Annotated in this window: 45 protein-coding genes and 2 pseudogenes; 25 read left to right on the plus strand and 22 right to left on the minus strand. The window is 30.4% G+C overall.

Annotation, left to right across the window (positions count from 1 at the left end):
• The first annotated feature begins 275 nt into the window (after positions 1-275).
• Both EAH69_RS12030 and EAH69_RS12035 read left to right on the plus strand, forming a co-directional pair.
• Positions 276-881: a hypothetical protein gene (locus EAH69_RS12030; protein WP_121935454.1), complete on the plus strand. Its 606-nt coding sequence runs from the start codon at positions 276-278 to the stop codon at positions 879-881.
• Positions 882-902: 21 nt separating this feature from the next.
• On the plus strand, positions 903-1,424 hold the full coding sequence (locus tag EAH69_RS12035) for a shikimate kinase (protein ID WP_121935455.1): 522 nt from the start codon (positions 903-905) through the stop codon (positions 1,422-1,424).
• Position 1,425: 1 nt separating this feature from the next.
• On the opposite strand, the gene EAH69_RS12040 is transcribed toward EAH69_RS12035, so the two are convergent.
• A complete protein-coding gene (locus EAH69_RS12040) occupies positions 1,426-1,818 on the minus strand; it encodes an RNA-binding S4 domain-containing protein (RefSeq protein WP_121935456.1) in 393 nt (130 codons plus the stop codon).
• 67 nt (positions 1,819-1,885) lie between these two features.
• Here EAH69_RS12040 and EAH69_RS12045 point away from each other — a divergent pair, with 67 nt between their 5' ends.
• Positions 1,886-2,620 (plus strand): hypothetical protein, encoded by a 735-nt coding sequence (locus EAH69_RS12045; protein ID WP_121935457.1) that lies wholly within the window; start codon positions 1,886-1,888, stop codon positions 2,618-2,620.
• A gap of 85 nt (positions 2,621-2,705) precedes the next feature.
• On the plus strand, positions 2,706-3,908 hold the full coding sequence (gene pncB / locus EAH69_RS12050; RefSeq protein WP_121935458.1) for a nicotinate phosphoribosyltransferase: 1,203 nt from the start codon (positions 2,706-2,708) through the stop codon (positions 3,906-3,908).
• 44 nt (positions 3,909-3,952) lie between these two features.
• Here the strand turns inward: pncB and lon are convergent, their stop codons facing one another.
• Complete coding sequence (gene lon / locus EAH69_RS12055) at positions 3,953-6,370, minus strand: endopeptidase La (RefSeq protein WP_121935459.1); 2,418 nt, start codon at positions 6,368-6,370, stop codon at positions 3,953-3,955.
• Between the two features lie 368 nt (positions 6,371-6,738).
• Between lon and EAH69_RS12060 the strand changes: the two genes are divergently transcribed.
• The gene (locus EAH69_RS12060) at positions 6,739-7,779 is read left to right on the plus strand and encodes a linear amide C-N hydrolase (protein WP_121935460.1); all 1,041 of its coding nucleotides are present in this window, start codon (positions 6,739-6,741) and stop codon (positions 7,777-7,779) included.
• A 37-nt stretch (positions 7,780-7,816) separates the two neighbouring features.
• On the opposite strand, the gene bshA is transcribed toward EAH69_RS12060, so the two are convergent.
• The 3 genes and pseudogenes from bshA to EAH69_RS12075 form a co-directional block, all read right to left on the minus strand.
• The gene (bshA, locus tag EAH69_RS12065) at positions 7,817-8,941 is read right to left on the minus strand and encodes an N-acetyl-alpha-D-glucosaminyl L-malate synthase BshA (protein WP_121935498.1); all 1,125 of its coding nucleotides are present in this window, start codon (positions 8,939-8,941) and stop codon (positions 7,817-7,819) included.
• A 21-nt stretch (positions 8,942-8,962) separates the two neighbouring features.
• Positions 8,963-10,081 (minus strand): annotated as a pseudogene (locus EAH69_RS12070) (serine hydrolase domain-containing protein); the annotation flags it as partial.
• Between the two features lie 17 nt (positions 10,082-10,098).
• Positions 10,099-11,865 carry a glycoside hydrolase family 3 protein gene (locus EAH69_RS12075; protein WP_121935499.1) on the minus strand — a complete coding sequence of 589 codons (1,767 nt, stop codon included), beginning with the start codon at positions 11,863-11,865 and terminating at the stop codon, positions 10,099-10,101.
• Positions 11,866-11,953: 88 nt separating this feature from the next.
• Here EAH69_RS12075 and EAH69_RS12080 point away from each other — a divergent pair, with 88 nt between their 5' ends.
• The gene (locus EAH69_RS12080; protein ID WP_121935500.1) at positions 11,954-13,027 is read left to right on the plus strand and encodes a TerC family protein; all 1,074 of its coding nucleotides are present in this window, start codon (positions 11,954-11,956) and stop codon (positions 13,025-13,027) included.
• Between the two features lie 63 nt (positions 13,028-13,090).
• Here the strand turns inward: EAH69_RS12080 and EAH69_RS14140 are convergent.
• Positions 13,091-13,639, minus strand: a pseudogene (locus EAH69_RS14140) (DUF4136 domain-containing protein).
• Between the two features lie 277 nt (positions 13,640-13,916).
• Here EAH69_RS14140 and EAH69_RS12095 point away from each other — a divergent pair.
• Positions 13,917-14,513, plus strand: a complete 597-nt coding sequence (locus EAH69_RS12095) for a porin family protein (RefSeq protein WP_121935463.1) — start codon at positions 13,917-13,919, stop codon at positions 14,511-14,513.
• Between the two features lie 45 nt (positions 14,514-14,558).
• Here EAH69_RS12095 and EAH69_RS12100 read toward each other — a convergent pair whose 3' ends face one another.
• The 3 genes from EAH69_RS12100 to mtaB are packed head-to-tail and all read right to left on the minus strand — an operon-like array spanning position 14,559 to position 17,073.
• Entirely contained in the window at positions 14,559-15,077 is a 519-nt protein-coding gene (locus EAH69_RS12100; protein WP_121935464.1) for a DUF4136 domain-containing protein, read from the minus strand.
• 16 nt (positions 15,078-15,093) lie between these two features.
• Complete coding sequence (locus EAH69_RS12105) at positions 15,094-15,717, minus strand: porin family protein (RefSeq protein WP_121935465.1); 624 nt, start codon at positions 15,715-15,717, stop codon at positions 15,094-15,096.
• Positions 15,718-15,738: 21 nt separating this feature from the next.
• Positions 15,739-17,073, minus strand: a complete 1,335-nt coding sequence (gene mtaB, locus EAH69_RS12110; RefSeq protein ID WP_121935502.1) for a tRNA (N(6)-L-threonylcarbamoyladenosine(37)-C(2))-methylthiotransferase MtaB — start codon at positions 17,071-17,073, stop codon at positions 15,739-15,741.
• Between the two features lie 68 nt (positions 17,074-17,141).
• Here mtaB and EAH69_RS12115 point away from each other — a divergent pair, with 68 nt between their 5' ends.
• The 3 genes from EAH69_RS12115 (at position 17,142) to EAH69_RS12125 (ending at position 20,987) form a co-directional block, all read left to right on the plus strand.
• Positions 17,142-18,728, plus strand: coding sequence for an ABC transporter substrate-binding protein (locus EAH69_RS12115; protein WP_121935466.1), 1,587 nt, complete (start codon positions 17,142-17,144; stop codon positions 18,726-18,728).
• Positions 18,729-18,961: 233 nt separating this feature from the next.
• Positions 18,962-20,542 carry an FMN-binding glutamate synthase family protein gene (locus tag EAH69_RS12120; protein WP_121935467.1) on the plus strand — a complete coding sequence of 527 codons (1,581 nt, stop codon included), beginning with the start codon at positions 18,962-18,964 and terminating at the stop codon, positions 20,540-20,542.
• A gap of 79 nt (positions 20,543-20,621) precedes the next feature.
• Positions 20,622-20,987 carry a hypothetical protein gene (locus tag EAH69_RS12125; protein ID WP_121935468.1) on the plus strand — a complete coding sequence of 122 codons (366 nt, stop codon included), beginning with the start codon at positions 20,622-20,624 and terminating at the stop codon, positions 20,985-20,987.
• 441 nt (positions 20,988-21,428) lie between these two features.
• Here the strand turns inward: EAH69_RS12125 and EAH69_RS12135 are convergent, their stop codons facing one another.
• Entirely contained in the window at positions 21,429-22,166 is a 738-nt protein-coding gene (locus EAH69_RS12135) for a hypothetical protein (RefSeq protein WP_121935470.1), read from the minus strand.
• A 34-nt stretch (positions 22,167-22,200) separates the two neighbouring features.
• Positions 22,201-23,676 carry a helix-turn-helix domain-containing protein gene (locus EAH69_RS12140; protein WP_230466814.1) on the minus strand — a complete coding sequence of 492 codons (1,476 nt, stop codon included), beginning with the start codon at positions 23,674-23,676 and terminating at the stop codon, positions 22,201-22,203.
• A 222-nt stretch (positions 23,677-23,898) separates the two neighbouring features.
• On the opposite strand from EAH69_RS12140, the gene EAH69_RS12145 reads away from it, so the two are divergent.
• Positions 23,899-26,211 (plus strand): outer membrane beta-barrel family protein, encoded by a 2,313-nt coding sequence (locus EAH69_RS12145; protein WP_121935472.1) that lies wholly within the window; start codon positions 23,899-23,901, stop codon positions 26,209-26,211.
• Positions 26,212-26,286: 75 nt separating this feature from the next.
• On the opposite strand, the gene odhB is transcribed toward EAH69_RS12145, so the two are convergent.
• Both odhB and EAH69_RS12155 read right to left on the minus strand, forming a co-directional pair.
• Positions 26,287-27,519, minus strand: a complete 1,233-nt coding sequence (gene odhB / locus EAH69_RS12150) for a 2-oxoglutarate dehydrogenase complex dihydrolipoyllysine-residue succinyltransferase (protein ID WP_121935473.1) — start codon at positions 27,517-27,519, stop codon at positions 26,287-26,289.
• A 13-nt stretch (positions 27,520-27,532) separates the two neighbouring features.
• Positions 27,533-30,313: a 2-oxoglutarate dehydrogenase E1 component gene (locus tag EAH69_RS12155; protein ID WP_121935474.1), complete on the minus strand. Its 2,781-nt coding sequence runs from the start codon at positions 30,311-30,313 to the stop codon at positions 27,533-27,535.
• 157 nt (positions 30,314-30,470) lie between these two features.
• Here EAH69_RS12155 and EAH69_RS12160 point away from each other — a divergent pair, with 157 nt between their 5' ends.
• Positions 30,471-31,622 carry a sensor histidine kinase gene (locus EAH69_RS12160; protein ID WP_121935475.1) on the plus strand — a complete coding sequence of 384 codons (1,152 nt, stop codon included), beginning with the start codon at positions 30,471-30,473 and terminating at the stop codon, positions 31,620-31,622.
• A 52-nt stretch (positions 31,623-31,674) separates the two neighbouring features.
• Here EAH69_RS12160 and mgtE read toward each other — a convergent pair whose 3' ends face one another.
• Together mgtE and rsmA are read right to left on the minus strand one after the other, a co-directional pair.
• Positions 31,675-33,030, minus strand: coding sequence for a magnesium transporter (mgtE, locus tag EAH69_RS12165; protein ID WP_121935476.1), 1,356 nt, complete (start codon positions 33,028-33,030; stop codon positions 31,675-31,677).
• A gap of 4 nt (positions 33,031-33,034) precedes the next feature.
• Positions 33,035-33,802, minus strand: a complete 768-nt coding sequence (gene rsmA, locus EAH69_RS12170) for a 16S rRNA (adenine(1518)-N(6)/adenine(1519)-N(6))-dimethyltransferase RsmA (RefSeq protein WP_121935477.1) — start codon at positions 33,800-33,802, stop codon at positions 33,035-33,037.
• A gap of 96 nt (positions 33,803-33,898) precedes the next feature.
• On the opposite strand from rsmA, the gene EAH69_RS12175 reads away from it, so the two are divergent.
• From EAH69_RS12175 to truB, 4 genes are read left to right on the plus strand one after another with little or no spacing between them, the layout of a single operon-like run.
• A complete protein-coding gene (locus EAH69_RS12175; RefSeq protein ID WP_121935478.1) occupies positions 33,899-34,792 on the plus strand; it encodes a cell division protein FtsX in 894 nt (297 codons plus the stop codon).
• Positions 34,793-34,799: 7 nt separating this feature from the next.
• Entirely contained in the window at positions 34,800-35,102 is a 303-nt protein-coding gene (locus EAH69_RS12180) for a DUF3098 domain-containing protein (protein WP_121935479.1), read from the plus strand.
• Positions 35,102-35,980, plus strand: a complete 879-nt coding sequence (locus tag EAH69_RS12185) for an undecaprenyl-diphosphate phosphatase (RefSeq protein ID WP_121935480.1) — start codon at positions 35,102-35,104, stop codon at positions 35,978-35,980. Before EAH69_RS12180 ends, EAH69_RS12185 begins: the two co-directional genes overlap by 1 nt.
• Positions 35,981-35,982: 2 nt before the next feature.
• Positions 35,983-36,678, plus strand: a complete 696-nt coding sequence (truB, locus tag EAH69_RS12190) for a tRNA pseudouridine(55) synthase TruB (protein WP_121935481.1) — start codon at positions 35,983-35,985, stop codon at positions 36,676-36,678.
• 56 nt (positions 36,679-36,734) lie between these two features.
• Here truB and EAH69_RS12195 read toward each other — a convergent pair whose 3' ends face one another.
• Positions 36,735-37,394, minus strand: a complete 660-nt coding sequence (locus EAH69_RS12195; protein WP_121935482.1) for an alpha/beta hydrolase — start codon at positions 37,392-37,394, stop codon at positions 36,735-36,737.
• 4 nt (positions 37,395-37,398) lie between these two features.
• Positions 37,399-38,220: an AraC family transcriptional regulator gene (locus EAH69_RS12200; protein WP_121935483.1), complete on the minus strand. Its 822-nt coding sequence runs from the start codon at positions 38,218-38,220 to the stop codon at positions 37,399-37,401.
• A 192-nt stretch (positions 38,221-38,412) separates the two neighbouring features.
• Here EAH69_RS12200 and EAH69_RS12205 point away from each other — a divergent pair, with 192 nt between their 5' ends.
• From EAH69_RS12205 to EAH69_RS12235, 7 genes are all read left to right on the plus strand, one after another.
• Positions 38,413-39,924: a succinate CoA transferase gene (locus EAH69_RS12205; RefSeq protein ID WP_121935484.1), complete on the plus strand. Its 1,512-nt coding sequence runs from the start codon at positions 38,413-38,415 to the stop codon at positions 39,922-39,924.
• A gap of 96 nt (positions 39,925-40,020) precedes the next feature.
• Positions 40,021-40,293: a hypothetical protein gene (locus tag EAH69_RS12210; protein ID WP_121935485.1), complete on the plus strand. Its 273-nt coding sequence runs from the start codon at positions 40,021-40,023 to the stop codon at positions 40,291-40,293.
• A gap of 8 nt (positions 40,294-40,301) precedes the next feature.
• Positions 40,302-40,691, plus strand: a complete 390-nt coding sequence (locus tag EAH69_RS12215) for a hypothetical protein (RefSeq protein ID WP_121935486.1) — start codon at positions 40,302-40,304, stop codon at positions 40,689-40,691.
• A gap of 8 nt (positions 40,692-40,699) precedes the next feature.
• The gene (locus tag EAH69_RS12220; protein WP_121935487.1) at positions 40,700-41,842 is read left to right on the plus strand and encodes a glutathionylspermidine synthase family protein; all 1,143 of its coding nucleotides are present in this window, start codon (positions 40,700-40,702) and stop codon (positions 41,840-41,842) included.
• Positions 41,843-41,851: 9 nt separating this feature from the next.
• Positions 41,852-42,523 carry a DUF4240 domain-containing protein gene (locus tag EAH69_RS12225; protein WP_121935488.1) on the plus strand — a complete coding sequence of 224 codons (672 nt, stop codon included), beginning with the start codon at positions 41,852-41,854 and terminating at the stop codon, positions 42,521-42,523.
• Positions 42,524-42,594: 71 nt separating this feature from the next.
• Positions 42,595-43,575, plus strand: a complete 981-nt coding sequence (locus EAH69_RS12230; protein ID WP_121935489.1) for a hypothetical protein — start codon at positions 42,595-42,597, stop codon at positions 43,573-43,575.
• An 85-nt stretch (positions 43,576-43,660) separates the two neighbouring features.
• Positions 43,661-44,107 carry a KTSC domain-containing protein gene (locus tag EAH69_RS12235; protein ID WP_121935490.1) on the plus strand — a complete coding sequence of 149 codons (447 nt, stop codon included), beginning with the start codon at positions 43,661-43,663 and terminating at the stop codon, positions 44,105-44,107.
• Between the two features lie 70 nt (positions 44,108-44,177).
• On the opposite strand, the gene sucD is transcribed toward EAH69_RS12235, so the two are convergent.
• The 3 genes from sucD to EAH69_RS12250 all read right to left on the minus strand — a co-directional run bounded on the left by sucD (position 44,178) and on the right by EAH69_RS12250 (position 47,006).
• Positions 44,178-45,047 carry a succinate--CoA ligase subunit alpha gene (gene sucD / locus EAH69_RS12240; RefSeq protein WP_121935491.1) on the minus strand — a complete coding sequence of 290 codons (870 nt, stop codon included), beginning with the start codon at positions 45,045-45,047 and terminating at the stop codon, positions 44,178-44,180.
• A gap of 154 nt (positions 45,048-45,201) precedes the next feature.
• Positions 45,202-46,128, minus strand: coding sequence for a UDP-3-O-(3-hydroxymyristoyl)glucosamine N-acyltransferase (locus EAH69_RS12245; RefSeq protein ID WP_121935492.1), 927 nt, complete (start codon positions 46,126-46,128; stop codon positions 45,202-45,204).
• Positions 46,129-46,217: 89 nt separating this feature from the next.
• A complete protein-coding gene (locus EAH69_RS12250; RefSeq protein WP_121935493.1) occupies positions 46,218-47,006 on the minus strand; it encodes an META domain-containing protein in 789 nt (262 codons plus the stop codon).
• Positions 47,007-47,196: 190 nt separating this feature from the next.
• On the opposite strand from EAH69_RS12250, the gene dnaG reads away from it, so the two are divergent.
• Positions 47,197-49,143 carry a DNA primase gene (gene dnaG / locus EAH69_RS12255; RefSeq protein WP_317124744.1) on the plus strand — a complete coding sequence of 649 codons (1,947 nt, stop codon included), beginning with the start codon at positions 47,197-47,199 and terminating at the stop codon, positions 49,141-49,143.
• Positions 49,144-49,365: 222 nt separating this feature from the next.
• A complete protein-coding gene (locus tag EAH69_RS12260) occupies positions 49,366-49,851 on the plus strand; it encodes a septal ring lytic transglycosylase RlpA family protein (RefSeq protein ID WP_121935495.1) in 486 nt (161 codons plus the stop codon).
• 59 nt (positions 49,852-49,910) lie between these two features.
• Here EAH69_RS12260 and EAH69_RS12265 read toward each other — a convergent pair whose 3' ends face one another.
• Both EAH69_RS12265 and EAH69_RS12270 read right to left on the minus strand, forming a co-directional pair.
• Positions 49,911-50,246, minus strand: coding sequence for a hypothetical protein (locus tag EAH69_RS12265; RefSeq protein ID WP_121935496.1), 336 nt, complete (start codon positions 50,244-50,246; stop codon positions 49,911-49,913).
• 108 nt (positions 50,247-50,354) lie between these two features.
• Positions 50,355-51,072, minus strand: a 718-nt coding sequence (locus EAH69_RS12270; RefSeq protein ID WP_147439145.1) for a CoA transferase, incomplete at its 5' end; no start/stop codon positions are given.

Raw genomic sequence — 51,072 nt, forward strand, 5'->3', positions numbered from 1 at the left:
TTTTCTTAATTCGACTGCAAATATAGGGCGATTAAAACCAAATATACAAACCTTTTCAAATCTTTTTTCCTAAATAATTTTTAAACATTTCGATTTAAGAAACTTATCAGAAAATAAAAATTGATATTTTTTGATTCATTATTTAAACATATTGATTTTTTCGCAAATTTTAAAGAATAATTACCATTTACAACTTTAAAAATAATTTATATTTGTCGTCTTAAAATTTTACATTTAATCGTACCTAAACTCAAATTAATTTTTAAAATCTTAGAATGCACCAGAAAATATATATTGTATTGTTAATAGGTACAATTTTTTTTCAGTCATGTAATGAAAAGACTGAACAAGAAACTTTAAATTATGAAAAAGTAGATGAAAGATGTACAGATGAAGTAAAAGATACTTTACAGTCTAATATCTCTTTAGATGATTTAAAAGGATTAATAAAAGCAGATCCTAATGAAATTAATAATTTCATGGAAGAAAAATGCTTTACAAAAGCTGGATATGGAAAGAATCTATATATAAGTGATATTGAAAAAGCAGATTCTTTAAATATTAAAAAGGTGAAACAAGGTGTGTTTTTCTTAAATAAAATATCAGCAATTGATGTTTCTCAAGAAATTGTTTACAAACTTCAATATAGTTTCCCTATAAAATACTTGAATCAGTATAAAAACGAAATTAACAAATTAGCAAGCAAAGCGAAATTCTATCGTTCAAATTCAGTTGTAACAAACGAAGATTTTAAAATCACTTATGAGATTGACCGTTGGGACAATCGTAATTTAAAGAATTCTTATTCATACCAAATCGACACATTTGATGGTTTTGCAAAATTAACAATCTTCTACTCAGAAGATTTACCAGTAGATTAATAAAAAAGAACAAACAATAAAATGATTATTTCATTAATAGGCTATATGGGTAGTGGTAAATCGACTACCGGAAGAGATTTAGCAAAAACTTTAGGATACGAATTTATCGACTTGGATCAGTACATAGAAAACAAGTACGAGTTATCTGTTAGTGAAATTTTTGAGAAATTTGGTGAACTTGGTTTTAGAAAACGAGAAAAAGAAACACTTGCCGAAATTTTACATAAAACAAACGTCGTTCTTTCTCTTGGTGGCGGAACACCAGTTTATTACGATAATATTGATGTAATTAACACCAATTCTGTTTCTATTTTTTTACGCGTACAATTACCACAATTAGTTAAACGATTAGAAAACAAAAAACATACACGACCTTTAATCGCTCATTTAAAAGATGAAGAAATGATGGAATTTATCGCAAAACATTTGTTTGAAAGAAATCATTTCTATCAAAAAGCTAAACACACGATTAGTATTACAAACCAAAGTTCGTCTGAAGTTTTAAATCAAATCATGGATATCTTAAAAAAAGAAAAGATTTAGATTACTCTAAATCTTCTAATAAAAATTGGTCGCCCGATACATAATCATCTATATCGCGGCGATCTTTTTTCGTAGGTCTTCCCTCACCTTTTACTCTATAATAATCCTGAGATAACTTTCTTAATTCTAATACTTCGTATTCTTCTTTAGGAGTTGTATCTACAATATGTAAAGTTAATAACTTAGCTCCAATTCTACTTTTAGGTACTTGAATGACCTTAAAAGATAAATTAATTTGATCTTTTCTCACCTCTATGTGATCACCAGGAATCACATCTCTGGAAGCTTTAACAATTTGATCATTAATTTTAACACGATTCTTTTTTATTGCATCTGTTGCTAATGCTCTCGTTTTATAATACCTTACGCTCCAAAGAAATTTATCAATTCGCATACTTTCTGACTATTTTTGACTATTGGATAAATATTTTTTCTAAATTCGCAATTTAAACCGAATAATCATGATAAAGAAATTCTTTGTTACTTTATTAGCTGTAACTACTCTATTTAGCTGTAGCAGTGACGATGATAACAATAATGAATTAAGTGTTGAGCAAAGGAAAGCTTTGGACGACGAAGCTATTGAAGAGTATTTAAACGATCACTACTTTAGCCCAATTAACGGAAAAGTGTTAAAATTTGATACTATTACTGGAAATGAAGATGACGCTTACACAAAATTAAGCCAATTTGCTGTAAAAGATCCTGCAGGATATTATTATGCAATAAGACCTGATGTAGAAGCTACTGGAACTAGTATTGAAGAGGTTGATTCTTCTAAAATCTTAATTTCATACCAAGCAAAAATTTTTGAATCTACTAATGATTTAGACACTTACTCTACAAAATACGGTTATATTAGTACTTACACAAGTAGTATTGACACTGGAGATGGATCAGCACAAACAGACCCATCTTTTTACAAAGCGTTTTTAAATACTGATATGATTAATAACGGTGTAAAAAGAGAACACATCGAGTTAAAAAACTTTGCTGAAGGTTTAAAGAAATTTAAAGCGACAGGAACTAACGGACGCGATTTATATAACTTCCAAGGAATCATTATTTTACCTTCTCAGTTAGCTTACGGACGTAATAAAATGTACACAGGAACTTCTATTACAGAAAACCACGGATATAGAAATACATCTTTTATCTTCAACTTTGAATTACACAAAGTAACTCCAAGACAATAAGTTAAAATTTATATAATAAACTAAAAACCATCATTAATTTGATGGTTTTTTATTTAATTTATAGTTTGATTAAAACGACCTAAAAATGAATAACATCTTTAATTCCATATTAGATAACGATTTTTACAAATTTACGATGCAATATGCCGTAACGAAATTATATCCAGATGTAATTGCTCGTTACAAATTTATTAATCGTGGAAAACACGAATTTCCTGAAGGTTTTGCTGAAGAATTACAAAACCAAGTTAATGCAATGTCTAATTTAGCATTAACTAAAGATGAAAAAAAATTCTTAATCGAAAACTGTCCCTATTTAAGCCCTGCTTATTTAGATTTTTTACAAGGTTACCGTTACGATCCTTCTGAAGTTAAGATTTCGCAAGACGGAATTAACGTTTCTGTTGAAGTTGAAGGAAATTGGTACAGAACTATCCTGTGGGAAGTTCCTTTATTAGCATTAATCAGTGAAGTTTTTTACACTTTATCTGATGCACAGCGAATGACAAATGAAGAGGTAACAAAAAACACAAGTGATAAAGTGGATTTATACAACAAATTAGGTGTTAATGTTGCCGAATTTGGAACTCGCCGCCGCCACTCTTACGAGGTACACGATATTGTTATGCAAGAATTAACAAACCATTCAGGGCAAAGTTTTGTTGGAACATCTAACGTACATTTTGCACATAAATATGGTGTAAAACCAATTGGAACACATGCACACGAATGGTTTATGTTCCATGCTGCTCGTTTTGGTTATAAAGTAGCCAATTCTATGAGTTTAGATCGTTGGGTAAAAGTATATTATGGTGATTTAGGAATTGCTTTAACAGACACATACACTTCAGATATTTTCTTCCGCCAATTTGACAAGAAATTATCTAAATTATTCGATGGAGTTAGACATGATTCTGGTGATCCAATTGAGTTTGGTGAGAAAGTAATCGCACATTACCAAAAAATGGGAATCAATCCAGAGCATAAAACAATTATCTTTTCAGATGGTTTAAATTCTGAAAAAGTAGAAATTATTGCAAATGCTTTTAAAGGCAGAATCGGATTATCATTTGGTATTGGAACAAATTTAACGAATGATGTTGGCTTACGTGCCATGAATATTGTAATGAAATTGACTGAAATTTCTTCAATTGATATTCCTTGGACTGGAGTTGTAAAACTTTCGGACGAAAGAAATAAACACACAGGATCTGAAAAGGATATTCATTTAGCAAAAGAGATTCTTCAATTAGGAGAAATTAAAGCTAACGACGAAGTTTTAAAATAATAAAAAATCCACTTCAAATTTGAAGTGGATTTTTTATTTATAATTTATTTATTCTTTTCAGTTTCAAAACTTTTTGCTCCTTTTACCTTTTGGTTTGTTAAAGCGATATCTAAAACTTCTTGCATTTCCTTCACGTAGTGGAAAGTTAAACCTTTTAAATATTCTGGTTTAATATCTTCTACATCCTTACGGTTATCGTCACACAGAATAATTTCTTTAATATCTGCACGTTTGGCTGCTAAGATTTTCTCTTTAATTCCACCAACTGGCAACACTTTACCACGTAAAGTAATCTCACCTGTCATTGCTAATTTAGCTTTTACTTTGCGTTGAGTAAATGATGACATTAACGAAGTTAACATTGTTATACCTGCAGATGGTCCATCTTTCGGCGTTGCACCTTCTGGCACGTGGATATGAACTTTGTAATTCTCGAAAACCTCAGCATCAATACCATATTCATCAGCATGCGCCTTAATGTATTCTAAAGCAATTGTAGCAGATTCTTTCATTACAGTTCCTAAATTCCCTGTAATTGATAAACCTCCTTTTCCTTTAGATAATAACGATTCGATAAATAAAATATCTCCACCAACTGATGTCCAAGCTAAACCAACTACAACACCAGGAACTTCGTTATTTTCATAACGCTCTGGAGTGATTGAAGGTCCTAAAATCTTCTCGATATCAGCAATAGTATATTTTTTATTGTATTCAACCTCCATTGCAATATTTTTAGCCGCATTACGCACTAATTTTGCAACTTTCTGATTCAAATTACGAACTCCAGATTCGCGAGTATATCCAGTAATTAAAAATTCAATTTCTTTTTTACCTAAAACAATCGCTTTCTCTTCAATTCCGTGTTCTTTTAATTGCTTTGGTAATAAGTGACGTTTAACAATTTCAGATTTTTCTTCGATTGTGTAGCCCGAAATATTAATCATCTCCATACGATCTCGTAACGGACCAGGAATATTACCAATATTATTAGCCGTAGCAACGAAGAAAACTTTAGATAAATCGTAATCTAACTCTAAGAAATTATCACGGAATGCATTGTTTTGCTCTGGATCTAAAACTTCTAACATTGCTGAAGATGGATCTCCATGATTACTCGCTGTCATCTTATCAATCTCATCTAAAACAAAAACTGGATTTGATGATTCTGCTTTTTTAATTGATTGTAAAATACGACCTGGCATCGCTCCAATATACGTTTTACGGTGACCACGAATTTCAGATTCGTCATGTAAACCACCCAAAGACATACGCACATATTTACGACCAATTGCTTTAGCGATTGACTTACCTAAGGATGTTTTACCAACACCTGGAGGGCCATATAAACATAAAATTGGAGAACGCATATCCCCTTTTAACTTTAATACTGCTAAATGTTCTATGATTCGTTCCTTTACCTCTTCTAGACCATAATGATCTTGGTCTAAAGTTTTTTGAGCATTTTTTAAATCAAACACATCTTTCGTAAACTCGTTCCATGGTAAATCTAACATAAATTCAAGGTAATTACGCTGAATATTATGTTCTGGCATTTGCGGATTTAAACGAGATAAACGTCCAATTTCTTTATCAAAATGATTAGCAATTTCTTCAGACCAACGTTTTTTCTGCGCTTTTATACGCATTTCGTTAATTTCCTCTTCAGTTGTATTTCCACCTAATTCTTCTTGAATTGATTTGATTTGCTGATGTAAGAAATATTCTTTTTGTTGTTGATCTAATTCTTTACGAACTTTATTTTGGATTGAGTTTTTTAACTCTAACTTCTGAAGTTCGATATTCATATAACGCATTACCTCTAAAGCTCTCAGTTTAATATCTGAAATCTCTAAAAGTAATTGTTTTTCATCTGTTGTTAATGTTAAGTTAGACGCAACAAAATTGATTAAGAAAGTTTTACTTTCTATACTACGTATCGCATTGGCAGCCTCTGAAGGTAACATTGGATTTTCTTCAACGATTTGATAAGCTAAATCGCGAATAGATTCAATAATAATCGGATATTCTTTATTGCGAGCAGTCGGAACTTTTTCAGTTAAAATTTCTACATCTGCACGGAAATAAGGAACTTCTTCTGCAAACTTTTCAACTTTAAAACGTCTAATACCTTGTAAAATAACCGTAATGTTACCATCAGGCAATTTAATTAAACGCATAATACGAGCAACTGTACCATATTGGAATAAATCCTCTGGCGTTGGATCTTCAACCGCAACATCTTTCTGAGATAAAACTCCGATTAAACGATCACCTTTATATGCTTCTGTTAATAATTTTATAGATTTATCTCTTCCTGCTGTAATTGGTGCTACAACACCAGGGAAAAGAACTGTATTTCTTAAAGATAAGACAGGTAATGAAGATGGTAAATCTTGCTTTTGCAACTTAACTTCTTCTTCTTTACTCATCAAAGGAATTAATTCAATTTCGTCTTCCATTCTATTATTTAATGACAAACTGTCTTTTATTTATTATTCTAAACCAATATGTCAGATTTTAGATAAACTTCTAAACCCTAACACTACTTATAACTAACTATATTTCAACAAAAAAATTATTGAAACAACTATTAATATTAGTCAATAGATATAAAGTCAATTCTTATGCCAATACAGAATTCTGTCAGTACAAGTACTTATTTATAACTTATTTCAAAGATAAGTCATTATATCTTAAATCAATTTAAACCTCATCAATCTGTAACTATCTTTAATTATTAAAAATAAAATATACAACTGATATTTTTTACAAAACATTGATATTAAACAGATAAAACATTAACTTAGAGCAAATCAAAACACTTTTTATGTCTCAAATAAGAATTACACTTCCATTTTTAATCATTTCTAGTTTAATTTCCTCTGCTTTTGCATGCACACGAGTCGTCTACAAAGGTCCAGAAAATACAGTAATAACAGCAAGATCCATGGATTGGAAAGATGAAATTGATGCCAATATTTGGATTTTTCCAAGAAACTTGGAAAGAGATGGAAATGTTGGAAATAATTCTGTAAAATGGAAATCAAAATATGGAAGCGTTATTACAAGCGCATGGGATATTGCAACTACTGATGGTATTAACGAAAAAGGGCTTGTTGCAAATGTGCTTTGGTTAGTGGAAAGTCAGTATCCAAAATTTAATCCAAATGGAAATAAAAAAGGGATTACGATTGCAGCTTGGGCACAATATGTTTTAGATAATTTTGCGACAGTAAAAGAAGCAGTTGAAGAATTAAGAAAAGAAGATTTTGTTATCGTTTCTGATTTTATACCCGGAACTCAAAAATTCACAACTTTACATCTTTCTATTTCTGATGCAAATGGTGATAATGCAATTTTTGAATACATTAATGGTAAATTAAATATCCATCATGACGCCTCTTATACAGTGATGACAAATTCTCCTATTTTCAATGAACAATTAGCTATTAACCAATATTGGAAAGGAATTCCAGGAACTGTAATGCTTCCAGGTACAAACAGGGCTGCGGATCGTTTTGTTAGAGCTTCTTATTATATCAATGCAATACCACAAACTGCAGAGACTTTAACTTCAATAGCAAGTGTTTTTAGTGTAATTAGAAATGCTTCAGTTCCTTTAGGAATTTCATCTGCTGAAGAACCTAATATTTCGTCTACACGATGGCGATCAGTAGCTGATCATAAAAATTTAGTTTATTATTTTGAAACAACTAAAACTCCAAATACATTTTGGGTTGATTTAAATAAAATCGATTTCTCTAAAAAAAATACAATGAAATTGAGTGTTAGTAAAAATGAAACTTATGCTGGAGAAACCTCTCAATTATTTAAACAAGAAAAACCATTCACATTTATTGGAATTTAAGCATCAAAAAAATCGGGCATTCAACCCGATTTTTTTATTATTTTTTTAAAGTTTTTCGATATAAATCTTCGTATTGAGGTAAAATATTCTTTTTATCAAAACGAATTGCTTGTTCTTTAGCATTCGTGCTAAATTGAAGTAACCTCGCCTCATCCTCTAAGATATAAATAGCTTTTTCAGCCATCATTTCTACATCACCAACCGGACAAACAAAACCTGTTACACCATCAATATTCACTTCTGGTAAACCTCCTGCATTTGAAGAAATAACAGGAACATTAGCCGCCATTGCTTCTAAAGCTGCTAAACCAAAACTTTCTTGTTCAGAAGGAAGAATAAATAAATCTGCAGCTTTTAACACATCTTGTAAATCACTTACCATTCCAAGACTTTTTACTTTATCTTGAATTCCATATTCTTGTATTAATTGATCTGCTAATTCCCATTCTGGGCCTTCACCAGCGATAATTAATTTAGATGGAATTGTTTTTTGAATAATATTGAAAGCACTAATTACATCTTGAATACGCTTTACTTTTCTAAGGTTAGAAGTATGTAAAATAACTTTTTCATTAGGTTCAGCTAAATCATTTCGACAACACACACATTTTTCTGGTAAAAATTGTTCATTATCAATAAAATTGTAAACCACTTTTATATCATTTGTAATTTCAAATGCTTTAAGTGTATCTTGTTTTAAACTCTCAGAAACTGATGTAACAACATCTGATTGATTAATAGAAAATTCAACCGCCGTTTTATACACAGGATGTTTACCAACTAAAGTTATATCTGTACCGTGTAACGTTGTTACAATTGGTAAATGATATCCTTTTTGAGCCAACATTTGCTTTGTAAAATATGCAGCATAAGCATGTGGAATTGCGTAATGAACATGAACCAAATCTAACTGATACTGTAACACTTTTTCGTACAAAATTGTACTTAAGGCTAAATCATATGGTTGATATTGGAACAGTGGATACGTTTCTACATGGATACGATGAAAGAATATATTAGGTAATTTTATATTTAATCTTGCAGGAACGTTCGTACTAAAAAAATGAACTTCGTGTCCTTTTTCAGCTAAATCCATTCCTAATTCTGTTGCTACAATTCCAGAACCACCGTAGGTTGGATAACAAACAATTCCGATTTTCATAGTCGATTTCATATTTCAAATTTAAGGTAAAATTGAATCATAAATCGCTTGAAGAATATTTTCTCTCACTTTTTTTGAAGAAAGTAAATTATTATACTCGCTTACATTGACACGATTACTTAAAAATACGTAAACTAAATTATATTTTGGATCTACCCAAACCATTGTGCCAGTAAAGCCAAAATGACCATAAGCATCTGTAGAAGCTCCTTTGATAGATTTAACTAATTTTTTATCGAAACCTGCTCCACGATTAGAACTTGGATATTGTTTCGCTGAAAATTGTTCTAAAATTTCAGATTTAATAAATTGTTGTCCACCATAAGATCCACGATTCAGATACATTTGCATCAGTTTTGCCATATCCATTGCATTAGAAAATAATCCGGCATGACCAGCTATTCCACCCATCATTGCAGCTCCTTGATCGTGTACAAAACCATGCACTAACTGATTTCTGTATGTTTTATCATAAGCCGTTGGTACAATGTATTCTAAGTCAAAAACCTCTTTAGGATTATAGGTTGTGCGATACATTCCCATTGGACGATAGAATTTTTCTTGTAAAATTTCGTTGTAATTTTTTTGATAATCTTTCTCTATTTTCTTCTGAAAAATATAATAGCCTAAATCAGAATATTCGTATGTTTTTTTACCTAATGGAGATTTTGCTATATCCTCGAAAATTGAATCTTTGATTGATGTTAAGATGTAAATATTATCGGTAACTTTTATATTATGCTCTTCGTCCTGTTTACGAGAGTAAAAATCTAAATAAAGACGTGCATTTTTTACGTTAACCGTTTCTTTGTAGAAGCCAATCCAAGGTGCTAATCCTGATTGGTGAGCTAAAACTTCTTTGACTTTAAGATTGGTTTTATTGGTGTTTTTCAGATCCGAGTCTAATTCACCCAATGTTTGTTCGAAGTTCATTTTACCAACCTCAAATTCCTTCATAATTAAAGGAATTGAAGCGGTAACTTTTGTAACTGAAGCTACATCATATAAATGATCCCATTCCAGTTTATTTTTTGTTTTGATGTCTTGCGTCCCAAATACCTTATCGTAAATTACTTTCCCGTCTTTTGCAACAACTATTTGCATTCCGGGCGTATAGTTTTTATTTACGGCGTCTTGTGCTAAATCATCTAACTTATTTAATTTTTTTTTTCAACGCCAACATTTGCTGGTTCATCAAAACCTAAACGTTGTATCGCTTTTGTTTTTATTTGATTTCCGTATTTTATACTCTCATTAACCGTAACTGGTAATTTTCCTTTTGCTGGAATTGCACCGAAAATAATTTGAGGAGCAATCTGTTTTGTTTGATCTGTATTTTGATAGTTTACTACTACTCCATCAATCGTACTTAAATCTAAATCTTTTAATCCGTAAGGACTTGTAAATAATGATAAAATCGACTTTTTATCTGATGGTGTCGCTTTTAAAATAGCCTTAGAAATTGCAGATAATTTGTAAGGTTTATAAACCGTTTCGTTTGATAAAAATGCGCCGTAAATCACATAATCGAAATCATTTAATTTATTGATTTGAGAAACATTATCTATTTTAACCAATTTCACATCCGCATATTTTTTTAAATGTTCATGGAAAATTTTGTAATCAGTTTGCTCTAATGGAACAAAAGCAATCTTTGCTGTTACATCTTTAATCGGTAAAACCTGATTTTCGTTTTTAGTTACTGTGGTAGCTTCTTCAAAAATTTTATATGTTAATGCTGTATTTTCATCCGAATTCAAATCTTCAAAAACATTAGTCGCATTTAATGGTTGAAAATTATTTAATCCAACTAAATATTTAGCCATTAAAATTTTCTTTACACTTTCTGCTAAACGATCTTCTGTGATTTCTCCTTTTTCTATCGCAGCAATAATTTTTTGTTTTCCAACTTTTACACCTTGAGAAAATAATAAGATATCATTTCCTGCCACAAAAGCCTTATAATCAACATCGCCTGGCGCGTACATTTTTGCCACACCATCCATGTTTAAAGCATCAGTAATTACAATTCCTTTGAAATTTAATTCACCTTTTAAATAATCTGTAATGATATTTTTAGATAAAGTTGAAGGAATTTTAGGATCTGGCTCCAATGCCGGAACATTAAGATGCGCAACCATCACCGCCTGAACACCATTGTTAATTAATTCGCGAAATGGTGCAACATGATATTTTTCTAAATCTGCTTTATTAGCTGAAATTAAAGGCAATGTTTTGTGAGAATCTTGATCTGTATCTCCATGACCAGGAAAATGTTTTGCAGAGGCTAAAACCTTCATCGATTGTTGACCTCGCATAAATGCTGAACCTTTTGAAGCTACATTTGTAGGATCTGAACCATAAGAACGATTTCCAATAATTGGATTATTTGGATTTACGTTAACATCCACAGAAGGTGCAAAATTAAAATGAATTCCCATTCTATTCGATTGTTTCCCTATTTGTATTCCGGCTTTGTAAACTAAATCCTCGTTATCTAAAGCTCCCATTGTCATATTCCACGGAAAACGCTCTACTCCTTTTAAGCGCATCGCTAATCCCCATTCGCCATCAACTCCGATCATTAATGGAATTTTAGAAGTAGCTTGGTAGCGATTAGTCAAATCAATTTGCTTTACCGCTTGATCTTGCATAAAAATTAGTCCGCCAATTTTTTCTTCTTGAATAAGTTTTAAAATATCAGCTTCATGCGTTTCATCACGATTTGAATATGCAGCAACAATAAATAATTGTCCAACTTTTTCATCTAATGATAATGAATTATATTTTTCATCCACCCATTTTAATTGCATAGAATCTACATACAAAGGCGTTTGAGTCAGATCTAACAATTGATTTTCTTGCGCAAAAGAATTAGAAACAAGAGTGATTGAAGATATTATAGCTATTAAGTATTTTTTCATTAATGTTTGATTAACTTTGTTCTTTATTTCGTATAATTTATTTTTATTCGAAATTATAGTTTCAAATTTAATTAAATTTTTATTAAGTATGTCATTATTGGCTGTTGTACAAGACAACATGTTAAATCATCCATGGCTAATAGCCGGATTTGGAGTTGCAGTAGTTATTATGCTGTTGTTAGACTTAGGTGTTTTTAACAAAAATTCTCACGCTGTTTCTAACAAAGAAGCATTAACATGGAGTATTGTTTGGGTTTCTTTGTCGATGATTTTTAGTGGTGTAATCTACTTTGTTTTTAAACAAGCAGATGGACACGCTTTTGCTATGGAAAAATTCTCTCAATTTCAAGCCGCCTACTGGATTGAAAAAGCTTTATCAGTAGACAATTTGTTCGTTTTCATTCTTGTTTTTGGATTTTTTAAAATTCCAAAGGAGTATCAACACAAAGTATTATTTTGGGGTATTTTAGGCGCTTTAGCATTTAGAGCTATCTTTATTTTTGCTGGAGTTGAGTTAATTAAAATGACGTATTTACCTGCATTTGAGTTAGGTGATTATAAATTTATTTTAGATAACGATACAGCTGAACATGCAAATTTAGCAGCTAATGAATTCTTTAGACCGAATGTCGTATTAACTTTATTTGGAATTTTCTTGATTGTAGCTGGAATTAAATCATGGTCATCAAACGACGATGAAGACGAAGATTTATCAAAAAATATAGGTGTTAGATTAGTACATAAATTCTATAAAGTATCTCCAAGCTTTGACGGTGATAAATTTTTTACAGTTCAGAACGGTATTAAAATGGCAACACCTTTATTTGTTGCATTAGTTGTAATTGAGGTGACGGATTTGGTTTTTGCTGTAGATAGTATTCCTGCAATTTTTGCAATTGCACCAAATGATCCGTTTATTTTATATTCATCCAATATTTTTGCTATTTTAGGTTTACGTTCTTTATACTTTTTATTAGCAAACTCGATGGATAAATTCGGTAAATTACATTACGGATTAGCCGTTATTTTAACGTTTATCGGTATCAAAATGATTATCATGCCATTCTATCACTTTGATTCTACTATATCCTTAGGAATCATTGGAGGAGTATTATTAACAACTATTATTTGGTCGTTAGTTACCAACAAAAAAGAAGCATAAAAACTTTTTATAAAAACATAAAAATCCCACTCAAATAAGTGGGATTTTTTTATTATTCTATACTTATTTTTTTGGTGGATAATTTTCTGAAATTTTATTTACAACAACTGGAATTTTATCAGCCTTATTTGAAACATCAGTAACATCAGTAACATCTAAATCTGAAGCTACATCTTGCCAAACTAAAATATTCTTTTTGTTATCAATTAAATCAATCATTAATTTTCCTGCTTTATAAGTAGAAACTGTTTGAGATGCTACAGTTACTCCATAAACAGCAGCTCTTCTCTATCCATAATATCCATAAGTACCATAGAAATCATTGATATTCTCTTCTCTGACTTCATATGAAGAACGTGCTAAGACATTTACTTTTATATCTGCATCAGTATTAACTTTAGTTAAACCTTTAGCATTTAAATCATTTTCTATGGATGATAAAATTCTTCTCTTATCTAAATGATTAATTTGTAACTTTTCTATTCCTGAATCGTGAAAAGAATAAGTCTTATATTCATTAAAAATTACTTCCCTGTCAAAATCAGTTGATACATTTACTGATGTTGAACAACTTTCGAAAATTATAATAAAGACACAAGGAAAACACTTAATTTATTCATCAACATTTTTTAGTTACTCTAATATAACACTGATTTTTAAACAAATAAATATAATACATTTAAAACCAATTAATAAAACTTATATTATCCAATATATTGGTATATAAGTTATTTATCATTCTATCATAAATACCTACCAGCTTTATCCATCTATCAAATTTTATTTATAGCAGATATATATTAAGAAAAATAAACATTTCATTTAACAACCAACCTTTTGATTATCAACACTATTTTGTTTATTTTTATGTCATTAATTTTAACAAAATATGAAGAACTTAGAGAGTAAAATATTAATTCTAATTTATTTAGTTTCCAATTTTGCTTATGGACAAATTAAATTTGGAGCAAAAGCAGGGGTAGGTATAAGCAACACAACGGTTGTGCATGGAATATCAAAAGACAGAATTGGACTTGTTGTAGGAGGGGTTGCAAAATATCAATTATCTACAAGATCTGAGGAAAGTTATTTACAAGCTGAAATTTTATACACAAATCAAGGTGAATATTCATTAGATCTAGAGAATAAAAAATACAAAGCATATATAGATTATATTAATATACCTATAATGTATAAATTCTATTTTGACAATCAGGGAAGTGATTTTTTTATAGAAACTGGCCCTCAAATTGGATTTGTAATTTCAGATAATATTGATCCACTTGGACCTGAAGCTAATAATAATGTCTTAAAGAAATTCGATCTAGCAATTAATGCTGGTATTGGATATTCATATCAAAGAAAATATGAATTTAATATACGCTACGGAATTGGATTAATAGATACATATGGCTATAATATAAGCAATAATGATATTAATAGAAGTTCTTTATTATCATTTTCAGTAACTTACTTCTTTAATTAAGAAAAAGCGCTAAATTAAATTTTAGCGCTTTTTTTTTAATGTATATTATTTAGTTGAATTTTTATTAGGTGGAAATTTTGCTAAAATTTCGTTTATAGCTTGTGGAATTTTTTCATTTTTAGCAGACACATTTGATATATTTAAATCAGACCCAACACCTTGCCAGATTAATATATTTCTTTTATCATCAATTATATCTAAAATAATTTTTCCAGCTGTATAGTCAGAAACTGAAGGATATCCTCCTCCCCAATATCCGTATCTATAATCATTATCTACACGTACCTCTTGAGATGAACTTACTAAGATGTTAATTACTAAGTCTGCGTCACTTTTAACCTTCGTAAATCCTTTTGTAGCCATTTCCTTGTCAATAGAAGATATTATTCTATTTTTATCTAAATCATTAATTCCTAGTTTATCAATTCCTTTTTGATGAAAAGAATATGTCTTATAGGTTGAGAAATTTGCAGTCCTATCATAATCTGTAGATACATTAACGGCATTACAACTAGATAATAAGATCACACCGATAAATAAAATAAAAAAAGTTAAATTCTTCATATTGAAAATGTTTAAATTAATATCTATTAAAGAAATAAGTAAATGAAAGTGCTAAAATTGATACTTTATTTGAAATATTATCTTTATAAACATGATCAAAGGAGTCTGTTATACCATAAGTATATCTTAAGTTTAAATCAACTTGTCTGTTAAAAGAATAACCAATTCCAGCATTTAATGCTATGCTAAAATCTTTTAACTTTTGATTGTCTGATCTTAACTCTGGCCTATCGTTATTTCCATAATTAAAATTATATTCTTCTAAATTTGAACTTACTGCATACATAAATTGAGGCCCAATTTCTAAATAAACGTCACGATCAGAATCAGAAAAATATCTCTGATACATAATAGGTAAAGATAAATAATTTACAAATCTTTTTACATCATCAGCTTTTTCACCACCAGCAACGTAAGCTAATTCTACTTGTAAATAATTTAAGTAGGTTCTACCAAATATATTTTCCAAATCATGTTTAATTACACCTCCAATTTGATATGAAAATCTAGATTTAGAGTATAGATTAATTTCTGTATGATTTGAAAGGCCTACCCCACCTTTAACACCTAATGTAGTTTGTCCCATCGACAAAATCGTTAATAATAAAATTGGTAGTGCTAAATAAGTTTTTAATTTCATGTATAAGTTTTATTAGAGTTTTTATGATAAAATAGGTTCTTTTACTTTTATTTCTACATTACCATTGTGATTAATACGTACTAATTCTACATATTGAGTTTGATTAACCAAAGAAGCATCAAAATCTGTTTGTACTTTCACATAATTTTCTGTAAAACCAAACATTTTTCCTTCTTTGTTATCATGTTCCCATAATACTTTTTGCGTAGACCCTAATTGAGTTTGATAAAAAGCCTGACGTTTTTTCTCAGATAAGATACGTAACATTTTATTACGACGTTTACGTTCGGCTGGCTCTACAACACCTTCAAAATCGATAGCTTCAGTATTATCACGCTCAGAATATGTAAAAACGTGTAAGTAACTAATAGGTAATTTATTTAAAAAATTATATGTTTCTAAAAATAATTCTTCTGTTTCTCCTGGGAAACCAACAATTACATCTACTCCAATACAAGCATTAGGTAATACCTCTCTAATTTTAGCTACACGATCTTCGTATAAATTAGATAAATAACGACGTTTCATCTTTTTTAGTATCTCGTCGCTGCCTGATTGTAATGGAATATGAAAGTGAGGAACAAATCTTTCACTTTGAGAAACAAATTCAATTGTTTCATTTTTCAATAAATTTGGTTCGATAGAAGAAATACGAATACGGTCAATATTATCAACCTTATCCAATTCCTGAACTAACTCTAAGAATGTGTGTTCGTGTTTTTTATTACCAAATTCACCTTTTCCGTAATCACCAATATTTACACCAGTTAATACAATTTCCTTAATTCCTTTTTCAGCAATTTCTCTCGCATTTTTCAATACATTATTCATTGTATCAGAACGAGAAATACCACGAGCTAAGGGAATTGTACAGTAAGTACATTTATAGTCACAACCATCTTGTACCTTTAAAAAAGCACGTGTACGATCTCCAATTGAATAAGATCCAACATAAAAATCTGCTTCTTCAATTTCACAAGAGTGGATAATTGTTTCTTCTTGCTTATTTAAGTTCTCTAAGTATTGAGCAACATTAAATTTTTCTGCAGCACCTAAAACTAAATCTACACCTTCCATTTGTGCAATTTCTTCAGGTTTTAATTGTGCATAACAACCAACAACAACTACAAATCCATCAGGATTTGCTTTTAATGCGTTCTTTACAATCGTTCTACATTCTCTATCTGCATTTGCTGTTACCGAACATGTATTAATTACATACACATTAGCTGGATCAGTAAATTCAACCTTCTGATATCCATGATCTTTTAAGTTTCTTGCAATCGTAGATGTTTCAGAAAAATTTAATTTACACCCTAACGTATGGAATGCAACTGTTTTTGTTTGATTAATCATAACTGCAAATTTATACATTTGCAATAAATAATGCATAGTTTTGAACTATAAAAAATTTAACATTAACCATGATTAAACACTTAGGTTACATTTTAATAACAATTTGTTTTATAAGTTGTCAAAAACAAACCGATATCGATCAATCTAAAGTTTTTAAATTGAATAGATACGATAACATATCTTCATTAGATCCTATTAATGCAAGAACACAAGCCAATAACTGGGCTTGTAACTTGATGTATAATAGCTTAGTTAAAATTAACCAAAATTTAGAAATTGAACCAGATATTGCAAAATCTTGGACAATTTCTGATGATGGAAAGACATATACTTTTACTTTAAACAGTGATATTTTCTTTCACAAACATCCAATTTTCGGAAAAGATTCTACGAGAAATGTAGTTGCAGATGACTTTGTGTATTCATTTAATAGACTTAACGATCCTAAAGCAGGTGGTTCTGGAGGATGGATTATGAATAATATTTTTGATTATAAAGCCATAAATGACACTATACTAGAAATTAATCTAAAAGAAGCCTTTCCTCCTTTTTTAGGTTTAATTTCAATGAAATATGCTTCGGTTGTTCCACACGAATTATTTAAAAATGGAAATGAAGATTTTTTAAAACATCCAATTGGTACAGGTCCGTTTCAATTTAAAATATGGGAGGACAATGTAAAAATGGTTTTACGTAAAAATCCAATGTATTTTGAATTTGATGAAAAAGGCACTCGTTTACCTTATTTAGAAGCTGTGAATATTACATTTTTACCTGAAAAAAATTCTGAATTTTTAGAATTAATTAAAGGTAATATTGATATGATGGCCGATTTAGATCCATCTTATAAAGACGAAATCCTAAATCCATTGGGACAACTAAGCGAAAAATATACTGAGAATATCACTTTACTAAAATCTCCATATTTAAGTACAGTTTACTTATGTTTTTATTTAGATCATCCTAATGCAATTGATCCTAAATTACGTGAAGCGTTAAATTATGGTGTCGATAAAAACAAAATCATTAAGTATATGATGAAAGGAATGGCTTTCCCTGCAGATGGAGGATTCATTCCGAAAGGTTTACCAGGATATTCTGCCAATTCTGGATATAAATTTGATCCGCAAAAAGCACGAGAATTAATCAATAGCTATAAAAAAGAAAAAGGTAACATCAAACCGATTGAATTAACTACGGTACAAGAATATGTAGATATCTGTGAATATATCTCGGCTGAAATGGCTAAACTTGGTTTACCAATTCAAGTAAATGTAGTTCCTGGACCAACGATGCGTGATGGAAAATCAACAGGTAAATTTTCATTATTTAGAGCCAATTGGGGAGCAGATTATCCAGATGCTGAAAATTTCTTGTCTTTATATTATTCTAAAAACTTTGCTCCAGAAGGTCCAAACTATTCACATTACAAAAATGAAGCTTATGATAAGCTATATGAACAATCATTTTTAATTAACGATTTAGACCAACGTGCGAGGATTTATGCAGAAATGGATCAATTAATGATGAAATCGTCTCCAATTTTGCCATTATTTTACGATCAAACAGCGATATTTTTGAATAAAAAAGTGAAAGGTTTTCAAATCAGCCCAATCAAAATTCTTGATTTAACAAGGGTTTATAAAGAAAAATAACGTCAAGAAATAAACCAAAATCTTAGAAATAATTTAATAACATACTTTATTCATTTCATAATATTTCTGAAACCATATAAAAGATTAGAAAGTCTTTAAAATTAAAGGTTCAAAAACAACTAACATTAATATTAGTTTTTTAAAAAAATGTGAAATTCATAATTCTGAATGCCGTTTTTTAAATATATTTGAACTTTAAAATTTGAACTATTATTTATTTTAAGTAAACACTTATGAAAGTAAGACAAGGATTTGTAATCATCTCAATACTACTTGTTCTAGCCATTTTAGGAATCTCTTATTTTTGGACTGGTATTCTTTGGACATTAGTTATTATAGCACCAATTATTTTAGTTGGTATCTATGATATGTCACAAAAAAGACATGCTATTCGTCGTAATTATCCAGTAGTTGGTAATTTCCGTTACATGTTAGAAAGTATTCGTCCAGAAATTATGCAATATTTTGTAGAAACGGATACTGAAGGTAAACCTATTGATCGTTTAATGCGTTCTATGGTTTATAGACGTGCTAAAAATGTAATTGATACAGTTCCTTTTGGTACGCAATTAGACGTTTACGAATCTGGATACGAATGGTTAAACCACTCGATGTATGCAGGTAAAATTAAACACGCTGATGATCCTCGTGTAAAAATTGGTGGTGATGATTGTAAACAGCCTTATTTAGCAAGTTTATTAAACATTTCTGCAATGTCATTCGGATCATTAAGTGAGAATGCCGTTCTAGCAATGAACAAGGGTGCTAAATTAGGAAACTTTGCTCACAATACAGGTGAGGGAGGAATTTCTCCATACCACTTACAACCAGGTGGTGATTTAATTTGGCAAATTGGTACTGGATACTTCGGATGTCGTGCTACTGATGGTGGTTTTGATGCTGATAAGTATGTAGAACGTGCTAATTTACCAAATGTTAAAATGATTGAATTAAAAATTTCTCAGGGTGCGAAACCAGGTCACGGAGGAATTTTACCAGCAAATAAAAATACACCAGAAATTGCTGCTATTCGTGCGGTAGAACCTTACACAACTGTAGATTCTCCTCCATCTCACTCTGCTTTCTCTGATGCTGAAGGAATGTTACATTTCATTAAACAATTAAGAGAATTATCTGGTGGAAAACCAGTTGGTTTCAAAATTTGTATTGGTATCAAAGAAGAATTCGTCGAAATTTGTGAAGCAATTATAAAAACAGGAATCAAACCAGATTTTATCGCTATTGATGGTGGTGAAGGTGGTACTGGAGCTGCTCCTGTAGAGTTTTCTAACTCTTTAGGTATGCCGTTATTAGATGGTTTAGCTTTCGCGGTTGATACATTAAGAGGTTACGATTTAAAGAAAGACATTCGTGTTATTGCTTCTGGTAAAATCATCTCTTCTTTCCACATAGCTCGTGTTATGGCAATTGGTGCAGATTTAGTTTACTCTGCACGTGCAATGATGATGGCTGTTGGTTGTATCCAAGCTTTACAATGTAATACAAATACATGCCCGGTTGGTGTTGCGACACAAGACCGCGATTTAATGAAAGGTTTAGACGTACAAGATAAAGCGACTCGTATGTTTAACTTCCACAAGAAAACAATGCACATTTTATCTGAGTTAATATCTGCAACTGGAGTTACATCTCATAGAGATTTCAATAGAAGCCACGTTAACTTAAGAGTTGATAATACACGTGTAATGGCTTACGATCAATTATATCCAATTGTAGAAATTGGATCTTATATCGGACGTACAAAAGAAGATATTATGCAAGAAATTAAAACAAAATCTGCTTTAGCGAGATAATTTAATTTCTATAAACAATAAACAAAAAGCGACTTGAAAATTCAAGTCGCTTTTTTGTTTTAAATTTGAATCTTAATTTATGAGAAACATCTTAGATTATACCTATTACAGAACTGCTAAAAGGCATTTTAAAAATGATGGAGTTGATGCTTTTACCGCTATACTAGCATTAACATTTATTGTTTCTTTATACACAATTCCATTTCTAGTTTTTATATCTGATTTAATTAAAATTGATTCTAGCGCTATAATTCTCTATAGTCTTAGCTTTTTTATCATAGGATACTTTGTAAGGAAAAACTATAAAGGAAAATATTTAAAGTTGAGAGAGAAATGGGTTAATGAATCCAAAATGGAAAAATTAATTGGTGAAATCTATATTGTTTTATTCTTTTTAACACCTTTAGCTTTCATATTTTTGTGTCAAGAAATTAAAAAATTATAAATTTAGATTTTGCCACCATTTAGATTTATAATTAATTTTTAATCCATTCAACTTTGCAAAAGAAATCATTTCAGTTTTAAACTTTAGAAAATCTTTATAATCCCAACCAATTTTAATAAATCCATTTGTCCCATTAACTATGAGATAATTTTATTTTTCGAAAATTGAAATCGATTTAATGTTATCTATTGAATAAAACTTTTTAGTAAAAAACGTTTGTTTTAAAATTCCATTTTCTAAAAGAAACACTTTCATTTTATAAGATTCTACAACCAAAACTAAAAAGAACAAAATTGATAAATAAAGATAATTTCTTATATCTTTTAGAGTTCCATCATCATATAAAAATAATCCCGAATAAAATATAATAAGTAAAATTATGATACTTATTAAAATATAAGGTTTAATCCGTATTGATATTATTTCTTTCATCTAGACTTCTTATTTAGTTTCAATAATAACAATTCCATTTTTGGCAGATGATCCATATAAAACTATTGATTTTTCGTCTTTATAAATTGATATTGATTTCACTTGATCAGCTTGAACTTTATCAACTTCATCAAAAGAAACTTGTTTGTCATTTAAAAGGATTTTAGGCTGATTTAAAGATTCATTAGCTATATAAACTCCCTTATCATTCATTAACTTTTCTAAATGATTAAAAAAGTCTGATTTTACTTTTATTGGTTGATTGATAATTAAATTATATGTATAATTCCCAGATGGAAGAAAATTTAGAAAATATTTAAAATCATCATTTGTCTTTTTTCTGATACGTTTAAATAATTCATCCAATTGATGATTAGATTGATATTCCTTTTCTTCTTTAGAATTATCGTTCAAAATAGTAACAACTTTATATGGAGCTTTATCAAGTTTTAAACCTTCTTCATTTAAATCCTCAACATTGATTAAATCATTTACATCAAAATTCATCTCGAAATAGTAACTTTTATTTGTATCTAAATTCTTAAATTCTTTCGTGTAAAATATTGAATCATTAACAACTACAATCTTTTCATTAGCTGATAAAATCTCAAGTTTTGAAATTGATTTTTTAGATTCTGATTGGTTATATTCAATAAATTTTTCAATTTCTTTTTTATCAATTTTCAATTGTGCTTTAGATGGAACTAAGGCTAAAAATAGTAGAATTGGTAGGATTAACTTTTTCATTTAAATTTCAATATTAGATTAACTAATATAACATTTAAAAGTCAAACTTCTTGATATAATTAGACGGACGAAATCCAGTATGTTCTAAAAATGCATCCGAAAACGTCTTTCTCGAATTAAACCCTATTTCTTCTGCTAAAGCGTCAATTGTATATTTTCTGAGATTAGGTTCAGATTCAAGACGTTTCAAAATATGATTAATTCTTAATTGGTTAATGTATTGATTAAAGTTTTTTGACCTTGATCTGTTGATATAATTTGAAACTACTGACCTGTTTGCATTTAATTCTATAACCAAATCATTCAAACTAACTTTTGGATTTAGAAAAAGTTCTTGTTTCTCGAAAAGCAATAAACTTTCTTCAAAATCTTGGTCTAAAATTATATTATCATTGCTCCTTTTTAATTTATTGAAAGCCGCTTCTCTAGAATTACTTGAAGATATATTATCAATAGATTCGAGCAAAGAAGATTGCTTTCTTTTTAACTTTTGATTTGTTTTAAAAATTACAACGCAACTAATAACAACTACACAAACCAAACTAAAAAAAGCCAACATTTTGTAAGTACGATTCTTCTCTTTTAACTGATTACGTTCAGTTTTTAGAAAAGCATTTTCATATTTGTCAATATTAGGTTTCAATATAATATTATCAGAAATATAAAACAAACTATCAAAGGATAATAAATTATTTACTGCAACCAATTTATCTTGATTGTTACCATACATTTCATTGTATTCTATCACTCGTTCATACGAAAGTCGAATCTCTTCATCAAGGATATTATATTGTTTTGAAAATTCAATTACATTATCAAAATATTCTTTTGCTTCTTTATTTTTCTTCTCTTGATACAAAATCTCTCCCAAAAATTGTTCAGAAATTGTATACCATTTGATGTCATTTAGTTTCCAAAATGTTTGTTGTGCTTTTTTGATTGTATAGAATGCGGAACGATAATCTTTTTTATAAAAATCTATAATTCCTTTGTTTTTCAGTGCGTACTGATAATTAACCGTATCTTTTGTTTCCGCCAACTCAATTTTATTATAATATTCGCTTTTAGTAATATTATTTGTTTTCCCGTATAAATAGGTTAACTGACCAAGAATTGTAAGATATAAACTAAATGCTTTTGGTTGACTTTTGGATTTTTCGAAATAAGTCAACGATTCTTCATATAATTTAATTGAAGCATTTATTTCGGTCAGATTTTCTTTTGCTTTTGCAATTCCTACCAAGGCTGAATAATAAGTAAAATCATTCTTTATTTCTTTCGAAATGTTACTGGAGATTGTGAAATTCTTTAAAGCATTACTATAATTTCGTTGAGTCAAAAAATAGTTTCCTTTATCGATATAAGCTTCACTTAGTACAGTTTTATTATTTAATCGATAGGCAGTAGTAATAGTGGAATCAAGAATACGCAAATTTTCTTCAACCAAATCGTTATTTTTTTGACGTAAGAATTCAGCTTTCTCATTTTGTGATTTTCCAAACAAGTTCATTGAACTGAATATGAATAACAAAACAAGAAAAAAATTAAGACTTCTATTTACCGAAATATAAAAATTCAACATATTAATATTCAGCTATTTAAATAACATTGTGAACAATTATCATTTGACACCAAGTATATAATATTCTATTAAAAATATAAATTAAAATTGTTTTAACAAAACGAATACAACTACTAACATTAAGTAAAACAACGATTAAGACAATTTACTATGAAATTTCTAACTTTATTTATTTTTCTATTACAAATTACATCTTTTGCTCAAGAAAAATATTCTATAATAGGAAATATAAAATCCGAAAATAACAATCAAACTATCGAAGCCGAAATTATTTTATATAATGAAGAACAAGATATTATAAAACAAATTCAAATTAATAATTCTAATTTTTCCTTTGAAAATTTAGAACCTTCAATCTACTCCATTTCAATAATTCTTAACAATCAAATATTAGAAGAAAAACCATTTTATTTAGATCAAAATAAATCAGTCAATTTCTATTTAAATGACACAATTAACATCAATGAAGTCGTGCTAAATGGAAAGAAAAATACTGTAAAAATAGAAAGAGGAAATCTTTTGATTGATGTAGCTAATTCTTCTTTAAACAATTCTTCCACAACAACTCAATTACTATCAAAATTACCAGGATTACAATTAGGTACTGATCAAGAATCATTGACAATTATAGGAAAAGGCACTCCATTATTGTACTTGGACGATCAACAAGTTGATATAAATTCCTTAATAAATTTAACTGTTGAGGATATAAAATCAATCGAAATTATTAAAAATCCTTCTGCTAAATATGAGGCTAATGGAAAATCAGTTCTCAAGATTAATCTTAAGAAAAGTAAAAAAGATGGTTTAAAATTTACCTTACAAGAAACTTTTTCATTCAAGAAAAAGTTTAATCATTACTTAAATTCTACTTTTCAATTTCGTAAAAAGAAAAGTGAATACAAAATTAGCGCTTCTTACAATCAACTGAATCCATGGGAAGGAAATGGTTTCGATTATGAGCTGAAAAATGAAAATATCAAGTCTAATTATTTTATAAAATCGCAAACTAAACGACCTTATTTTATTATAAACACAAGTTATTTTCAAGAATTAAATGATAATGGAGATTATCTAAATTTTTCAGTTAATTCTAACTTCAGAAAAGATAATGGCATAATTGATAATCATACACAGTATGATGCGAACAATGTAAAAGAAAGCATTTTAACGATAAATCAAAATGAAAATCATCGAAATTTTGTAAACACATTACTTAATTACAATAAAAATATTAAGGAGATTGATGCAAATCTTCTCTTTGGTTTACAATACACTGTTTATAATGTAGGAACTTCTTACAAATTTTACAATAATATTAATGAAAATGGGACAGAATACAATCAATCTCGTTTTCAAAAATACCGAATAAATGTTCTTGCTGGAAAGATCGATTTTGAGAAAAAATTTGAATCTGATCAAAAAATTGAATTTGGAGGTCGATTTACTCAAGCAAAAGCAAGAACAAATAATGAAACCATTTTTCCTGATCTATCAACCGAAACATTTTTATATCGTTTCAATGAACTAAATTTTGCAGGATATCTTCAATACTTAAATAGTTTTAATCATTGGGATTATAAAGTTGGAATGCGAGTTGAAACGACTAATTCTAATGGATTTGACAAAATCAAACAATTAACTGATATCGATAAAAAATATGTCGATTGGTTTCCTAACTTGGAATTTAATTATGAGTTTGAAAATAAAAATGCTTTAACGGTTTATTTTAAACGAACGATAGATCGACCGAATTATAGTACTATTTCTTCTGGAAATTTATACGGAAGTCCTTACATCGAATACAGTGGAAATTTTAATATTATACCCACGTATACCAATACATTTTCAACAAATTATTCCTTAAAAAAATGGAATTTTAGTTTCACTTATTACCAAAGTAAAAATCCGATGAATTATACTTTGGTATACAATCAAGACCGTAATATATCAACATTTACAACAGTTAATTTTGATCAAGAAAATAGCTTTTCAATAGGAATTGATGTTCCTTTTGAGTACAAATTTTGGTCTACACAACTAAGTTTATCAATGATTTACAATAAAATTTTAGATAAAAAAGCTGAATTAATAAATTCAAGTCCGTATTTGTACTTCTATTCAAATCATAATTTTAAATTAGGAAATAATTTCACCTTAACGATTGATGGTTATTGGTTAACAAAACGAATAGAAGGTATTTATAAGCGTAATTCACAACTCATCACCAACCTTGGATTGAGTAAAACATATAAGAATTTTGATTTTACTTTACGCTTTAATGATGTATTCAAACAAATGAAATTCTCCGAAACATTAAACTATGATAAGATAAGGTCAAAAAATCTATTTTTAGTAGATTATCAAGAATTTTCTGCAGGAATTAAATATAATTTTGGACGTTTAGACAAACCAATTACCAAAGAAATTAAAGTGAATGATAATGAAAAAAGAATCAAATAATCATTAATTAAATACAAAAAAAGCCGTTCTTACGAACGGCTTTTAATTTATGGATGTTATAATTTTTACTTCAAATTATAATTCTAATGCTTTACGTGCATCACCTCCCATTAATACATTTAATGGATCCTCACATGCTTCTTTAACAGCAACTAAGAAACCAACTGACTCACGTCCGTCAATGATACGGTGATCGTAAGATAATGCAACATACATCATTGGAGCAATAACGATTTGTCCGTTTTTAACAACTGGACGCTCAACAATATTGTGCATTCCTAAGATACCTGATTGAGGTGGGTTGATGATTGGAGTAGACATCATAGATCCAAATACACCACCATTAGTGATTGTAAATGTACCTCCTGTCATTTCATCAACAGTAATTTTACCGTCACGTACTTTGATTGCTAAATCTTTGATAGATTGCTCAACACCACGGAAAGTTAAATTCTCAGCGTTACGAACTACTGGTACCATTAAACCTTTTGGTCCTGATACAGCAACTGAAACGTCAGAGTAATCAAATTTAACTTGGTAATCACCATCGATCATAGAGTTTACGTCTGGGTATAACTCTAAAGCGCGAGTAACAGCTTTAGTGAAGAAAGACATAAATCCTAATCCTACACCGTGTTTAGCTTTAAACTCGTCTTTGTATTCGTTACGTAAAGCAAAAATTGCAGACATATCAACTTCGTTGAATGTTGTTAACATTGCAGTTTCATTTTTAACAGAAACTAAACGTTGAGCAATTTTACGACGTAATGAAGATAATTTTTTCTCTGAAGAAGAACGAACACCTGAAACTGGCGCTTGCCCCATTGCTGGAGTATAGCGTACAGCGTCTGCTTGAGTGATACGTCCGTCACGTCCTGTACCTGCTACTTGAGCAGCATCAACACCTTTCTCGTCTAAAACTTTTTTAGCAGCTGGAGATGGAGTACCTGTAGCGTAAGTTGGAGCTGGTGCAGCAGGCGCAGCCGGAGCTGGTGAAGCTTTAACTTCTTCCTTAACTTCAGCTTTAGGAGCTTCAGCAGCTGGTGCAGCAGCACCTTCTGGCTTAGCAGCTGAAGTATCAATAAGACAAACAACTTGACCTACTTCTACAACATCACCTTCTTCAGCTTTTAAAGTAATAATACCACTTTCTTCTGCTGGTAATTCTAATGTTGCTTTATCTGAATCAACCTCAGCAATAGCTTGGTCTTTCTCTACGTAATCACCATCTTTAACTAACCAAGTAGCGATTTCTACTTCCGTGATAGACTCCCCTGGTGAAGGGACTTTCATTTCTAACATATCTATTAGCTTTATTTTTTTATTTAAATACTTTATTAATTACCTCTTCGTAAATAGCAGCCCAACGCTTGCTAGATCCTGGTGCAGTTGCAGCAGATTCTTTTGGAGAAACTACTTCAAATGGAAGTTTACGGTATCTACGTAAGATGTAACCCCACGCTCCCATGTTTTCTGGTTCTTCTTGAGCCCAGATTACTTCAGCGTCACCGTATTTTTCAATAATACCTTCAATACGTCCTTCTTGGATTGGGTATAATTGTTCTAAACGTACGATAGCTGTTGTTGTATCTCCTAATTCTTCACGTTTCTTAGCTAATTCGTAGTAAATTTTTCCTGAACAGAAAACTACTTTTTTCGCTTTTTTAGGATCTACAAATGTATCTTCGATAATTTCTTCGAAAGATCCAGTTGTGAAATCTTCTAATTTAGAAACAGCTTGTGGATGACGTAATAATGATTTTGGTGACATTACTACTAATGGTTTACGGTAATCTGTAACCACTTGTCTTCTTAAAGCGTGGAAGAAGTTAGCTGGAGTTGTAATGTTCGCAACAATCATGTTGTTATCAGCAGTTTGTTGTAAGAAACGCTCTAAACGTGCAGAAGAGTGTTCAGCACCTTGTCCTTCGTATCCGTGAGGTAATAACATTACTAATCCGTTTTGTAATCTCCATTTATCTTCTGCAGCAGAGATGTATTGGTCGATCATAATTTGCGCTCCATTTGTAAAGTCACCAAATTGTGCTTCCCAAATAGTTAATGCTTTTGGATTTGCCATTGCATATCCGTAATCGAATCCTAATACTCCGTACTCAGATAATAAAGAGTTGTAAACTCTAAATTTACCTTGATCTTCAGAAATTTCGTTTAACAAAGTTACTTTTTCTTCTGTGTCTTCAGTTTTAATTACTGCGTGACGGTGAGAGAAAGTACCACGTTGAACGTCTTCTCCAGATAAACGAATATCACGACCATCTTTTAAGATAGATCCAAAAGCTAAAGCTTCTCCTAATCCCCAGTCGATTTTATCTTCTTCGATCATTTTCGCACGTCCTTCAACTAAACGAACAATTTTACGAATGAATTTTTTATCTCCAGGAATTGTTGAAATTGTTTTAGCAATTTCTTTTAATGCGTCAGCATCATATGCTGTATTTGCTTTTTCAAATACTTTATCTCCTTCAGCAATTTCATATCCTTCCCATACTTCTGGCATGAAAGGGAATAATTTGTTACGCTCAATTTCTTTAGAAGCTGTAAAGTTTTCTTCTAATAAAGCTTTGAATTCTTCTTCTTTTTGTTTTACGATATCTGCACCTACTGCACCTTCTTGTAATAATTTATCTAAATAAATTTGTCGAGGGTTAGGGTGCTTAGCGATAGCATCGTATAATTTTGGTTGAGTAAACTTAGGCTCATCACCTTCGTTGTGACCATATTTACGGTATCCTAATAAATCGATGAAAACATCTTGTCCGAATTGTGCACGGTAATCAGCAGCAAAACGGAAAGCGTGTACTACTGCTTCAGCATCATCCGCGTTAACGTGTAACACTGGAGATAAAGTTACTTTAGCTATATCTGTACAATATGTAGATGAACGAGAATCTAAATAGTTAGTTGTAAAACCAATTTGGTTGTTTACTACAACGTGAACTGTACCACCTGTTTTGTATCCTTCTAAAGACATCATTTGTAATACTTCGTATACGATTCCTTGTCCAGCAACCGCAGCATCACCATGAATTAATACAGGTAAGATTTTAGAGTAATCTTCGTTATATTCTTTTTCAGCTTTTGCACGTGTAATACCTTCTACAACTGCATCTACAGTTTCTAAGTGAGAAGGGTTTGGTGCTAAGTTAATTTTAACATCTTTTCCGTTAGATGCTTGGATTGTGTTAGTAGAACCCATGTGATATTTAACATCACCAGCTACTAAATCTGTATCAAAAGCTTTTCCTTCGAATTCTGAGAAGATTTGAGAATAAGACTTCCCAAAGATGTTAGCTAATACGTTAAGACGTCCACGGTGAGCCATACCAACGATAACCTCTTGAACACCTAAATCAGATGAACGGTTGATTAACGTATCTAATCCTGGGATTAAAGACTCGTTCCCTTCAACAGAAAAACGTTTTTGTCCTACGTATTTTGTATTTAAGAAGTTTTCAAAAGCAGTTGCTTGATTTAACTTAAATAAAATTCTTTCTTTATCCTCTTTAGATAATTTTGGGTGGTTTAAATTTTGGTTTAACCAATTTTGAATCCACTCAATTTTCTGAGGCTCTCTAACGTACATGTATTCAACACCAATTGAATCACAGTACATTTCTTCTAAATGGTTAACAATTTCTTTTAAAGTAATTGCTCCACCAATACCTAAAATTTCTCCCGCAGTGAAAGTTTGGTTTAAATCAGCTTGAGATAAACCGAAGTTTTCTAAAGCTAATGTTGGTTCCCACTTTCTACGCTCTCTAACAGGGTTAGTTTTTGTGAATAAGTGCCCACGTGTACGGTAAGCATTAATCAAATTAATAACCTTAAATTCCTTCTGAACTGAGTCAGGAACTTGAGCTGAAACTGCTGGGTTTACCACTTGCTGAGCAACTTTACTCTCTCTTGCAGGAGCTGTTGCTACAAATAATGGCTCTCCATCATAAGTCGCGTTTGCGAAATCATACCCTTGGAAAAATGCTTTCCAACTAGGCTCTACACTATCCGGATATTGGATATACTGGTCATATAACTCGCCGATAAATTCAATATGAGCGGCGTTTAAAAACGAAAAACGATCCATAAATTTTACTCTCTATGAGATTTAGCTACAAAAATAAACTATTTAAGTTTTTAAAAAAAATTACTTTCATCATATTTATCTTATCCTGCCATAAAAATATATTATAGTTAATTTATTATTACATTTGATAAGAACTTTTGAAAGAAACATCGTGTTTATGCGTGAATTTTTAAGCAAAAAACTATCGAATCAATGGATTGGCTTCAGTTTAATCTGTATAATTTTTTCGTTAACTATCTGGATTTCGAACAAAATTGTAAAACAATTAAAGGTTGTTGAAAAATCAAAAATTGAAAATTATGCGAAATCGTTAGAGTTAATCAGCCAAAACGAATTTATCGATCCAAAAACACAAGATTTTTTATTTAAACTAATCGAAGATAACCAAACAATTCCTGTTATCCTGATTGATGAACAAAATAATATTAGTTTTACTAAAAATATTGACCCAACAATAGAAAATGACACTAAGAAATTAAAGAAATTTGTTGATAAACTAAAAAACGAAAATATGCACATAGAAATTGATTTACCTGATGGTAAAAATCATGTGTATTATTCGAATTCAAATCTTTTAAATCAACTAAGATATTATCCCGTTATCCTAATTTTATTATGTGGATTATTTATTCTTTTTTCTTATTTATACTTTAAGAGTATTAGAGACACTGAAAAAAGTTACCTGTGGGCCGGAATGGCAAAAGAAACTGCTCATCAAATTGGAACTCCACTTTCTTCTTTAATGGGTTGGGTTGAATTATTAAAATTAGAAGAAATTGATCAAACTCCTATTTTAGAAATTGAGAAAGATGTAAATCGATTAAAACATATCGCTGAACGTTTTTCTAAGATTGGATCTGAAGCAGAATTAGATAATCATAATTTAGTAGATATAACCAAAACAACTTTAACTTATTTAAGACAACGTATTAGTAAGGGGATTGAACTAAATTTCGAAACCCAATTAGAAGAAATCACAACTAAAATGAATCCTTTATTATACAGTTGGGTTATCGAGAATCTTATAAAAAATGCGGCTGATGCTATGCAAAATAAAGGTGTATTGGATGTAAGCATTAATACTATTGGTCGAAATATAGAAATTTGTGTTAGTGATACTGGACCTGGGATTCCACAGAAATTACAAAAAAAGATATTCGAACCTGGTTTTACTACTAAAAAACGTGGCTGGGGATTAGGCTTGTCTTTAGCTAAAAGAATCATCGAAAATTACCATAATGGTAAAATTTTTGTTTTTGAATCATCTAAAGAAAAAGGAACTATTTTTAAAATTATATTAAAACGATAAGAAAAAAGGCTTTCAGAAATCTGAAAGCCTTTTTTATACTTTATTATATGGATTAAAAACCTAATATCGCTTTTGCTATCATGAAGTAAATAAAAACTCCGATGATATCGTTACTTGTCGTAATAAATGGACCGGTTGAAACCGCTGGATCCACTCCTCTCCCATTTAAAAATATAGGAATAAATGTTCCAATTATTGCAGCATTAATAATAACAGCTACTAATGCAATACAAATTGTCATAGAAACATAATACGTTGTTCCGAATACAAAATGAGTAATTAATAAAACAACCAAGGCAATTCCTAATCCGTTTAATAAACCTAATAAGAATTCTTTACCTAATCGTTTTAAAATTCCTCCTTTTATAGAACCATTTGCCAAACCTTGTACAACAATAGCTGAAGATTGTATTCCTACATTTCCGGCAGTTGATTGAATCAAAGGTACAAACATTAACAAAATAGTATATTTTTCTAACGCAGATTCGAAGCCAGACATGATAGAAGCTGCCCCTAATCCACCTAACATACCAATCATTAACCATGGCAAACGTGCTTTAGTTAATTTTAAAATTCCATCATCCGAATCAACATTTTGTGTAATACCGGCTGCTAACTGATAGTTTTCTTCTGCTTCTTCTCTAATTACATCTAAAACATCGTCAACCGTAATTACACCAACAAGTCTTTTTAACTCGTCAATAACCGGAACTTCGTACAAGTCATATTTTTCTATCACTTTTGCAACTTCCATATCTGGCGTATCGATATTTACATATTGTATTTTAGAATTATAAACATCTTCTACTTTTGTATTAGCAGATGTAGTTAAAAACTTTTTTAACGAAAGAGTTCCTAACAAAATATCATCGTCATCAACAACATATATAGAAAAAACCTCTTCTAAATCTTCTGCTTGTTTACGCATTTGTTTAACAGCAGTAATCACTGACCAGTCTTTATTAACTTTAATCAGCTCTTTTCCCATTAAACCACCGGCAGTATCTTCATCATATCGAAGTAATTCTACAATTTCTTTTGCCTGTTCCTTATCTTCAATTTGTGCAATTACCTCTACCTTCTTGCGATCCGAAAGTTCATTGATAATGTCAACCGCATCATCGGTATCCATTTCATTAATAACTTCGTTCGCAATCTCTTTAGCAGAGAAAGTATGAAGGATTTTTTTACGATCATCCTCTTCAAGTTCAAGAAGGATATCGGCAGACGTTTCATTTTCTAATAAATCAATTACAAAAGCTTGATCTTTCGTGGAAAGTTCATCAAACAACTCGGCAATATCAGCGGGGTGTAAACCCTCTAACATTTCCTTTACAACTTTAGCGTTTTGTTCTTTAATTCTTTCTGAAAGAATCTCTATAAATTCTTTTGTAATTTCTACATTCATATGCTTATTGCATCAATTTAGTTAACTCGATAAAATCCTCAACAGATAATTGTTCAGCGCGCAAATTTAAGAATTCATGTTCGTTTAATTGCTCAGGAATCCCAACAGATTTTAATGCGTTACGTAAAGTTTTTCTACGTTGCCCAAAACCAGCTTTTACAACTTGTACAAATTTAGAACGATCTACACCTTCAATTTCTGTACGGTAACGCTTCATAATAATTACTCCAGACTTCACTTTTGGTGGTGGTGTAAATACGTGTTCTGGTACTGTAAATAAATATTCGCAGTGATAATATGCTTGTGATAAAACCGAAAGAATTCCATAATCTTTCGTTCCTTTTTTAGAAGCTATACGCTCTGCTACTTCTTTCTGGAACATTCCACATAGTTCTGGAACCATTTCACGTTCCTCAATAGCTTTAAAAATAATCTGTGAAGATATATTATAAGGGAAATTTCCTAAAATAGCAACTTGTTCATCGAATTTAGATGAAAAATCCATTTTTAGAAAATCTTCTGAATGAATTTTAAATCCTGGGTAAAAAGGTTGATACACTTCTTGTAAATACTCTACAGATTCTGTATCAATCTCAACAACCTCAATATTTTTTTTAGCTTGAAGTATATATTTAGTCAACACTCCCATACCAGGACCAATCTCCAATACACGATCGTATCCTTCCCAAGTTAAACCTTCGGCAATATCTCGTGCAATATTCTCATCATTTAAAAAATGTTGCCCTAAATGTTTTTTAGCTCTTACTTTCAAATTTCTTAAAATTTTATATTTTCTTTAACCAATTTCGTACCGATTATCTATGTTTCGAAATAAGTTTTTTTTATCTTAGCCCCAAAAATAACCCAAATGTCAAAAACGAACGATAAATTTGAGAAAGGAAGACTTCGCTCTTCTAACATAACAGTCGTTATTAGTATATCTTTAGTTTTATTTTTATTAGGTGTATTTGGATTAATCGTAATTAATGCACAAAGTTACGCAGAACATCTAAAAAGAGAATTAAAAATCGAAGCATATTTTAATGACGTTGATGATCCAAAGATTAAAGACAAGGAATTATCAATGCAAAAAGAATATATCGATTCGTTAAAAATTAAATACGATTTTATCGAAAGCACTCGTTACATTAGTAAAGAAGAAGCTTCTAAAATTGCAAAACAAGATTTAGGTATTGATGACGTAGAGTTATTTGAAGCAAATATTTTCCCGCCATCTGTACAAATCACTTTAAACCCAAAGAAAATTAACTCTGTTGAGCAAATTGATTCTATCAATACAAAATTAGCTGAACATCCATTAATCGATAAAGTAAAAAGTGATAAACAAGCTATGGTAAAAATTTACAATAGCATCAATACAATTACTTTTTGGTTAATGATTTTCGCAATTATTTTCTTAGTAATTGTTATTGTATTAATCAACAACTCAATACGATTAAAAATTTACGCTAAACGTTTTAGTATTAAAACTATGCAATTAGTTGGTGCTCGTAGACGTTTTATCATGAAACCTTTCTTATTAGAAGGAGCATTCTTAGGATTTTTAGCTGCAGTAATTGCAATTACAGGTTTAGGAATTTTATGGTATTTCTTAGCTACTAAGATTGGTTTATTATTATGGAACCCAGACTTTGGAATGCTAATCGGAGCTTTAATCGCTTTAGGAGTTTTAATCGCTTTATTCAGTACATTATTTGCTGCATGGAGATACTTGAAATTAAAAACTGATCAACTATACTAATATTTTAATGAGTACATTAAATAATCAAAATACAATAAAATCAGAACCTACTAAAGGTTCTGATTTTACCTTTTTATTCGGTAAGAAAAACTACATCTGGATGGGAATTGGTATCGCATTAATCACATTAGGATTTATCTTAATGACTGGTCATGATGCTAATACAACACCTGATGGAACTTTTGATCCTACTTATTGGAACGAAGATATATATTCTTGGAGAAGAATTCGTTTAGCTCCATTTTTAGTCATTGCCGGTTTTATTGTAGAAATTTACGCCATCTTACTTAACCCAAATAAAGCAAAATAATGAATTTATTTGAAGCAATTATTATTGCTATTATAGAAGGATTGACTGAATATTTACCAATTTCTTCTACTGCTCACATGGGATTCACTGCTGCCTTAATGGGATTACCAGAAAGTGAATTCTTAAAAATGTTTCAAGTTTCAATTCAATTTGGAGCAATTTTATCTATCGTAGTTTTATACTGGAAAAAATTCTTCAATTTTGAAAATTTCAATTTTAACTTCTATATCAAATTAGCTATCGCAGTTTTACCTGCTTTGGTTTTAGGTAAATTATTAGATGATAAAATTGAAGCTGTTTTAGGAAATCAAGTTGCTATTTCATCCATGTTAGTATTTGGAGGTATCATCTTATTATTTGTAGATAAGTGGTTCAAAAATCCAAAAATTGACGATGAAAAAGAAATAACTATAAAAAAGGCATTAACGATTGGATTTTGGCAATGTTTAGCAATGATGCCAGGAACATCTCGTTCTGCAGCATCTATTATTGGAGGTATGACACAAGGATTATCTCGTAAAGCTGCTGCTGAATTCTCATTCTTTTTAGCAGTTCCTACCATGTTAGCAGTAACAGTTTACTCTGTTTTTGTAAAAACTTGGGGAGAAACAACTGCTAATCCAATGAAAGGATATGAAATGATTTTACAAGATCAACAACATATTACACTATTTATCGTAGGTAACGTTGTTGCATTTATAGTTGCGTTAATCGCTGTAAAAACATTTATTTCTGTTTTAACAAAGTACGGATTCAAATTTTGGGGATGGTACAGAATTATTATTGGTATTGGTTTACTTATTTACTTCTGGCAAAATCCACAACAATCAAATACAGAATCTGCGCCTGTTGAGACAACGATGATTCAACAACAATAATTATGAATGTAGAAAAGATACAAGAAGGACATGTTTTCTTAATTGATAAACCATTAGATTGGACTTCTTTTGATGCTGTAAATAAAATTCGTTGGAATATTCGTAAGGCATACGATTTAAAAAAAATTAAAGTAGGACATGCCGGAACTTTAGATCCAAAAGCGACAGGTTTATTATTAATCTGTACAGGTAAATGGACAAAGAGAATTGACGAATTCCAAGCGCAAGAAAAAACATATACGGGAACAATTAAATTAGGTGTTACAACTCCTACATATGATTTAGAATCTGAAGAAGATCAAACGTTCCCAACAGATCATATCACAGACGAAATGATTTACGAAACAACGAAACAATTCACAGGTGATATTGAACAATTTCCACCAATGCACTCTGCAATTAAAGTAGACGGAAAACGTTTATATGAATTAGCTCGTGAAGGACAAGAAATTGAACGTAAAGCAAGAAAAGTAACAATTGAAGAATTCAAAATCACTAGAATTGATTTACCTTTCGTTGATTTTGAAGTAAAATGTTCTAAGGGAACTTACATTAGATCTTTAGCTTTCGATTTCGGAAAAGCGTTAAATTCTGGTGGATATTTAACTGCTTTACGTAGAACTAAAATTGGAGAATTTGATGTAATCAATGCAGAGAATTTTGCATTAGAAAAATCATATTTTGAAGAAAATAAATAATCAAATTTGACATAAAAATAATAAAGGTCATTCAGATTGCTGAATGACCTTTTTATTTATAATTGTATTAATACATCGTTAATTTCTTTACTAACTGCTTTTGGTTTTTGCATTACCATAATATGCGTTCCACCATCTATTACTTTACAATCTTTAATATTCCCAATCGGAAATACAATATCTTTATTACCATGTATATGGGTTAGATTTTGAATTTCATAAGCTGATGAACGATTCCAATTTACAATTTTATGAATCGACCATTTTAAATAATTTGAATCTTTAAATTCAAAAATATCATCAATCGCATCTTCTTTTTTTGTGTAATACAATTTTCTCATCATCATATAAGAAAATATATGTCTAGAGGTAAAAAATTGCATTGGAATCATTTGATGAGCATTTATTGAGGATGAAAATCGAAATAAAATTGGCAACTCTTCCCTACTCTTAACACTTGACAATAAAATAGTATGTTTAGGATTGATAAAGCGATTCATTTCCTGAACGATAATACCACCAAAAGATAATCCCATCAGAAGAAAATCTTCAGTGGGATTTATTTTATCAATCATTCGTTCAGTATAATGTGTTAAAGTTTCATCCTTTTCAGGATCAATCCAAGGAATATAAATTTGTTCAAAACCATCTTCAAGTTTCAGATTTCGAAAAGCATTTCCATTTGCACCCAACCCACTAACCTGATAAATTTTCATTTTTTTATAAAATATCTTTTCTCTTTGAGTAATCTGTTGGTCTTACCCCAATTACTTTTTGAAATGTATTACTAAACGTTGGTAAACTATTGTAACCAACCATAACAGATATTTCGCTGATAGAGTATGTTCCGTCAATTAAAAGTTTTAAAGCGCGTAACATTCGTAAAATTGTAAAATATTGCACAAATGTCATCTGTAAATCTTTTTGGAATAATCTTGATAAAGATCTTTCACTGAAACCAAATTCAGCAGTTATCTTTTTCATCGTAATAGATGAATCCATATTATCCTCTAAAAACTGAACAATCTTTTTTAAACGATCATCTGTTGGTAAAGGTAAAGCAAGTTTTAAACTTGTTTTACTTACTTGTGGTAAAATTTCTTTAAATGCCTGCCCAATAATATAATCACTTCTATGTTCAGAAGAAATATCACCTAACCATTTGTTAGTAAATAACAATAGCTCTAGTAATAAGCCGTTAGCAGGATAGATTCCTACCTTTTTATAAAAAGCATGATCTTGGTCCGAAATAGGAAAATAAAGATTCCTCATAATTACCTCTGGTGTATTAGGGTGTATACTATGCTCTGCATTTGGAGGGATCCACATAAAATGTCTTGCTGGTAGATAATAAGTTTCTTTACCTATTTTAACATATACAATACCTCCTTCACAATATAAGAATTGTCCTTTATCGTGCTTATGCTCAACAACGTATGCTTCCGATATTTCTTTGTGATAACAAAAGATTGAGTGTGGATTCTTATCAATCTCTGTTAAATAATAACGAGTATCTAATTTAGTTTCTAGGTTTATATTCATAGTTTTGTAAAAGATTAAACTAATATACTACTTTATTTCATATCATTGTACAAAGTACACAAATAATAGTGGCTTTTATTGATAAATATTTGGCTTTTTTTAATACGCAGTAACCAATTTTTATTCCAATTTTTGTGATTCGCTTTAGAAATAAAGGAATAATTATTGAAAAGTAAAGAAAAAAGTTGCATTATGTTAGAAAGAATTAAATTAACAGATCTTCACTCAAAAGTGATGACTGCCGAAGAATCTGCAAAGATTTTTGAAAACGGTATGACAGTTGGATCAAGTGGATTTACAAGAGGTGGAGACTCAAAAGTTGTATTAAAAGCATTAGCAGAGCGCGCTAAAACAGAAGAATTAAAAGTTACTTTAATTACTGGTGCTTCTTTAGGTCACGATACTGATGCTGCTTTAGCAGAAAATGGAGCGTTAACTAAACGTTTACCATTCCAAGTAGATACTACATTACGCAAAAATATTAACGCTGGAAATGTGTTATTCATTGATCAACACTTAGGTGAAACAGCAGAACACATCTTAAACGGACAATTCAAAATTGATGTTGCCGTAATAGAAGTTGCAGAAATCTTAGAAGATGGTTCAGTTGTTCCTACTACATCTGTTGGTAATAATGTTGATATCGCTGCTAGCGCTGACAAAATTATCTTAGAAGTTAATACGGCTATTCCTACGGCAATCCGTGGAATGCACGATATTTATAAAGTTGAAGATTACGGATCACGTACTGCAATTAACATAACAGCATGTGATACAAAAATCGGTTCTGACGTTATTAAATTAGACCCATCTAAAATCGAAGCTATCGTTTTCCACGATATTACAGATATGGCTGGAGATATTGTTCCTGCTGACGAAGCTACTGCTGGAATCGCTAAACACATCGTTACTTTCTTCGAAAACGAAGTTGAAGCTGGGCGTTTAACGAAAGAATTAATGCCATTACAATGTGGTATCGGAAAAGTTGCTAATGCAGTTTTAGGAGGTTTAGAACACTCTAACTTCGAAAACTTAGTAATGTACTCTGAAGTTTTACAAGATTCTACATTCGACTTAATTGATTCTGGAAAAATGGACTTTGCATCTGCATCTTCTATGACAGTTTCTCAAGAATGTTACAATCGTGTAATGAACAATTTAGATTTCTACAAAGATAAAGTTGTTTTACGTCCACAAGCTATCTCTAACTCTTGTGAAGTTATCCGTCGTTTAGGAATCATCGGAATCAACACTTCATTAGAATGTGATATCTACGGAAACGTAAACTCTACTCACGTGACAGGAACACACATGATGAACGGTATCGGTGGATCTGGAGATTTCGCTCGTAACGCTTACATCTCTATTTTCGTTACTGCATCTATTGCTAAAGGAGGAAACATTTCTTCTATCGTTCCTATGGTATCTCACCACGATCACACAGAGCACGATGTAGATATCATTGTAACTGAGCAAGGTTTAGCTGATTTAAGAGGTTTAGCTCCACGTGAAAGAGCAATCGAAATCATCAACAACTGTGTTCACCCAGAATATAAAGAAGAATTAATGTCTTACTTCGAAAGAGCTTGCGCTGAAAGAGGTGGTCAAACTCCACACATTTTAGAAGAAGCTTTCTCATGGCACACTCGTTTAAAGCAAACAGGTTCTATGAAAAAAGTTGAAGCAGAAACTTTAGTAGGATAATTATAAGATATTCCTTAAAATATTTAAAAGCACTTTCTTTTTAGGAAGTGCTTTTTTATTGAAATAACGTAACTTTGTTAGAAGACAAATTTAGATATGAAAAAATTATTATACTTAACGCTTATTACACCTTTACTATTTTCTTGTCAATCAGAAAATAAGCAAGAACAAACATTAGAACAGCTAGACAAAACTTCTGCGAGAGAAGTTGTCTTAAGCTCTACAACAATTGGTGATACAGTATTACATATTACAACTCAAAAAATTTGGTCTAATAATCAGTTAGCTGGAGAAAAAATTGACACGTTAAAAACTGTAAAAGCTGCAAACGACACAATTAAAACTCCAATTTACGTAACAATACAATAATTAATAGGATGAATCATAAAAAGAAAAGAGCCAGCCAACTTGTAACTTTAGTTTTAATTTCATCTGTATTAAGTTCTTGTATGAAACGTGTAGAAGAACCTGCTCCTGCTGAAAATGAACAAAAAGTTTTTATGCGTGCAGATTCTACTGCTCCTTATACAGATGTTTCTGAAAATTACGCACAACAAAATAATCAAAGTATGATGGGCGGAATGGGAACTTCTTTACTTTGGTTTATGGCTTTCCGCAGTTTAACTGGAGGTATGGGATATGCTAGCCCAGGTTTACATCAACAATCTAATGTTGGTACAAATACAGCCAAAGCAACAGCAATGAAAAATCAAGCGGTACGTGGTGGATTTGGAAAATCGGCACAATCAAAAACAGTTTCATCTTAATTTTATAAATGGAATTAAAAAAATTGCAAAAAGACTCTAATTGGCAAGAACGATTAGAAAATGTTGGTTTTGGATATCATACAGACGAAAATAACAGAACATATTGGGTAGAAGATCGATATTTTTCTATCACACCAAAAGAAACTGATAATATTTTTGACGCAACAAATCAGTTATGGGAAATGTGTTTAGCTGCTGTTGAGCACGTGATTGAAAATAATCGTTTGGACGAATTTAAAATTCCGAAATTCATCCAACCTTATTTAATTGAAAGTTGGGAAAACGAAACACCAAGTATTTACGGACGTTTCGACTTTGCTTTTGATAAAGATAAGCAACTGAAATTATTAGAATTTAATGCCGATACGCCTACTTCACTTTTTGAGTGTGGTGTAGTTCAATGGCTTTGGATGGAAAATTATTTTGGTGAAACAAAAGATCAATTCAATTCCGTTCACGATAAATTAATTGAAACTTGGAAAATGTTAAAACCTTACTTAAAAGGTGATACTTTACATTTTACTTGTGTTCGCGAATCTTTGGAAGATTTAACAAATGTTGAATACTTAAGAGATTGCGCTATACAAGCAGGAATTAATACAAAATTAATTTATATCGATGAAATTGGTTGGAATAATGTAAATTTTGTAGATTTAGAAGACGAGACGATAACAGATATATTTAAATTATATCCGTGGGAATGGATGGTGAATGAAATGTTTGCTTACAACATTAAAAATGATGAAGTAAAAGCAAATTGGATTGAACCTGCTTGGAAAATGATCCTATCAAACAAAGCTATCTTAGCTTTTTTATGGGAGTTATATCCAAACCATCCTTTGTTATTAGAAACATATTTTAGCGAACCTCAACAGATGAAAGATTATGTAAAAAAACCTCTTTTATCGCGTGAAGGTGCTAATATTACTGTTGTAAAAGATGGAAAAACAACCGAAGAAACTTCGGGAGAATACGGTGAAGAGGGTTATATTTATCAAGAATTAGCCGAACTTCATAAAGAAGAAAGTGGATATTCAATTATTGGAAGTTGGATTATTGGACAAGAATCTTGCGGAATAACTTTCCGCGAAAGCGACCAATTTATCACAACTGACAAAAGTAGATTTGTTCCACATATTATAGAAGATTAAAATAATTATATGGGTTTTTTAGACAATTTATTTGATTCATCTGCTGCTCTACCAACCGAGAAAGTTTCTCAGATGTTAGATATAGATTTATATTGGCAAATCATAGAAAACTCATTGGCTACGGCAGATACTTTAGAACAACAGGAAGAGTTTTTAATTGAAGAATTAAAACAACTTACTGCTGAAGATATTATTGGATTTAGATTACGAACAGAATTCTTTATGTTTCAATCTTATTCGAGCGAGTTATGGTGCGCTGCCGCTATAATGAACGAAGAATGTGATGACGACGGATTTCAGAATTTTAGATTATGGTTAATCTCTCAAGGTAAACAGATTTTTACGGATGCGATGATGGATCCAGATAATCTTGCTAATTACTTTGAAGAAGGATTTAATGAAGATGATTTCTACGAATTTGAAATTTTTGGAACTGTTGCTAACGAATCATTTTTACAAGTTTTCAATAAAGATATTCATGATTATATTGATTATGAAAATTTTGAATATTTCGAAGAAAATTATCCTGAAATAGATTTAAATTGGGAAGAAGATAACATCACAACTTATCATGCTATTTGTCCAAGATTATATACTATTTTCATCGAAAACCTTACGCATTATGAAGATGATGACGATGACGATGACGAAGATCGTAGCGACGAATTTGATATAGATTAATCGATAATATATAAAACGGACTTTTTATAAAGTTCGTTTTTTTTTTATCTTTAAATTTTCTATTACACTATATGATATTTAATACTAATTTTTCTCATCACACAACCAAAGAAAATTGGAAAATATTTACCGCTCTTTCCATTGTATTTTACATCTTAATTTCTTTGACAGATTATACCGAATGGAATAATTATTTTCTAATCAGTTTAATTTTAGGTGTACAAATCTATTTCTTCGTCGGTAGACAAAAAGAAAAATATATATTCTCAACCAATCAATTGATCGTTCAATTTTTATGGATCAAAAAAATAATTCGCTTTGATTCTTTTTCTATCAACGAAAATAAAGTTTACAATGACGAAGATTCACATCAACAAAAATTTGAATCGCAACAAATCTTGTTATTTAATAATAACAAACAAGTATTTCGCTTCAACAAAGACCAAGATCCATATTTATTTGATGAAATAATTGAATATTTAAGATCAAACGTTAACAAGATCAATTCAATTTCATCAAAAACAGAAAAATTTACTCATAAAAGAATTTCTCTAATTTATCTTTTGAGTATTTCTTTTGTAACTATTTTTTGTTTAGGATACTGTATTGAAAGTCTCAATCCAAATCCTGATTCGATAAAAGAAGTAAAAGGAACATTAGCTTATCAACCCACTGAACATATTGAGAATACTACACGAAGTAAATCTTCAATCTATCGTATAAGACTAGAAGAATACCCAAAAGATTTTTATATCCATACGGAAAATTATCCTCTCACTAATCGTGATAAAATCTTGAATGCTGAAGATTCTATAACATTATACGTGAGTAAAAATAACTACGATCATGTCATGAATCTTAGATCTCAAAAATATTTTCAATCACATTTTACACCTAAATCAATTGTAGTAATTAAAGTAAAATACCAAAATGAATTTATTTTAAATGGTAATCTAGATGGAGAAACTAATAAATACACACTCTTAATACTATTGATTCCTTTTGTAATATTAATTCATTGTTTGACTAAGTTTAATAAGATATATTCATAATATTTTCATAACTAAACTTTTTGATAATGATAAAGTTATTTAATTAGACTACTTTTGCACGCCGATAAGAAGGAATTTTTAGAATATGAAAAGAGTTATTGAATACAGAAGATTGTTAGGAGTTGATAAAGATGTTACTTTAAAACAATTAAAAACAATTTACAGAAACGCGATGAAAGATTCGCATCCTGATAAATTTGTTGATGACGAAGCTGGTAGAATCGAAGCTGAAGAAAGAAGTAAAGTTGTAATTGAAGCCTACCACTTTTTAGTAAGTATCAATAACGAAACGCACGAAAAATTACAAGCTGAATACAACGAAACGTTTGACAATTACATCATTCAAGATTTCTATTTAGAAAAACAAGTATTAACAGTTATTCACTTAGACGGAACAGCTTTTGAATATTTAGGAGTTCCTAAAAATGTATTTGGAAAAATGTGTAATGCAGATTCTGCTAGCCGTTTTGCAAAAAGACACATCTACGGAAAATTCTTATTCCGTAAGGCTGGAAAACCAATGGAAGCATAATCCAAACCAACATAAAAAAAGGCGAACCAATTGGTTCGCCTTTTCTATATAAACTAAATCTTTGTATTTATTATCCTAATACTTTAGCTACTGTAGCTCCGATATCAGCAGGAGAAGCAACTACATGAATACCACACTCAGACATAATTTTCATTTTTGCCTCAGCAGTATCATCAGCACCACCTACGATAGCACCAGCGTGACCCATTGTACGTCCTTTAGGAGCTGTTTGTCCTGCAATGAATCCTACAACTGGTTTAGTACCGTTTTCTTTAATCCAACGAGCAGCTTCTGCTTCTAATTGTCCACCGATTTCACCAATCATGACGATTAATTCAGTTTCTGGATCGTTCATAAATAACTCAACAGCTTCTTTTGTTGTAGTTCCAATAATTGGATCACCACCAATTCCGATAGCTGTAGAGATACCGTAACCAGCTTTTACTACTTGGTCAGCAGCTTCGTAAGTTAAAGTTCCTGATTTAGAAACGATACCTACTTTACCTTTTTTGAAGATAAATCCTGGCATAATACCAACTTTAGCTTCTTCAGATGTAATAACTCCAGGACAGTTTGGCCCAATTAACGTAACATCTCTTTGATCTACGTATGCTTGAACTTTAACCATATCTTCAACAGGAATACCCTCTGTGATACAAATAATAACTTTAATACCCGCTTCTGCAGCTTCCATAACAGCGTCACCTGCGAATGCTGGTGGAACGAATATAATAGAAACATCAGCACCCGCTTCAACAACTGCATCTTTTACAGTATTGAAAATTGGTAAACCTAAATGAGTTTGACCTCCTTTACCTGGTGTTACACCTCCTACTACGTTTGTTCCGTACTCAATCATTTGCTCAGCGTGGTAAGTTCCTTCCTTTCCAGTGAATCCTTGTACGATTATTCTTGAATCTTTGTTTACTAATACAGACATTGTGATTTTTAATTTAGACAAATATAGAAGTTTGAATTAATTTAAAAAATAAATCAATGTAAAAAATACACTACCTTTTATTGAAAAATCACAAAAATGAGTAAGATTTTTATCATAAAAAAACCGACACTAATGTCGGTTTTTGATAAATATATTATTTTCTTTTAAAATCTCTCACTATTAATTCAGTAACAGCCATCTTTTTATAAAGACCTCTCGCCTCTTCTGCTGGATATCCAAAATAAGATTTTTCACCTGCTAAAGATTTGCTTACCCCTGCTTGCGCAAGTAATACCGCTTTAGCACCAATAGTTACACCACTTGTAATACCAACTTGTCCCCAAATAGAAACTTCATCCTCTACATTAACACATCCTGCAATACCAACTTGTGAAGCGATTAGACATTTTTTACCGATAATCGTATCATGACCTATTTGGATTAAGTTATCCATAATTGTTCCTTCACCAATAATTGTTGATGCAGTTACACCACGATCGATTGTACAATTTGCTCCGATTTCTACATTATTTTCGATAATTACGTTTCCTACAGATTTCATACGATCAAAACCTGTTTCACGTTTTTTGTAATAAAAAGCATCAGCTCCTAAAACAGTCCCTGAACGAATTACTACATTATCCCCAATAATAGAATAATCGTTGATAGATGCATTTGAATGAATCACACAATTTTTTCCAATTTTAACATGATTTCCAATGAAAGCACCTGGTTGTATAATTGTTCCTTCACCAATTTCTGCAGTTTCACTAATGTTTTTTGTAGCTTCTAAAAATGGTAAAAAGTGTTGACCAATTTTAACAAAATCACGAAACGGATCATCAGAAATGATTAAAGCTTTTCCTTCAGGACATTCAACTTCTTTATTAATTAATACAATGGTTGCTGCAGATTCCAATGCTTTATCATAATATTTTGGATGATCTACAAATACAATATCTCCTGCTTCTACTCTATGAATTTCGTTAATTCCGTGTACTGGGAAATTAGCATCCCCTATATATTTTGCATCAATAATAGATGCCACTTCATCTAATTGATATATTCTTGGAAATTTCATTTACTCTTTTGAATTTGATGTACAAATATAACAATAAAAAAAGCTGTACCATAGGTACAACTTTTATAATATAATGATAAATTATTTGATTATCTCGGTTGTTTTAAATTACCAAAAACCATCGTTTTAACTCCATTAGCGTATAATACTAATTTTCCATTAGAAATTTCGTAAGAATTCGTTGCATTAAAACGCTCATTAAAACTTGCTTCATCTACTCCATCACATGCCATACGAGTTGTAGCAATATTTCCCATTTTAATATTCTTTCCAATTGCTACATAACCTCCAGTTAGATTATTACATCCGTTAGTTCCCGAAATTTGGTTATTTTGGAATGTAACAGTTGGTTTTTTATTAGGAAAACGTTGGTCTAAAGTTTTTGCACTTCTATCTTTTGCTATAAACTCTTCCAAAACCCATGTTCCAGCTAAAGAAGTTGGACGTTTAAAACGCATTACAGCTATATCTCCTTGTATTAAAGTTAATGTTTCATCAGAAATAGAATATTTTAACTTTCCTTTCAATTTTGAATTAAATGCGTAATCATTTACACCTTGACAAGCTTTCATAGTTGCTGCCATATTTCCAAATGAAATTTCGTTTCCTTTAACTGTCACAGCTCCATTTAATGTGTTACATCCATCAGATGCATTTAATAGACTATTTGAAACAAAATTTAAATAAGGAGCCCCATCTGGAAAACTATCCACCAATGATTTTCCGTCATTTGTTGCAAGGTAATCTAATTCCCATTTCCCTAATATTGAATTATTTTCTGTAGGTTTTGTAAGACCTGGTAGCTGAGTTGAGCAAGAAGTAGTTAATGCTGTTGCTAAAATCCCAACAAACATCATCTTTAAGATAGTTTTTTTCATATTCTATTTCAGTTTATGGTTAAATAATTAGCCAATACCATACCAAATTTGATATTAGCATTTATTGATTTATGATTTAACTGTAGTAGAAGTAATTAAAAAAATAAATCTTATTTTAAATCAATTATAATTAGAAAAAATAATAAATTTTGAAATTATTAAATCCTTCCTATTTTAATATTATCTAATTTTGAAAAAATTTCAAACATTGATTTCTAAAAATTCCATAGATACTATATTTAATACCGCAAGAGTCGAAGAGGTAATTGGTGATTTTGTACAGTTAAAACGTGCCGGAAGTAGTTTAAAAGGACTTTCTCCGTTTACTGACGAAAAAACACCATCTTTTGTCGTTTCTCCTGCAAAACAGATTTGGAAAGACTTCTCTACTGGCAAAGGAGGAAATGTTGTTTCATTTTTGATGGAATTAGAGCAGTTTAGTTATCCTGAAGCGTTACGATGGTTAGCTAAACGATATAATATAGAAATTGAAGAGGATACTACTTTTTCTCCTGAACAAAAGGAAGCGCAAAAATCCAAAGAAAGTTTATATATCTTAACTGAAGTTGCTAAAAACTTTTTTGTTAATCAACTTCACGAATCTGAAGAGGGAAACATGATTGGTTTATCTTATTTTAAAGAACGTGGATTTTCTAACGAAATAATAAAAAGATTTGAATTAGGATATTCTCCAAATAAATGGGATGCTTTTGCAGAATATGCAGAGAAAAAAGGATATTCAAAAGAAGTAATAGAAGCATCTGGATTAGTAAGTTATAAAGAGGATGGAAAACGTTTTGACAAATTTAGAGAACGCGTTATTTTTCCTATTTACAGCTATTCTGGGAGACCTATTGGTTTTGGTGGTCGTATTTTACGAAATGATGTAAAAGCTGCTAAATATCTTAATTCTCCTGAAAACGAAATTTACTTTAAGAGTAAAACTTTATACGGTCTTTTCCAAGCAAAACAAGCTATCTTAAAAAAAGATGAATGCTTGTTAGTTGAAGGTTACACTGATGTTCTTTCTATGCACCAAGCGGGTATAGAAAATGTTGTTGCAAGTTCTGGAACTGCTTTAACAAAGGAACAAATAGTAATGATTAAGCGTCTAACATCTCACGTTACTGTAATGTATGATGGTGATGCTGCCGGAATTCGTGCTTCATTCCGTGGAATTGATATGATTTTAGCACAAGAATTAAATGTGAAGATTTTACCTTTACCTGAAGGTGAAGATCCAGATTCATTCGCAAAAAAACATTCGTCTTCAGAACTTTCTGCTTACATAAAAGATCATTCAACAGATTTTATCAAATTCAAGGCAAACTTACTTTTAGAGGAAGCGAAACAAGATCCTGTTAAAAAATCTGAATTAATCAGAGAAATAATCAAATCGATTGCCTTAATTCCAAATATGATTCAGCGCGAATTATATATTATGGAAACAGCTAAAATTATGGAAATACGCGAAGACGTACTTTTCAAAACATTAGCTCAAATCGACAATAGAGAGGAACCTACTTTTCCTATCGCTGACAGAAAACCTGAATTAACAATTGTTCCTTCTAATAATAAGAAAATTGTTGTTAATCATTTAACTATTGTTGAAGATGAAATTATCAAGTTGATTATGCAATTTGGAGATTTAGAAGTTGAATTGAAAGATGATAAAAACGAATTATATCAAACGACTGTAATTGAAGAAATCGTTAATCAATTTAATCATAACGATCTTCAATTATCAAATCCATTTTACCAAAGCATTCTTGATGAAGTTAAAATAGGTTTAGAAAGTAACGAATTGCGAAGTGGTACTTATTTTTCGAGATCAACTAATCAAGATATTACTCAATTAGCAACTCAAATGATGATTGACTCACATTCGATCAGTGAAAATTGGAAATTAAAACAAGGTATCAGCACAAAAACTATAGAGGATTCTATTTCTAAAGACTTATTTGATGTTTTACTTCGATTTAAAGCACTTTATATTGAGAATGAAATTAAGACTTTAATGAACTCTATAAAAGATCCAGAAATGACCGAAATAGAACGTTCTGAAATCATAAAAAAAGTGATGGAATTAACTAAGATAAAAATGTTTTTCAACTCACATTTAGATAGAATAATATAAATAAATTATTGATTAACAATAATATAAACAATAAAAATCATTATTTCTTAATTTTTTTAGTATTTACTCTTTTTTTTAACTCTTTTTTAACAACCTCTTGAAACATACATTATAAGCGAGTTGTAGATTAATTATGCATACATAATTAATATCAAATTATAATTCATGTAAAATGTATAAAATGCTTTAGTATCTTAGATATATAATCAGAAAATCTAACGGATGAAAAGAAGCATTTTTGCATTATTTATTATGCTCATGATCGCTCCAATAGCAAAAGCTGAGGGTTATTATACAAACAATTCTAACACAGTTAAAAACTCTAATCCAATCAAAAACAAAGAGTTAAAAGATGTAACAGCAAATGTTGAAAAAACAACTACAAATGATGTTACTATAGCTGTAGAAGAAGCCAGAGAAAAATTAACTGGAATTGTTTCTTGGTACGCGGATAAATTCCATGGAAACAAAACTTCAAGTGGAGAATTGTACAACAAAAACGAGCTTACTGCGGCTCACAAAACTTTACCTTTTGGAACAAAAGTTAAAGTAACTAACATTAAAAACGGAAAATCTGTTGTTGTTAAAATTAATGATAGAGGACCACACTCTAAATCAAGAGTTCTAGATTTAAGTAGAGCTGCTTTTACTGAGATTGGATCTATCAATGCAGGAATTTTAAACATCGAAATGGAAGTCGTAAAATAATACGCTTTTAGATATTAAAGTAAAAGGCTGAAAACTTATAGTTTTCAGCCTTTTTTATTTTAATGATGTTTTTTACCGTAATGATTTTTTCCTTTCCCACCTTTATAATTTCCTTTCCCTTTCTTATGAGAACTTTTATAGTTTTTATGTTTTTGGTGTCCTGGTGCATATCTTCTTGCAGATTGTTCTCCATAAACTTTTTTCTTATGCCCTGGAGGTAAATCTTTTCTTTTAGTTTCGTATTTTACATCATAACGAGGATATTTTTTACTTTTTGATTTATGTTTTGATTTATGCTCAATTCCATAAATACTTGTTGTACCATTACAAGATGTTATAAATAATCCAATAAAACCGAAAGTAAGGAGAAGACTTAATTTTTTTAATATTTTCATTTTTAATAATTTTCAATCAAAATTGATAAAACAATTACCTTACCAAAAAGAAAATATCTCTACATTTTAATATAATTTCGGATAAAAACAAACTATTAATGACTAAAATCACACCTTACCTATCTTTTTAATTCCTAATCCAAATCCTATAGGTAATCCACTTTTTTCAGAAATAATAAAACTATTTTTTTCTTTTAAATGGTCATTATGTAATGTTTCTTCAAATTCTAAAACTTGTGAAAAGCAAACTTCAGTTCCACCAAAAAAAATAGTCCATTCGTCACGCGTTTTTGTCAAGAAAATCTTATTTAATTCTTCCTTAATTTCCGGCTTGAACTTTAATGAAACTAAATTCTCTGATTTCCATTCAGGTTTATCTAAAACATCGCAGATATTTTGCCAAAATTTTTCTTCTAAACCTGCTAAAACAATAAACTTATCATCCTTACATTTATAAATAGAATAATTAGGTAATTTACCTCCTAAAACATCCATTGCTTGTTCAGCTTCATTGTACCAAACAGGCGGAGCTAAAAGCGCATTCATAGACAAAGAAGCTTCTGTAATAGAAATATCAAACCAATCTCCTACACCACTATTTGTGCGTTGAATAATCCCCAATAAAACAGAGGAAATAATTTGTTCTGTTCCACCAAATAAATCAGCCACTTGGAAAGGCGGCATTACAACATTTCCATTTTCATCTTTGTTACTTGCTAAGAGGCCTGAAATTGCCATAAAATTAAGATCATGACCAGCCAAATCCTTTAGATTTGAAAATCTTAAATTGTAATAAAAAAAAAGAAGAGAATAGAGTTTGAGTACA

The organism is Faecalibacter macacae, from assembly GCF_003687725.1.
Taxonomy (GTDB): Bacteria; Bacteroidota; Bacteroidia; order Flavobacteriales; family Weeksellaceae; genus Empedobacter; species Empedobacter macacae.

Coding starts and splice junctions, on each gene's coding strand:
- EAH69_RS12080 (WP_121935500.1), top strand. CDS start 11,954: ATGTCATTATTGGCTGTTGTACAAGACAACATGTTAAATCATCCATGG.
- EAH69_RS12230 (WP_121935489.1), top strand. CDS start 42,595: ATGATATTTAATACTAATTTTTCTCATCACACAACCAAAGAAAATTGG.
- EAH69_RS12125 (WP_121935468.1), top strand. CDS start 20,622: ATGAGAAACATCTTAGATTATACCTATTACAGAACTGCTAAAAGGCAT.
- EAH69_RS12100 (WP_121935464.1), bottom strand. CDS start 15,077: ATGAAGAATTTAACTTTTTTTATTTTATTTATCGGTGTGATCTTATTA.
- mtaB (WP_121935502.1), bottom strand. CDS start 17,073: ATGATTAATCAAACAAAAACAGTTGCATTCCATACGTTAGGGTGTAAA.
- sucD (WP_121935491.1), bottom strand. CDS start 45,047: ATGTCTGTATTAGTAAACAAAGATTCAAGAATAATCGTACAAGGATTC.
- EAH69_RS12075 (WP_121935499.1), bottom strand. CDS start 11,865: ATGAAAAAATACTTAATAGCTATAATATCTTCAATCACTCTTGTTTCT.
- lon (WP_121935459.1), bottom strand. CDS start 6,370: ATGGAAGACGAAATTGAATTAATTCCTTTGATGAGTAAAGAAGAAGAA.
- EAH69_RS12220 (WP_121935487.1), top strand. CDS start 40,700: ATGGAATTAAAAAAATTGCAAAAAGACTCTAATTGGCAAGAACGATTA.
- pncB (WP_121935458.1), top strand. CDS start 2,706: ATGAATAACATCTTTAATTCCATATTAGATAACGATTTTTACAAATTT.
- EAH69_RS12260 (WP_121935495.1), top strand. CDS start 49,366: ATGAAAAGAAGCATTTTTGCATTATTTATTATGCTCATGATCGCTCCA.
- EAH69_RS12200 (WP_121935483.1), bottom strand. CDS start 38,220: ATGAATATAAACCTAGAAACTAAATTAGATACTCGTTATTATTTAACA.
- bshA (WP_121935498.1), bottom strand. CDS start 8,941: ATGAAAATCGGAATTGTTTGTTATCCAACCTACGGTGGTTCTGGAATT.
- EAH69_RS12135 (WP_121935470.1), bottom strand. CDS start 22,166: ATGAAAAAGTTAATCCTACCAATTCTACTATTTTTAGCCTTAGTTCCA.
- EAH69_RS12180 (WP_121935479.1), top strand. CDS start 34,800: ATGAGTACATTAAATAATCAAAATACAATAAAATCAGAACCTACTAAA.
- EAH69_RS12120 (WP_121935467.1), top strand. CDS start 18,962: ATGAAAGTAAGACAAGGATTTGTAATCATCTCAATACTACTTGTTCTA.
- EAH69_RS12195 (WP_121935482.1), bottom strand. CDS start 37,394: ATGAAAATTTATCAGGTTAGTGGGTTGGGTGCAAATGGAAATGCTTTT.
- EAH69_RS12245 (WP_121935492.1), bottom strand. CDS start 46,128: ATGAAATTTCCAAGAATATATCAATTAGATGAAGTGGCATCTATTATT.
- EAH69_RS12175 (WP_121935478.1), top strand. CDS start 33,899: ATGTCAAAAACGAACGATAAATTTGAGAAAGGAAGACTTCGCTCTTCT.
- EAH69_RS12045 (WP_121935457.1), top strand. CDS start 1,886: ATGATAAAGAAATTCTTTGTTACTTTATTAGCTGTAACTACTCTATTT.
- EAH69_RS12205 (WP_121935484.1), top strand. CDS start 38,413: ATGTTAGAAAGAATTAAATTAACAGATCTTCACTCAAAAGTGATGACT.
- EAH69_RS12250 (WP_121935493.1), bottom strand. CDS start 47,006: ATGAAAAAAACTATCTTAAAGATGATGTTTGTTGGGATTTTAGCAACA.
- EAH69_RS12185 (WP_121935480.1), top strand. CDS start 35,102: ATGAATTTATTTGAAGCAATTATTATTGCTATTATAGAAGGATTGACT.
- EAH69_RS12235 (WP_121935490.1), top strand. CDS start 43,661: ATGAAAAGAGTTATTGAATACAGAAGATTGTTAGGAGTTGATAAAGAT.
- EAH69_RS12155 (WP_121935474.1), bottom strand. CDS start 30,313: ATGGATCGTTTTTCGTTTTTAAACGCCGCTCATATTGAATTTATCGGC.
- mgtE (WP_121935476.1), bottom strand. CDS start 33,030: ATGAATGTAGAAATTACAAAAGAATTTATAGAGATTCTTTCAGAAAGA.
- EAH69_RS12105 (WP_121935465.1), bottom strand. CDS start 15,717: ATGAAATTAAAAACTTATTTAGCACTACCAATTTTATTATTAACGATT.
- EAH69_RS12265 (WP_121935496.1), bottom strand. CDS start 50,246: ATGAAAATATTAAAAAAATTAAGTCTTCTCCTTACTTTCGGTTTTATT.
- EAH69_RS12060 (WP_121935460.1), top strand. CDS start 6,739: ATGTCTCAAATAAGAATTACACTTCCATTTTTAATCATTTCTAGTTTA.
- EAH69_RS12140 (WP_230466814.1), bottom strand. CDS start 23,676: ATGAACTTGTTTGGAAAATCACAAAATGAGAAAGCTGAATTCTTACGT.
- EAH69_RS12210 (WP_121935485.1), top strand. CDS start 40,021: ATGAAAAAATTATTATACTTAACGCTTATTACACCTTTACTATTTTCT.
- EAH69_RS12160 (WP_121935475.1), top strand. CDS start 30,471: ATGCGTGAATTTTTAAGCAAAAAACTATCGAATCAATGGATTGGCTTC.
- EAH69_RS12030 (WP_121935454.1), top strand. CDS start 276: ATGCACCAGAAAATATATATTGTATTGTTAATAGGTACAATTTTTTTT.
- EAH69_RS12115 (WP_121935466.1), top strand. CDS start 17,142: ATGATTAAACACTTAGGTTACATTTTAATAACAATTTGTTTTATAAGT.
- EAH69_RS12215 (WP_121935486.1), top strand. CDS start 40,302: ATGAATCATAAAAAGAAAAGAGCCAGCCAACTTGTAACTTTAGTTTTA.
- truB (WP_121935481.1), top strand. CDS start 35,983: ATGAATGTAGAAAAGATACAAGAAGGACATGTTTTCTTAATTGATAAA.
- EAH69_RS12225 (WP_121935488.1), top strand. CDS start 41,852: ATGGGTTTTTTAGACAATTTATTTGATTCATCTGCTGCTCTACCAACC.
- EAH69_RS12040 (WP_121935456.1), bottom strand. CDS start 1,818: ATGCGAATTGATAAATTTCTTTGGAGCGTAAGGTATTATAAAACGAGA.
- EAH69_RS12035 (WP_121935455.1), top strand. CDS start 903: ATGATTATTTCATTAATAGGCTATATGGGTAGTGGTAAATCGACTACC.
- EAH69_RS12095 (WP_121935463.1), top strand. CDS start 13,917: ATGAAGAACTTAGAGAGTAAAATATTAATTCTAATTTATTTAGTTTCC.
- EAH69_RS12145 (WP_121935472.1), top strand. CDS start 23,899: ATGAAATTTCTAACTTTATTTATTTTTCTATTACAAATTACATCTTTT.